Origin of the sequence: Spirillospora sp. NPDC047418 (assembly GCF_040643275.1) — a bacterium.
Lineage (GTDB): Bacteria > Actinomycetota > Actinomycetes > Streptosporangiales > Streptosporangiaceae > Spirillospora.
Genome location: NZ_JBEYTW010000059.1, coordinates 1 through 52,366, shown reverse-complemented (window position 1 = coordinate 52,366; position 52,366 = coordinate 1). Strand labels below are relative to the sequence as shown.

Below are 52,366 nucleotides of genomic sequence, written 5' to 3'. Positions count from 1 at the left end.
CCTGCGGCGTGTTGTTGTTATGAGCGCCTTGAAAACAACAACACGCCGCAGATCAACGAGGCGGCGGGCGTCCACCACAGCAGGTCCGCTCGAATCGGGCGGTGCCGATGCGGGCACCGCACCAGCGCCGTACCTCAGCACGAGGTACGGCGCGTGTTACCGGTGTGGATCAGAGGTCGTAGGCACCTAGCTTGATCTGCGACACCATCGCCGCCCACACATCCCGTTCAAGGGACAGGACGTCCCCCTCTGGGTTCTTTGAGTCCCGCACGGCCTTCACCGATCCGACCTGTGCGACTTCGACGCAATCCGACTGGGTGGGCTGGCTGTAGGAGCTTTTGCGCCACGTGGCGCGTCGCATACCTGCGCTCTTCACTTGAGCCCTCTCTTAGCGGTCACAATCGTGATGCGACGGCGTCGATCATGGGGACGACCTCCTCTGGATCGGTCGCCTTGGCCCGGAGGTAGTCAAAAACCAGCCCATAGCGGGACAGGTCCGCCGCCTCGTCAAGATACAACTCGCCCGTCAGGTGTTCCAGGTAGATCGCGCTGACCGGATTCGGGCCGTCGAAGTCCAGGATCACGAAGGGAACGCCCATCGCCGAGTGCGACCCGGCGCTGAACGGCAGCACCTGGAGCGTGACGTTGGGAAGGCGTGCCGTCTCCCGGAGCCGATCGAGCTGGCCGGCCATGACGTCAGGGCCGCCGACAAGCCGGTGGAACACCGCCTCATCCAGGATCGCCCACAAGTGGGGGGCATCCTGCTCACCGAGTCTCTCCTGCCTGGCCGCACGGGCCTCGACACGTCGGTCAATCTCGTTCCGGGGGAGGGCTGGACGCACCGAGGACAAGAGCGCCCGAACGTAGCCCTCAGTCTGGAGCAGGCCGGGCACCAACTGGCTCTGGTAACTCCTCACTCCCGAGGCTTCGGCCTCGAAGCTCACATAGGGGCTCGCAATGATGTCCGAGTAGTTGTGCCACCAGCCTTGCTTCCGCGCCTTCCGAGCCAGGTCCATCAGACCTTGGCGCTCCTGCTCGTCCGTCACGCCGTACTCCTCGACCAAGAGGCGCACGTCGCTCGGCGTGACACGAGTTCGCCCCGTCTCGATGCGGGAGATCTTGGCCTTGGACCAGTCGAGTCGCTGCGCGACATCCTCCATCGATAGGCCGACCGCCTCTCGCAAGCGAAGCAGCTCCCTGCGCAGCTGCCTGCCGCGGAATGTCTCCATTCTCACCGTCATGGGTGAAGTCTCCCGTAGTCGCTTGGGGTCAACCCGAAAGAATCTTGAAACGTCTCGATATGAAACGTTGCACATCGTCGCGTTACCAGCAACACTATCAGCGACCTAACGCACACTGAGCGCGATCAGGCGCAAGAGGTCTACGTCTGCCCTGAATCGCTATGGCTGTGCGCGAACCGGACTGACGGGAGGCATGGCTCGATGGAAGTCAAGGGGGCGTGGGGGCTGGTCACCGGGGGGCTGTGCGCGTGGCGGCTGCCCGGGGACGAGAGCGGGCCCGCGATGGCACGTCGGCTCGTCCGGCAGACGATGTCCGAGCTGCGGCTCGACCGGGACGTGATCGAGGACGGCGAACTCGCCGTGTCCGAGACCGCGACCAACGCGCTCCGGCACGCCAGGTGCGCGCGAGGCGACCGGCCGCCCACCCCACCGGAGCTGTGGATCTGGGCGCGGACCGTCCCGTCCCCGCAGCTCATCGTCTCGCTCTTCGACGGCGCGCGAACGACCACACCGCACACCTCCCGGGCCGGCCTGCTGGACGAGCACGGCAAGGGCCTCGAACTCGTCCGCCGAGTCACCGCCGCCTGGGGCAGCAACCCCACCCTCTCCCGCGTCGACACCACGTCCGTCCCCGGCAAGGCGGTCTGGTTCGCTCTACCGCTCCCCCGCGACTGGCCCGGACTGCACTACCGCGTCCACCCCGGAACCGCCGCACACCACCTGCTCCTCAACCTCACCCGACGCGGCTTCCAGGGAACACGCAGCACCACCGACGACGGCCTCTCCGTCCTCGTCCTCCCCACCCTCAACGTCTGGGTCCACCGCCGCACCTTCTGCTGGTGGTCCACCCCCCACCGCTACCTCCGCCGCCCCCTCATCGACCTCCAAGAAACCACCGAACTCCTCGTCCACCATCTCGACACCGCCCTCACCCCCGCCCCGCGATGAGCCTGGGTGCCGCCTCAGAGCGAACCACCCTCGCCCTTCATAGGGCCGACATGAAGTCGATCATGCTTGCCGAGCAGCTCCGCGCCCTTCGCGCCTACGGACGGCAGCGCACCGCCGAACTCGGGATCAAACCCGCCGACGTACCCGACCGCATCCGGGAGTTCCTCAAGGGCAAGAACGGCGCCTGACCATGCCGGTCCCGCCGACCTCCGGCAACGCGGTCTCGGAGCACCCGTCATCGGTCAAGCCGGACACCGAGCGGAAGGCATCGTGCCGAGTGTCCAAACGCCGCATTCACCCGAGCGGCGGAGCGTGCGTTGATCTGCGGCGTGTTGTTGTTATGAGCGCGTTGAAAACAACAACACGCCGCAGATCAACAACGTGGCGACCCGGCCGACGTTCGTGGACACCGCACTGCCGACCACTTACCTCGATGGTCGCCGCCGCCTGGGAGAGGCTGGATCGCGACCGTCCTCGGCAGCTCTCGCAATGCCGTGCGGGTCCGTCTGCACCGGGCGTGACCACCCCGGCCCCGGCGGCAACGGCCGGGGCCGCACCGTCCCCTGAACCTGCGATAGTCGCCGGGTGATGAGCAGGGCACGGCATCGGACGATTGTGGACGTGCACGCGCTGCTGCTCGACGAAGGGGGCCGGGTGCTGCTGATGGAGCGGGCCAACACCGGCTACGCCGACGGCCAGGCCGGTGTGCCGTCCGGCCATCTCGAAACGGGCGAGTCCGTGCTGGAGGCCGTTCTGCGGGAGACCCACGAAGAGGTCGGCGTGCGGTTGGCCGGGGACGATGCGCATTTCGTCCACGTGAGCCACCGCTGCAAGCCCGGCGAGGACGACCGGGTCGGCTTCTTCTTCGCCGCGACCAACTGGACCGGCGAACCCGTCAACGCCGAGCCGCACAAGTGCGCGCGCATCTGGTGGCACGACCCGGGCGACCTGCCGTCCAACACGGTCGACTACATCGCGGACGTGATCGCCCGGCTACGCGGCGGCGGCGCGTTCTCGACGTACGGGTGGCGGTGACGGCTCAGGAGTCCTGGCGGAGGGCGAGGGCGTCGAGGGCCGCGTACGTACCGGTGATCGTCGCCAGCGCGGCCATCGACTTGCGGGGGACGTCGCCGCGGGCCAGGTGGACGAGGCCGGCCGCGGTGTCGCAGGCGTCCACCAGCAGGCAGAGCCTCCGCCAGCGGCGCCGGGCGGCCGGGTCGCTCATCAAGTAGCCGAGGCCGAGCGCGACGGCTCGGCTGCCGAAGATGCGGATCAGGTATCTGAGCTCGGGGGCGTCCCGGTCGTCCATGCCCGCGAGCTTCACGTTGAGGCCGGGCGCGGCCAGTGCCAGCGTCCCCCAGGCGACGCGGCCGGCCGCCAGCGTTTCCAGTGCGCGTTCCATACCGCCGACCCTGCCAAAGGCGGCGGCGCGAGGGCGATTACCTGAGGGGTAATCAGCGGAGGGATGCACGGGCGGTCATCAGGGCGAAGCCGAGGAGGTTTTGGCCGCGCCAGGAGGAGACCTGTTCGGCTCGGGGGTCGTCGGCGGTCAGGCCGATGCCCCAGATGCGGTCCAGGGGGCTTGCCTCGACGAGGATGCGGTCGCCGGTGTCCAGGAGGTAGTCGCGGAGGTCTTTGTTTTGGCCGAACTTCGCTTCGCTCGCCCTTGTGACTATCGCCACACGGTTGTCGCGCCACGTTCGCTCGTCGAAGTTCCGGACGCGGCGGCCGAGGTCTTTCGCGCGGCGGGGATGGGGGGCGGCGATGATGGCGGCCGCCGTTTCCTCGTCGCCGAAGAGGCGGGCTTTCCCGGCCATCATGTAGTGCTCGGCGGTCGCGTACGTGGTGCCGTCGACGGCGAAGGGGGACGGCCACCACTGGCTGAGGTAGCCACGACCAGGGGTCTGGTGGCCCCAGAAGAACAGGAACTTCAGGCGGGCGCCCTCGTTCTGGAGGCGGGTCAGTTCGGCTGCGTCCATGGGAGAGAAGGGTGCCGGACGGGCGGGGGCGGTGCCACCGGGTTTCCCGGACGGGAATAGATGATCCATTAGATGTGTTACCAGTGGCGTCGCGTCCCACGGGGGAGGGGCGCGGTCTAGACCATTTTGCGAAAGCGGGCCGGTGGCCGCGAACATCGTGCGATGACCCCGGCTCGAACTGGGAGGACAGCAGTACAAATGGACAACGCCCTGGCGAACCCCCGTCGCACCAAGATCGACTCCTGGCCGGAGCGGCCCGCGGACGCGGAATCCGAGCGTCCCGCGGAGGCGGAGGCCGAAGTCGATCTCGCCGCAGGCTGACGGCGCATAGATCGAGACCCGTCCGGATGATCCGGGCGGGTTCTTCGCGTTCGGGGGGCGGCGCGCCCGGCGGCGTCCCGGACGGTGGGACGGCGGGCGCGCCGCAGGTCGGCGGGGCCCCGGTCAGCGGGGCGGGGCCGTGCTCGCGCGCACGACGATCTCGCCCGCGACGCGCTCGATGCGGCTGCGGCGGGCGGCGGGCTCGCGCATGGCGAGGCCCATGACGCGCTCCCCCATCGCGTCCAGCGGCAGCGCGACGGTGGTGAGCGGCGGGGTCAGGTCGCGGACGATCGGGATGTCGTCGAAGCCCGCGAGCGAGATCTCGTCCGGCACGGCGACGCCCTGGTCGCGGAACGCGGCGAGGGCGCCGATCGCCATGACGTCGGTGACCGCGAACACGCAGGTGGGCCGGTTCCCCCGGGCCAGCAGTTCGGTCGCCGCCGCGTAGCCGCCGTCGCGGGTGAAGGCCGCCTCCACGATGTGCTCGGACGGGACGCGCACGCCCGCGTCGGCGAGCGCGTCGGTGAAGCCGCCGAGCCGGTCGGACACGGTGGTCAGCGCGTGCGGGCCGGTCAGCACGGCGAAGTCGCGGTGGCCGAGGTCGAGCAGCGCGCGGGCGAGCGCGGCGGCGCCCTCCCGGTTCTGCGGCAGGACCGCGTCCACCTTGAGGCTGCGGTGCCGGCTGAGGACGGCGACGCGGCCGCCGGTGCGCTGGTAGGGGTCGAGTTCGGCGGCCATCGCGCGCTCCCAGTCGCGGTCCTCGAAACCGGATCCGATCAGCAGGATCGCGCGGGCCCGCTGGGCGCGCAGCATCGCCACGTACTCGATCTCGCGGGCCGGGTCGCGGAACGTGCTGGCGAGCATGACGAGCATCCCGTGCTCGGCGGCGGTGCGCATGACGCCGCGGGCGACGGCGGCGAAGTAGGGGTCGCTGACGTCGTGGCAGACCACGCCGACCGACTTGCTGGACGAGCTGGCGAGCGCCTGCGCGTGCGCGTTCGGCGTGTAGCTGAGCCGTCCCGCCGACGCGAGCACGCGTTCCCGCAGGTCGGCGCGGACTTGCGAGGTCCCGTTCAGGACGCGGGACGCGGTGGCGAGCGAGACGCCGGCGTCGCGGGCGACGTCCTGCAGCGTCACGTACGCCCGGTCCGCGCGCTGCTCCTCGGCCGCTTCGGTCATCGCGCTCCCTCGGTGGACGCGGGCCAGCGCGGCGGGTTCCCGGCGAACTCCCTCTTGACCGCGGTGCGCGTCCCTTCCTACGGTACATCAGAAAGCGCTTTCTGAACGCGCTTTCACTGGCACCCGTCCCGGAGGACCCCATGGTGAGTCAGGGCACGACGACCGCGCCGTCCCCAGCGGACGCGCCCGGCGTCGTCGAACGCGACCGGCCCGGCGCGGGCGAGCGGATACGCGACGGCCTGGAGCGGTCGTGGCGGCCGGTCGCGCTGCTGCTGGCCTGCTTCGCCGCCTGGTGGGCGGTAAGCGCTTTCAAGCTGGTCGAGGAGTACCTCGTCCCCTCGCCCGGCGCGACGCTCCGGCTGCTGGTCGACAAATGGGGCTACATCTGGCACCACACCTGGGTCACCACGTACGAGACGCTGATCGGCTTCGCGCTCGCGGTGCTCATCGGCGTCCTCGCCGCGGTGCTCATGGTCTACTCGGCGACGGCCGAGCGCACCCTCTACCCGGTCCTGCTGTTCGCGCAGGTCATCCCGAAGATCGCGATCGCCCCGCTGTTCGTGGTGTGGCTCGGCTTCGGCATCGGCCCCAAGATCGTCGTCGCGGTCCTGATCGCGTTCTTCCCGGTGGTGATCTCGATGGTCGCCGGGCTGAAGGCGGTGGACCCGGAGATGCTGGAGCTGTCGGCCACGATGGGCGCGAGCCCGCTGGCCGCGTTCGCCAAGATCCGGCTGCCCGCCTCGCTCCCGCACCTGTTCTCCGGCCTGAAGGTCGCGGTCACCCTCGCCGTCACCGGCGCCGTCGTCGGCGAGTTCGTCGGCGCGAACGAGGGCCTCGGCTACGTGATCCTGCAGGCCAACGGCAACCTCGACACCCCGATGCTGTTCGCCGGCCTGCTGGTCATGTCGGCCATCGGCGTCGTGCTGTTCGTCGTCGTCGAGGTCGCGGAGAAGCTCCTGCTGCCGTGGCACGCCAGCCGCCGCGGCGAAGCCGTCACCACCACCTACTGACTCCCCCCGCCGCCACCCATCCCTACGGAGGGCCGTCCGACATGAAACTCCGCACCCTCGCCATCGCCGTCCTCGCACCGGTCGTGGCGTTCGCCGGCGCCGCCTGCGGCGGGGACTCCGACGAGACCACGAGCGCCTCGGGCAAGAAGCTGACCAAGGTCACGCTGACCCTGAACTGGTACCCCTACGGCGAGCACGCGCCGTTCTACTACGGCAAGAAGAAGGGCATCTACGAGAAGCACGGCATCGACCTGGAGATCAAGGCCGGGCAGGGGTCGCAGAAGACCGTGCAGGCCACCGCCGCCGGGCAGACCGACTTCGGCTGGGCCGACACGCCCGCGCTGCTCGCCGCGGTCGACAAGGGGATGCCGGTCAAGAGCGTCGGCGTGTTCCTGCAGACCACGCCCGCGTCGGTGCAGTCGTTCACCTCGTCCGGGATCACCAAGCCCGCCGATCTGAAGGGCAAGAAGATCGCCGGGACGGCTGGGGACGCGCTCGCCCGCACCTTCCCGGTGTTCCTGCAGAAGAACGGGATCGACCCGAGCGAGGTGCCCGTCCAGAACACCGACCCGGCCGGGAAGATGGCCGCGGTGCTGTCCGGCAAGACGGCCGGCCTGATGGGCTTCGCCAACGACCAGGGCCCGACGATGGCCGACAAGTCCGGCAAGGGCGTGTCGTACCTGCGGTACGCCGAGTTCGGGCTGAACTTCTACTCCAACGGCCTCATCGTCGGCGAGCGGAAGCTGAAGAGCGACGCCGACCTCGTCAAGAAGATGGTCGCCGCCACCAGCGAGTCGTGGACGGCGGCGGAGGGCGACCAGGCGGGCGCCGTCGCGAGCATGGCCGGCGCGTCCGAGCAGCTCCCGCCGGAGAAGGTCGTCACCGAGCAGTTCAAGACGACGCTGACGCTGCTGCACACGCCCGCGACGCAGGGCAAGGCCCCCGGCGTGAACGCCGAGGCGGACTGGAAGACGACCATCTCGACCTTCCAGCAGGCCGGGGTCATCGAGAAGGCGCAGCCGCCGTCGGCCTACTGGCAGGCGTCGGCCGCTCCGCAGGCATGACGGGACGAGCGATGAAGACCATGAGCGAATCAGCCGCCGAAACGAAGACCAGCCGGGAGACCGCCGTCAGCCTCGACGGGGTCGCGGTCAGGTTCCGCACCCGCAAGCGCGACGTCACGGCGCTGCGCGAGGTGTCGCTGGACGTCGCGATGGGCGAGTTCGTCGCGATCGTCGGCCCGTCCGGTTGCGGCAAGTCCACGCTGCTGAAGCTGGTCGCGGGGCTGTTGAAGCCGTCGTCCGGGAACGTGCTGCTGCGCGGCGACAGGGTCGCCGGGCCGCGCCACGACATCGGCTACGTGTTCCAGCGCGCCGCGCTGCTGGAGTGGCGCAGCGCCCGCAGGAACATCCTGCTCCAGGCGGAGATGCGCAAGATGCCGGCCGGCCAGGCCCGCAAGCGGACCGCGGAGCTGATCGAGATGACCGGCCTGACCGGGTTCGAGGACGCGCTGCCGCACGAGTTGTCCGGCGGCATGCAGCAGCGGGTCGCGCTGTGCCGGGCGCTGCTGCACGAGCCGCCCGTCCTGCTGATGGACGAGCCGTTCGGCGCCCTCGACGCGCTCACCCGCGAGCAGCTCAACGTCGAGATGAACCGGATCTGGCGGGAGACGGGCACGACGATCCTGCTCGTCACGCACTCGATCGCCGAGGCCGCCTACCTGGCCGACCGGGTCGTGGTGATGACCGAGCGGCCCGGCACGATCGACGAGGTCATCGACGTCGGCCTGCCGGCCGAGCGGGACTACTCCGCGACCATGGCCCGCCCCGAGTTCGCCCGCGTCACGAGCCGCGTCCGAGGTCTGCTCGGCGCGGGTGCCGCGGCCGATTGACACACATACACCACAGGTTTGGGAAGGAACGGGATGGAACGCAGGTCCATCGGGATCGTCATGAACGGCGTCACCGGCCGGATGGGGTACCGCCAGCACCTCCTCCGCTCGATCCTCGCGATCCGCGAGCAGGGCGGGGTGCGCGCGGGCGACGGCACCGTGCTGTGGCCGGAGCCGGTGCTCGTCGGGCGCAGCGAGGCCAAGCTGCGCGACCTCGCGGAACGGCACGGGCTGACCGCGTGGACGACGGACCTGGCCGAGGCGCTGGCGCGTCCCGGCATCGAGGTCTACTTCGACGCGCAGGTCACCGGCGCGCGGGTCGACGCGATCCGGGCGGCCGTCGCGGCGGGCAAGCACGTCTACACCGAGAAGCCGCTCGCCGAGGACCTGGCGGGCGCGCTCGCGCTGGCCCGGCTCGCCGACGAGGCGGGCGTGAAGCACGGCGTCGTCCAGGACAAGCTGTTCCTGCCGGGCCTGCTCAAGCTGAAGCGCCTGGTGGACGGCGGTTTCTTCGGCCGGATCCTGTCGGTGCGCGGCGAGTTCGGCTACTGGGTGTTCGAGGGCGACTGGCAGGAGGCGCAGCGGCCGAGCTGGAACTACCGGGCGCAGGACGGCGGCGGGATCATCCTCGACATGTTCTGCCACTGGCGGTACGTGCTGGACGGGGTGATCGCGCCGGTCCGGTCCGTGCAGGCGCTCGGGGCGACGCACATCCCCGAGCGGGTGGACGAGGACGGCAAGCCCTACGAGGCCACCGCCGACGACGCCGCCTACGGCATCTTCGAGCTCGACGGCGGGATCATCGCGCAGGTCAACTCGTCCTGGACGACCCGGGTGTTCCGCGACGAGCTGGTGGAGTTCCAGGTGGACGGGACGGAGGGCTCGGCGGTCGCCGGGCTGCGGCGCTGCCGCGTCCAGCACCGGTCGATGACGCCGAAGCCGGTGTGGAACCCCGACCTGCCCGCCACCGAGGACTTCCGCTCGCAATGGCAAGAGATCCCGGACAACACCGAGTTCGACAACGGCTTCAAGGCGCAGTGGGAGATGTTCCTGCGCCACGTCGCCGACGACGGCCCGTTCGCATGGGACTTCTACGCCGGCGCGCGGGGCGTGCAACTCGCCGAGCTGGGCCTGCGCTCTTGGCGGGAAGGCCGCCGGCTGGAGGTCCCGGAGCTGTGAAGATCGATCTGCCGGGGTCGCTCACGCCCTACACGATGGGCGAGCCCCGCACCTACGAGCCGCCTCCCGGGCCGAGCACGGCGCGGATCGCGTACGCGGCCGCGCACGTGGTGCCCGACTTGTCGGGCGACTCGCTCGACTGGGACACGACGCTCGCGTTCCGGCGGCACCTGTGGTCGTACGGGCTCGGCGTCGCAGAGGCCATGGACACCGCGCAGCGCGGCATGGGCCTGGACTGGACGGCGACCCGCGAGCTCATCGTGCGGAGCGGTCGGGAAGCGCTTTCAGTCGGCGGCCGCATCGTCTGCGGCGCGAGCACCGACCAGCTCCCGCCCGGCCCCGCGACGCTGGACGAGATCGTCGCGGCCTACACCGAGCAGCTCGCGGTCATCGAGTCGGTCGAGGCGGTGCCGGTCCTGATGGCGAGCCGCCACCTGGCCTCCGCCGCGCGCGGGCCGGAGGACTACGCCGACGTCTACGGGCGGCTGCTGGCGCAGGTCGGGCGGCCGGTCGTCCTGCACTGGCTGGGGCCGATGTTCGATCCGGCGCTGGACGGCTACTGGGGCTCCCCCGACCTCGACGTGGCGGCCGGTGCGCTGCTGGCCCTGATCGACGACCACGCGTCCCGGATCGACGGAGTGAAGATCTCGCTGCTGGACGCCGACCGGGAGATCGCGTTCAGGCGGCGGCTGCCGTCCGGCGTGCGCCTCTATACCGGGGACGATTTCAACTATCCGGAGCTGATCAGGGGCGACGCCGAGGGGCACAGCGACGCGCTGCTCGGCATCTTCGACCCGATCGCGCCCGCCGCCGCGGCGGCCCTGCAAGCGCTCGACGGCGGCGACCTCGCGTCCTACGAGGAGATATTCGCCCCGACTGTGCCGCTGTCGCGCCATCTGTTCGAGGCCCCCACCTACTACTACAAGACGGGTGTGGTGTTCCTGGCCTGGCTGGCCGATCACCAGCGGCACTTCCGCATGGTCGGCGGGCTGGAGTCCGCCCGTTCGGTGCCGCACATGGTGCGCCTCTTCCAGCTCGCCGACGCGGCCGGGCTCTTCCCCGACCCCGGTCTCGCGGCGCACCGGATGCGCGCCTGGCTGACCGTCCAAGGAGCCGCGTCATGAGGTTCAGCCTCAACCAGTGGACGACCCGGCACTGGCCGCTGCCCGACCTGGCGGAGGGCTGCGCCGCGGCCGGCGTCACGGGTGTCGGCCTGTGGCGGGAGCCCGTCGCCGAGTACGGCCTGGCCCGCACCGGCAAGCTCATGCGCGACCACGGGCTGGCGGTCACCTCCCTGTGCCGGGGCGGCTTCTTCCAGGAGCCGGACGCGCTGGAGACCAACCGGCGCGCCATCGAGGAGGCCGCCGAGCTGGGCACGAGCGTCCTGTGCCTGGTCAGCGGCGGGCTGCCGGACGGCTCCCGCGACCTGGACGGCGCACGCGCACGCGTCGCCGACGTCCTCGCCGAACTCGCGCCCTACGCGGGCGAGCACGGCGTCCAGCTCGCGATCGAGCCGCTGCACCCGATGTACTGCTCCGACCGGTGCGTGGTCTCCACCCTCGCGCAGGCGCTCGACCTGGCCGCGCCGTTCCCGTCCGCCCAGGTCGGCGTCATGATCGACACCTACCACCTGTGGTGGGACCCGGACGCGTGGGACGGCATCGCCCGCGCGGGCGCGCTGGGCCGGCTCGCGCTGTTCCAGGTCGCCGACTGGGTGACTCCGCTGCCCGAGGGCGTCCTCACCGGGCGCGGCATGCTCGGCGACGGGTGCGTCGAGCTGCGCCGCTTCCGCGAGGCCGTCGACGCGACCGGCTACACCGGGCCGATCGAGGTGGAGATCTTCAACGACGCGCTGTGGGCCATGCCGGGCCCGGAGGCCCTCGCGCTGACCCTGTCCCGCTACAACGAACACGTCGTATGACGCACTCGCCGAGGCCCGGCGCGCCGCCCTCATGAAACCCACGATGAGAGCGGCGCGCCGCGGCTCGACGCGCCCGCCCCCGGCGTCCGGCCGGAGCTGGCGCTCGGCGTCGGGGGCATGGCTCGGGATCGGCACGGCGCCGGGCGCGCTCGTCCTCGGGGCGCAGGTCGGCGGGCGGCACGGCGGCGCGCTGCCCGTCCTGGTCCTGGTGGTCGGCGGCACCGTCATGGCGGCCCTGCTGGTCGCGCAGGGACGCCTCGGCCTGCGCGCACCGGCCGGCGAGAACGCGGGCATGGCCGAGCTGGCGCCGCGCTACCTGCCGCCGGTCGCCGAGCGCGCCTTCACCGCGCTGCTCGCGATCGCGATGGTGGGCTGGTTCGGCTTCAACCTCGGCCTGGGCGGCGCGGCCGCCGCGGCCCTCGGCGGCGTCCCGGACGCGGTCGGGGTCGCGGCGCTGACCGTCCCGCTGGTCGCGGTCCTGATCGGCGGCGGCGGGCGGTGGAACGCGGTCGCGGTCGTGACCACGCTCACCGCGATCGCGCTGATCGGCATCGTCGCGGTGAAGCTCGCGCCGCCCGCATCTCCGGTGGCGCTCGCGCAAGACGGGCCGCCGGGCCTCCTCGCCGCCGACCTCGCCGGATACATCGGGTACGTGTCGGTGTTCGCCGTGCGGGCGCCCGACTTCACGGTCGGGCTGCGCGGGCGCGGCGACCTCGCCGCGTGCGTCGCGCTCCTCGCCGTCCCGGCGCTCGCGGCCTCGGTCGTGGGCGCCGGGGTTGCGGCGGCGAGCGGCTCCACCGACGTGGTCGCGGTCCTCGCCGGGCCGGACGGACTCCCGGCCGCGAACCTGTTCGTCGCCGCCTCGGTCATCGCCCCGACCTTCGCCGCCGTGCATTCCGGCGCCTTGGCCGTCCGCCGCTTCCTCCCCGCCCGCGTCCGGAACGGCAGCTCCCCTGGCGCGCCCCGCACGGAGCCCGCGGTGGACTCGGTGAGTGCGCCGGCGGGCTCGGCCGGGCTGCTCGGTGCCGTGGCGGCGCGGGTGGACGGGCGGCAGGTGGTGGGGGTGCTGGCGATCGCCGTGCCGGGGGCGGTGCTCGCCGCGCTGCGCGTCGACCGGATGCTGCTCGACTGGCTGACGGTGCTGGCTGCGGCGCTGCCTGCGCTCGTGCCGCCGATGGCGGCGGAGGCGGCACGGCGGCGGCGCGGACGGGCCGCGCGTCCCGTGGCGACTTGGATCTGGGCGCCCGGGGCCGCGGTGGCGGTGGCGCTGACCGTGGCCGGGTACGCGGCGGCGGCCCCGGCCGGCCTGCTCGTCTCGGCGGCCGGGACGCTCGCGCACGCGTGGCGGCGCCGGGAGCGGGCGTGACCCGATGTGGACATGTGCCAAGACCGAAATTCGTCCTTGACGCCGGGCGGGACCGGCCGTACGTTCAAGAAAGCGCTTCCAGAAAGCGCTTTCCAGCCACCCCCACCACACACCCTGGACGGCCGGAATGCGACGAAAGCTCCACTGGTGTCTCCTCGCGCTCGCGGCGCTGCTGCTGCCGCTGCTCGCCGTACCGCCGGCGGCGCAGGCGCGGGACGACGCGCCGATCCTCGACCCGATCCCCGACGACCCCGCCCCGTCCGGCCTCGGCCTCGTCCTGCAGGAGGTCGCGCAGCTCCCGCAGTCGAAGCCGACCGGAACCCCCACCGACCCCCGGCTGCTGCGGTGGAACCGCATCAACTACGTCGGCGAGGTCCCCGACCACTCGGGCCGCCTGTACGTGCCGGACCTGAACGGCAAGCTCTACCTGCTCGACAAGAAGACCCGCACCCCGCACGTCTACCTGGACGTCGCCGAGACGTTCGCGCCCGACTTCTTCTCCCAGGCCGGGCTCGGCCAGGGCTTCGGGTTCGTGGCGTTCCACCCCGACTTCCGCAAGAACGGCAAGTTCTACACCGCGCACGTCGAGGCCGGCGACGCGCTGAAGACCAAGACGCCCGACCTCACGCCGCAGCCGAAGACCGGCTACCACGGCGTCATCGACGAGTGGACGGCGTCCGACCCGAAGGCCGGCACCTTCTCCGGGACGCACCGCGAGATCCTGCGCATCGGATTCTCCGGGCGCATCCACAACCTCCAGCAGATCGACTTCAACCCCAACGCCCGTCCGGGCGACGCCGACTACGGCATGCTCTACCTGACGGTCGGCGACGGCGGCAACGGCAACGTCGGCGACAACGGCGGCGACCCGCAGAACCTCGCCGTCCCGCAGGGCAAGATCCTGCGGATCGACCCGTCCGGGAACGACAGCGCGAACGGCAAGTACGGCGTCCCGGCCGACAACCCGTTCGCCGGGCAGGCCGGCAAGCTCGGCGAGATCTACGCCTACGGCATGCGCGACCCGCACCGGTTCAGCTGGGACACCGGCGGCACGCACCGGATGTTCCTCGCGCACATCGGCGAGCACGAGATCGAGTCGATCCACGAGCTGTACCCGGGCGCCAACATCGGGTGGAGCGAGCGGGAGGGCGCGTTCACCTTCCGCAAGGACGACCGCTGCCACCTGTACCCGCTGCCGGCGGACGACGACAAATACGACTACGAGTACCCGCTCGCGGCCTACGACCACGACCCGCCGCCGGACTGGGACTGCCGCAGCGACGTCGGCCACGCCATCTCCGGCGGCTACGTCTACCGGGGCGCGAAGCTGCCCGCGCTGCGCGGCAAGTACCTGTTCACCGACATCGTGGACGGCCGGCTCATGTACACCGAAGAGTCGGAGATGAAGCACGACGCGTCCGGCACGAACCGCGCGCAGATCTACGAGCTGGCGGCGTACGACACGTCCGGCAAGCCCGTCACGATGCGGGAGCTGGCCGGTGACGAGCGCGTCGACCTGCGCTACGGCATGGACGCCAAGGGCGAGCCGTACCTGCTCGCCAAGGCCAACGGGAAAATCTGGAAGGTCGTCGGGACGAAGCGCGTCGCGTCCTGCAAGGCGGGACCGGTCCAGGTCAAGCACGCGGCGGACGCCGGGAGCTGGGCGCCCGTCACGCCGTCGAAGTGGACGTTCACCGGTGGCGAGGTCGTCCTCGCCGAGGCCGGCGAGCAGCGGCCGGGCCCGCGCCGCCCGTTCGAGTACGCGGTGCTCACCAGGGGTCCGGTGCTCGGCTCGACCCGGATCGAGGCGCAGGTGCGGCTCGACACGCCGGTGTCGGTCAGCAACCGGGACGTCATCGTCGTCTTCGGCTACCAGGACGACACGCACTTCTACTACGCGCACCTGTCCAGCGACAACACCATCTACCCGCACAACGGGATCTTCCTGGTGAACGGCGCCGACCGGCAGCGCATCGACCAGCAGTGGAACGCCAACCGGTCGCACGGCGCGCCGCCGTCCATCACGGACGAGGCGTGGCACGGCGTCCGGGTGGACCGCTGCGCGGAGACCGGCGAGACCGCCGTCTACGTGGACGGCTCGTCCCGCCCCGTGTTCACGGCGCTCGACACGACGCTCGGCTCCGGCCGGGTGGGCTTCGGCTCGTTCGACAACACCGGCCGGCTCCGCGGCCTGACCGTCCGCGGAACCCCTGCGAAGTAACGGCCTCCTCCGGGCGGGCGACGGGCCCCGGCGCCCGCCCGGAGGGCTCCAAGGAGTCCACAATGCTGATTCGCCGCGGCCCCGCAGCCCTCGTCACCGTGCTGCTCGGCGCCTCCCTCACCGTCGCCGCCGCTCCCGCCCAGGCATCGACCGGCGGCGTCTTTCCGCCGCTGAAGAAGAACCTCATCTCCTACTACGACTTCGAGCATCCCGTGCCGGGCGACCCGTCCCGCGAGGCCGACCGCGGCCGGTCCGGGACGACGATCGACCTGGTCAACGGCGGCGCCGCCATGCGGGTCAGGGACGGCGCGCGGCGGCACGCCATCCAGCTCAAGCAGGTGGACCCGTCCGCGAACGGGAACGACGATTGGAAGGCGGGGATCTACTCGGCGACCGGCGTCCCGTCCCTGCGCGCGTTCAACGCCGCCAAGGGCGCGACGCTCATGGGCTGGTTCAAGATGACCGGCACGAACCCGAGCCCCAACACCGTCACCGCGAACCCGGATGACACCTACAACGCGATCGGGCTGTCCGGCCTGCTCACCGGCGACTCCGACGGGCACGGCGTGCGCGCCCTGCTGGAGATCATCGACGTCTCCGGCACCCTGCGCGTCGTCGCGCTCGGCCGCCGCGTGGACGGGTCGAAGTCGCAGACGTTCGCGGCGAGCGAGGACTGGCAGAGCGTCCTCCCCCAGAACACCTGGGTGCACCTCGCCGCGACCTTCGACTACGACACCGGCCGGATGGCCCTCTACAAGGACGGCGCGCCGATGCCCGGCTTCTACACCGTCGCCGGCGACCCGTGGGGCGTCGAGGGCGACCCCGAGCCCGACGTCACGTCCGCCACCGACCCCCGCGGCATCAAGATCGGCGGCAGCTTCCCGCAGGACAACCTGGAACGGAACCCCTGCAACTGCCGCATGGACGGCCTGATGTTCCTCGACCGCGCCCTCACCCCCAAGGAGGCCGCCATCCAGTACAAATTCGCCGCAAGGCACTGACCCTGCCACCGCCGCTGGCGCCCGCCCCCGCGTGCGCCGGTGGCGGTGTCAGACCGGTGGCGGTGTCAGACCCACCTGCCAGGCTCCGACCCCATGGACCAGGACGCATTCTGGGAGCTGATCGACCGCTCCCGCGAGCACTCCCCCTCCCCCGAGGCCCGCGTCGCCTGGCTGCAGGACGCCCTCGCACGCCGCCCCCTCGCGGACGTCGCCGGCTTTCAGATCTGCCAGGACCGGACCCGCCTCCGCTCCGACACCTACGCTCTCTGGGGCGCCGCCTACCAGATCATGGACGGCCTCTGCTCGATGGACGGCTTCTGGTATTTCCAGCCCTGGCTCATCGGCTTGGGCCGCGACGTGTTCGAACGCGTCACCGAGAATCCGGACGTTCTGGCGGACGTCCCCGAAGTGCGTCGCCTGGCCGGGCACCCCATGTCCGACTGGCCCGACGACCACTTCCCGGAATGGGAGTCGTTCAACTACATCGCGCCCCAGGTCTACGAGCAGCTGACCGGCACCGAGGACGGTCTGGACGACGCCCTGCGCGCCCAAGGCCACAAGACCCCCTACGACACCGCCCCGGTCGACTCGGGCTGGGACTTCGAGAACCCGGCCGAACTCGCACGCCGCCTCCCCCGCCTCTCCGCCCTCTTCCCCCTGACCGAACGCGCATGACGCGACGTCAGCGCACGACCTCCGCCTCATCGCCGGTTCGCTCGGCGTCTTGGGTGGCGGCCCATGTGCCGAGCAAACGGATCGCCTCCTCGGACGGTGATCCGGGCTCCGGCGCGTAGGCGTAGATCCAGCGTTCGCCGTCGTGCAGCTGGAGCGCCTCGACCTGCATGGTCAGTTCGCCGACGACGGGATGGTGGAACCGCTTGGGCCCCCGGCACGGCACCTCCACGTCGTGCTCGGCCCACCAGGTCCGGAACTCGGGGCTGGCGACGGACAACTCGCCGATCAGCGCATGCAGCCGCTTGTCGTTCGGGTAGCGGCCCGCGGCCTCCCGCAGGACTCCGACACTCACGCGCGCGTTCATCTCCCAGTCGAGGTGCAGTTCGCGCGTCGACGGCTCCAGGAACAGCCAGCGCGGATGGCTAGCCGCCCCGGACGGCATCGGTTCGAGCCCCACCAGGAGTGCCCGGCCCATGCGGTTCATCGCGTGGACGTCGCCGCGCGAGTCGATGACGATCGCGGGGATCGTGAAGCTGTCGAGCATCATCCGCATGCCCGCGTCGAGGGGCGCGAGCCGCAGTTCGCCGGGTTCGGCCGGCGCGGCGGCCGACCGGACGAGGTTGCGCAGGTACAGCCGCTCGACCTCGGCCAGCCGCAGCGCGCGGGCGATCGCGTCGAGCACCTGGTCGGACGGCTGCAGGGGCCGGCCCTGCTCCATGCGGGCGTAGTAGTCGAGGCTCACGGCGGCCAGCATCGCGACCTCTTCGCGCCGCAGGCCCGGGACGCGGCGCCGGCCGCCGGCCGGGATGCCGACGTCCTCGGGCCGGACGCGCGCCCGCCGGGTGCGCAGGAACTCTCGCAGCTCAGCGTTCTTGGCCATGCCTCCACGGTAGGCGCCGGTCACCCGGCTTGGGTGGGTCTGTGCGTCCGAGGTCGCCGCCGCCACTGGTGGGGCCGCGACGCCCGCCGCAGGGTGAACGCATGACCACCATCACTCAGACCTCACCGCTCGGCGACCGGACCGTCCGGCGCATCGGCTTCGGCGCGATGCAGCTCGCCGGCCCCGGGGTGTTCGGCCCGCCCGCGGACCGGGACGCGGCCCGTGCCGTGCTGCGCCGCGCCGTCGACCTCGGCGTCGACCACATCGACACCGCCCAGGTCTACGGCCCCGACGTCGTCAACGAGCTGATCGCCGAGGCGCTGCACCCGTACCCGGACGGCCTCGTCCTCGCCACGAAGGTCGGCGGTGCCCGCGACGAGCGGGGCGGATGGGTCCGGGCGTCCCGTCCGGAACAGCTGCGGGCGACCGTCGAGCAGGACCTGCGCACCCTGCGGCGCGAGCGGATCGACCTCGTGAACATGCGGTTCGAGGTCGGCGGCCCCGCCCCGGACGCCGTCCCGCTCGCCGACCAGCTCGGTGCCCTGACCGAGCTGCGCGACGAGGGCAAGCTCGACCTCATCGGCCTCTCGACCGTCCCGGCCGAGGCCGTCGGGGCCGCGCTCGCGATCACCCCGATCGCCGAGGTGCAGAACGCCTACAGCATCGCGAACCGCGCGGACGACCCGGTCGTCGACCTCTGCCGCGCGAACGGCACCGCCTACGTCCCCTACTACCCGCTCGGCTCCGCGTTCACCGGCGGCCCGCAGGCACTCGCCGCCGACCCGGCGATCGCATCGGTGGCCGCCAAGCACGAGGCCTCGCCGTCGCAGATAGCCCTGGCCTGGCTGCTCGCCCACTACGACCGCATGCTCCTGATCCCCGGCACGAGCTCGATCGTCCACCTGGAAGAGAACCTGGCCGTAGACACCATCGAACTGGACGAAGAAGACCTGGCACACCTGGACCGCGTAACCCACGTGCCCGCCCCGAGCTTCTGACCCGCACCGCCGCCGGCGCCCGCCTCCCGCGTGCGCCGGCGGTCGCCTTTGCGGCAGCTCAGCGCATGACCTCCGCGCCATTCCACAATGGTCCCGCCGCCCGCCGGACGGCTTCCCGGATCGTTTCCACATCCTTCTCGTACGGGCTCAGGTCGCACACCTTCACAGCGGCGAGATCGGCCTTCCACTCGGGATGGTGCATGCGCTTGCGGAGTTGCATGGGGGCCTGCTTGGGCCAGGCCATCAGCCACATGTCCTTGGAGACGTCCAGCGGGCGGGCGATCCGCACCTCGTCCAACTGGTCCCAGCGGATCCTCGTCGTGTTGCCGCGCGCCCGCACCTCCACACCGCCATCGTCCACCCGGAGTTCCATCGGATTGAGCACGGACTGGAGAGTGCCGAGGCCGCCGACGAGGAGGACGGCGAAGACGCCGATCACGACGATGCCGAGTCCTTTGCCGTCCACACCGAACAACGGCACCACGATCATCACGGCCACCATCAGGACGGCCACGCCGAGCGCCCCGAACGCCGCCTGCCGGAAAGGCTTCTTGTCCGCGTGAAAAACGACAGGCTCCATAAGACTCCCCCGCCTCCATGATGCGGACAGCAGAACAACACCAGACTTTACCGACAAAGCCCCCACTCGCCGGGCGCGCCGAGAATGGAGTGCGCATCCCGGACCTGACCAGTCCGGCTAGCGGCGCCGCTCCAGGCGCGCGGCCCACCGGCGGAGGGTATCGACGTGGCCGGCGGTCAGGCCGCGCGCCGGGTGTGCGCGGATGAGGCGCACATAACGGCGGTGCGCGAGGGCCTGGCGCCTGATCGTCAGGGGGATCACGTCGTCCACCCAGGCGAAGGGGCGGCCGTCCGCGTGCCGCAGGATCGGCGCCCACTTGCGCATGTACGGGAGTTGCAGCAGCGGGACGCGCGGGTCGCCCGGCTGCGGGGCGTAGTCGAAGAACGCGACATGAGGCAGCGGCGGAAGGCCGAGGAGCGGGCCGATGTGCTCGTTGGCGTGCTCCTCCCAGGTCGTGGCCCAGACCAGGTCGTAGCGGGTCGCGAGATCCCGCAGCCAGGTGCCGTGCTCGGGGTTGATCCGGACGGTGAGCCGGCCGATGGCGTGTTCGGTGAAGCTCTCGTCCGGCGCCTCCGGGTTGAGAACGCCGTCTACGTCGAGGTAGAGAAGGGGCCTCCCCCTGCGGGTGCCTGGGCGGGGGGTGTCGCCTAGGTGCATAGGCGGGTGGTTTGGAGGGCGGTGTCGGTGGCGGCGACGAGGGTGCCGTCTGGGCATAGGGCCAGGTCGTTGACCGGGGCCGGGAACTCGATGCGGTGGGACGGGGTCAGGGTCGCGGTTGTCCAGGCCAGGACGGTGTCTGGGGCGTCGCGGAGGGTGGCGGCGACCAGGAGGGTGTCGTCCACCAAGGCCGCGGCCACCTGGTCGCAGGGGGACGGCGTTTCCAGCGTCGCCGCCCGCTCGCCGTCGAGGCCGCAGATGTGCAGGGCGGACGGGCCCGGCTGGACGAGGACGAGGCCGTCCGGGGACGGGGTCAGCACCGGGGGCACCACGGCGGGCAGGGTGGAGATCTCCTCGCCCCGTTCGACGTCCACGAGGCTGACGGCGGAGTCGCCGGGGAGGCCGATGAGGGGGCCGGTGGCCGGGGTGGCGTGCAGGATCCAGCGGTCGATGGCCGTCCGGTGGCCGAGCCAGAGGGCGAACTCGGTGAGGCGGTCGCCGGTGACGGCGTCCCACACGACGACCTCGGCGTCGCTGGCGGGGCCGAAGACGGCGACGACCGCGGCCCGGCCGTGGTGGACGGCGAGGCCGAGGAGGTCGGGACGCCCGTCGAACACCCGCTCGCCGCCCGTGGCGAGGTCGTGGACGTGGACGCGGTCACGGTGCGTCCAGGCGATGGCCGGCGAGCCGCCGGGGACGCCGAACGCCCAGTCGGCGCGGTCGGTGGGGAAGTCGGGGATCGGCGCGCCGAGTGCCGCGCCGGCGGTCAGGTCCCAGAGCTGACCGGTGTTCGCGCCGCGCGCCGCCTGGGAGGTGAACGCCAGCGGCGCGCCCTCGGCGGTGACGGCGACGCCGTCGAACGATCCCTGCGCCAGCGGTTCCGCCGGCACCCTTTGCGGCATGCGCAGGACAGTAGGCCACCCGGCATCGATCGTTCCACGGACTCGGGAAAACTCGGTGCCGGTGTGACGTTTCCGCTAGCGGCGGCGCTGTCATGGAGGGGCGGCGCGCAGGCGGGCGGCGATGTCCTCCGGGGACACGTCGTTGATCCAGGCGGCCATGCCCGACTCCGAACCGGCCAGGTACTTGAGCTTGTCGGCGGCGCGGCGGATGGAGAACAGCTCCAGGTGGAGGCGGAGCCCGTCGTTCCCCGTGGGGGCCTGGTGCCAGCCCGCCACATACGGGAGCGGGGTGCCGTAGAGGGCGTCGCAGCGGCGCAGGAGGTCGCGGTAGAGGACGGCGAGCTCGTCGCGTTCGGCGGCGTCCAGCGCGGTGAAGTCGGGGACGTGCCGGTGCGGCATCAGGTGCACCTCGACCGGCCAGCGGGCGGCGGCGGGGACGTAGGCCGTCCAGTGCTCGCCGGCGAGGACGACCCGGCTCCCCGCCCGTTCGGCCTTCAGGACGTCGTCGAACAGGCCCGGGTGCGCGGCGGCCATCGTGAGCATGCGGTCGGTGCGCGGCGTGATGAACGGGTACCCGTAGATCTGGCCGTGCGGGTGGTGAAGCGTGACGCCGATCTCCACGCCGCGGTTCTCGAACACGTAGACCTGGCGCACGGTGGGGATCGCGGCCAGTTCGGCGGTGCGGTCGGCCCACGCGTCGATGATCGTCCGGACGCGGGAGACGGGCAGCCGCGCCATCGACGCGGAGTGGTCGTCGGTGAAGCACACGACCTCGCAGCGTCCGGCGCCGCGGGCGCGGGCGACCCCGTCGATCTCCGGCGGGACGGGCGGCGTCCGGACGTCGAACGACGGGAACCGGTTCTCGAACGCGACGACGTCGTAGGACGGGTCCGGGATCTCCGAGGCGGGGCCGCCGGGGCACAGCGGGCACTGGTCGGCGGGCGGCAGGAACGTGCGGGTGTTGCGGTGCGCGGTGATCGTGACGTGCTCGCCGGTGAGCGGGTCGCGGCGCGTCTCGCAGAGCGGCTCGACCGGCGGCAGCGCGCGCGGGTCGGGCACGGGCACCCGGCCCGGCGCCTCGTCGTAGTAGACGATCTCGCGGCCGTCCGACAGGCGTGCGCGTGTCCGGTTCATCGGATACCTACAGCGTGGAAAGCCCGTCCTTCAAGGCGGGGAGGAAGCGTGGCACAGTACGGCACGGTGACCCTTCGGGTTTTGTCGGTGGCGGTCGGTACGTTGCGGGGCGTGTCCCGGTACCGGCTGTGCCCTACCCCTGCCCAAGAGGCGGGGCTGTTGGAACACTGCTCGCATGCCCGGTACGTGTGGAACCTGGCCGTTGAACAACATGCCTGGTGGACACTGCGGCGCGGTCCCGCGCCGCGGTATGCCGCGCAGGCCCGCCAGCTCACTGAGGCCCGCGCGGAGTTCGCTTGGCTGGCGGCCGGTTCGCAGACGGTGCAGCAGCAGGCGCTCAGGGATTTCGCGCAGGCATTGGCGAACTTCTTCGCCGGTACGCATCGGCGCCCCACCTGGCGCAAGGCCGGGGTGCATGAGGGGTTCCGGGTCGTCGGGGTCTGTGGCCGGGCCTGGGAGGTGCGGCGGTTGTCGCGCCGCACCGGTGAGGTGCGGGTGCCCAAGGTGGGGTGGGTGCGGTTCCGCTGGTCCCGCCCGGTCCCGTCCGGGGTGGACCGGGGTGTTGCGGTGTCCGCGGCGCTGTCCACCGGCCACACCTCCACTGTGCCGGGCCTGACGCCGGGTGAGGCCGAGCGCCTGAAGCGGTTGCGGCGAAGTCTGGCCCGCGCGCGCCGGGGGTCGAACCGCCGCGCCCGCGTCAAGGCCGCCATCGCCCGGCTCAAAGCGCGCCAGGCCGACCGCCGCAAGGACTGGGTGGAGAAGACCTCGACGGACCTGGCGGCACTGTCGCCGCCCCCGGCGTCAACGTCCGGCAGAAGGCCGGGCTCAACCGGGGCATCCTGGCCAACGGGTGGGGACAACTCGTGACCCGACTGGAGCACAAGGCACCCGGACGGGTCGTCAAGGTCGACCCGGCGTACACCTCCCAGACCTGCAACGCCTGCGGGCACCGCGCACCCGGCAACCGCGAGAGCCAAGCGGTGTTCCGATGCGTCGCCTGCGGGCACCGGGCCAACGCCGACGTCAACGCCGCACGCAACATCAAAGACACCGCCGTGGGAGGCACGGTGGCCGCACGGGGAGGCACGCCGCTGGGCGGGCCGGAGAACCGCGAACCCCAACCTGCTCCCCTCCCTGCGTAGGGGACGGTTGGAATCCCTCGCCTTCAGACGGGGGAGGACGTCAAGTCGCCGGAAGCCTACCGCGCGGCAAGATCAGCCCGTGGGGGCGCCAGCCGGGTGCTGCGCCTGATGGACCGCGAGGAGGTGCCGCACCAGCGTCGTCAGCACCTCCTTGCCGGAGTCCCGTTCGCGGACGTCGCAGAGCACGACCGGGATGCCGGCGCGGAGGTCGAGCGCCTCCTGGATCTCCTCCGGCGTGTAGTCGTAGCCGTCGTCGAAGCGGTTCACGCCGACGACGAACGGCAGCCCGCGGTTCTCGAAGTAGTCGACGGCGGGGAAGCAGTCGGCGAGCCTGCGGGTGTCGGCGAGGACGACGGCGCCGAGCGCGCCGTAGGACAGCTCGTCCCACATGAACCAGAAGCGGTCCTGGCCGGGCGTGCCGAACAGGTACAGGACGAGGCCGTCCCGGATCGTGATGCGGCCGAAGTCCATCGCGACCGTGGTGGTGCTCTTCTGCTCGACGCCCTCGGTGTCGTCGACGCCGAGGCTCCGGTCGGTGAGCAGCTCCTCGGTCTGCAGGGGGCGGATCTCGCTGACCGCGCCGACCAGCGTGGTCTTGCCGACCCCGAACCCGCCGGCGACGAGGATCTTCACCGCGACCGGGACCGCCGGGGCGGCGCCCTCGCCGGGGCCCGCGTTCTCAGAGGGCTTGGAGGCCATGGAGCACTTCTCTCAGCAGACGTTCCTTGGAGAGCGGGCTCTCCTGTTGGGGGCGGGTGGCGGTGATGAGCCGGTGGTGCAGCAGGTCGCCGAGCAGAACGCGCACGACGACCAGCGGCAGCCGCAGCCGCGCCGCGATCTCGGCCACCGGCTGCGGCTGCACGCACATCTCCAGGATGTCGAGGTGCTCGGGGCCGATGCCGGGCGAGCCGGACCGGGGCCGGGCCGCGGTCGACACTATCGTGATCATGTCGAAGCCCTCGCCGGCCGCGGGCCGCGCGCGGCCCCGGGTGAGCGCGTACGACCGGACGATCGGGCCGGCCTCGTCATCGAGCCATTCGCTGCCAGGACCGGTCATGGCCCGTCACGATTCCTCGTTGTCGAGGGCCTCGGCGCGGCCGCGCCGGGTGCCCTGCTGGATGGACGACATCATCGACCGCAGCTCCTCGGGCGACCGTCCCGGGCGTGGCGCGGCGGGCGGCGGCGCGGTGACGGTGGGGTCCTCGCGCAGCTGGGCGGCCATGTTCTCCTGCCGGACGCGCTTCGGCAGCGCCGGCCGCCCGCCCGTCCCGGACCCGCTCGCGGGACGGCGCCGGACCTCGCGCGGCGACCGCGGCACGCCCGGCGTCGCGGGTGCGGCGGGCGTCGCGGGTGCAGCGGGCGTCGCGGGTGCGGCGGGCGGGTCGCCCCAGGGCGACGGCGCGGGCTCGGACGCGGCGGGCGTCGGGTCCCCCCACGGCGACGGCGCCGCGGCGGAGGCGGCGTGCCGGCCCGGCGGGAGCCGCAGCACCGACCCGCCCCGGTCCGGGGGGCCGCCGGCGACGACCGAGCCGACGGGGACGAGCGCGTCCTCCGCGCGGCGGGTGGTGAGGGCGGGCGTGCCCGGCGCGGTGTCGCCCTCGTCCGGCACGACGAGGCCCTCCGGCAGCAGCACGATCGCGGTCATGCCGCCGTACGGGGACGTCCGCAGCGTGACCTTGACGCCGTGCCGGCGGGCGAGCCGCCCGACGACGAACAGGCCGAGCTGGGCGCTGTCGGACAGGTCGAACTCGGCGGCGGTGGCGAGCCGCTCGTTGGCGGCGGCGAGGCTCGGCTCGTCCATGGACAGGCCGCGGTCCTCGACCTCCAGCGTGAAGCCGTGCGCGACGGCCTGCCCCTGCACCTGGACGGTGGTGTGCGGCGGCGAGAACGCGGTGGCGTTCTCGATCAGCTCGGCGAGCAGGTGGATGACGTCGGCGACGGCGGGCCCGACGATCGCGGCGCGCGACATCGGCGCGACGTTGACCCGGGTGTAGTCCTCGACCTCGGACGCGGCGGCGCGGGCGACGTCGACGATCGCGACGGGGCTGCGCCAGCCGCGGCCGGGCGCCTGCCCGGACAGGATGATCAGGCCCTCGGCGTGCCGGCGCATGCGGGTGGCGAGGTGGTCGACCCGGAACAGGTCCTCCAGGTCGTCGGGGGTCTCGATGCGCCGCTCCATCGCGTCCAGCAGCTTGAGCTGGCGGTGCAGCAGCGTCTGGCTGCGGCGCGCGAGGTTGACGAACACGTCGCTGACGTTGCGGCGCAGCGTCGCCTCCTCGACCGCGCCCTGGATCGCGGTGCGCCGGGCGGCGTTGAAGGCGTCCCCGACCTGGTCGATCTCGCGGGTGCCGAACGCCAGCGGCGGCGCCTCGGCGGCCACGTCGACCTCCTCGCCGCGGCGCAGCCGGCGGATCACCCCGGGCAGCCGGACGTCGGCCAGGTCGAGCGCCTCGCGGCGCAGCCGGGCCAGCTCCCGGACGACGGACCGGGCCACCCAGACCGCGAGGACGAGCGAGGCGATGACGGCGACGAGCCCGAGCGCGCCCGCGAGGACGACGCGGGTGATGATGCCGTCCGCGATCGGCTCGGCGCGCTTCTCCGCGCCCTCGGACACGGCGAGTTCGAGGCCGCGCAGCCGGGTCAGATTGGAGTCGGCGGTCGTCTTCCACAGCACCCCGCCGTTCCCGGCGCCCTGCTTGACGTACCGGGTGGACCCGACGAACCGGTCCTCCAGCGTGCGGAGCCGGCCGTACTCGGGCATCGCGACGACGCGCCGGTAGTACGCCTGGTCGGCGGAGCGCAGCTCGGCCGCCGCGTACCCGTAGAGGGCGCGCTGCGTCCCGACGAGCTTGACGAACCGGGCGTGCTCGCCGCCGGTCATCCGCCCGGCGGCGAGCGCGCCGGCGAGCAGCGCGTCCTCCTGGGCGAGGACTTCGCGGGCGCGGGTCAGCGACGCCTCGTTGCGGGCGTCCTTGGCGACCTCGGAGTTGTCGAGCGTGGCGAGGGAGCCCTGCAGCGCGCCGACGTCGTCGAGCAGCGCGGTGTAGTCGGCGAACGCGCGGTCCCGGTCGACGGCGCCGGTGTCGATGGCGCGGCGGCGGCCGGCCAGCCCGTCCAGCTCGGTGATGATCTTGGCGGCGATCCCGCGGGTGTTCGCGGGCGCGGCGCCGCGGGCGGCCGCGTCCCCGGCGAGCCGGCGGAACAGGTCGGCCTGCCGGTCGGTGACCAGCCGCCCCGACTCCATCGCCGCCCGGTCGCCCTCGGCGCGGCCGCCGAGGTAGACCATCGACAGCCGCCGCTCCGCCTGCAGCGCGCTGCCGAGCGCGCCGGACGGGTACCCGTAGTGGTCCTGGACGGTCTTGACGTGCCGGAGGTTGAGCCCCTCACCGAGCGCGATGCTCGCGGCGAACGCCCACAGCACGCCGAGCGAGACCACCGAGACGGTGACCATGAGGACGACCTTGAAGCGGATGGAGCGGAATCGCGCCGCCTTGGGAGCCCGCCGGTGGCCGGCGGCTGAGTCCGTGGTGGTGCGGCCTCGAATTGGCACTGCGGCTAGAACTTTCACTCGTGCGGACGGCTGGCGGGACGGAGGTGACCGCCGTGGAGGACAGGTCGCCGGGAACGGTAGGAGAGCCTAAGACCGTCCGCCGCCGTGTGTCGACAGTTTCCGGATCATCACGTTTTGTATGCACGGACGGACGAAAATACCCCTACGATGCCTCAGCGTGATGGCTCGTTCTCCCCAAGCGACGAAAGACGCCAGGTCGACCGTCCGCATGCGCAGGTCCAGGGTGGTGCTCGCGGCGGGCGCGCTGTCCACGGCCGCGGCGCTGACCGCCGGATGCAGCGGCGACTCCGCCTCCGCCGCCGCACCGCCCGACATCCCCGCCATGCAGGAGCTCGGCACCCCGGAGGGGCGGCTCGACCTCGTCGCCTGGACGGGCTACGCCGAGGACGGCTCCAGCGACCGGAAGGTCGACTGGGTCACCCCGTTCACGAAGGCGACCGGCTGCAAGGTGCACACCAAGGTCGCCGACACGTCCGACTCGATGGTCGCGCTGATGGAGACCGGCCGGTACGACGGCGTGTCGGCGTCCGGCGACGCGAGCCTGCGGCTCATCTACGGCGGGTTGGTCGCGCCGGTCAACACGGGCCTGCTCGGCAACTACGGCGACATCGCCAAGTACCTGAAGAACCAGCCGTACAACTCCGTCGACGGCCGGATGTACGGCGTCCCGCACGGCTACGGCGCCAACATGCTCATGTACCGTACGGACAAGATCCCGCAACGTCCGACCTCGTGGAGCGTCGTGTGGGACAAGGACACCCCGGCCGCCGGGCACGTCGTCGCCTACGACTCCCCCATCTACATCGCGGACGCGGCCCTCTACCTCAAGGCCCACCGTCCCGACCTGGGCATCACCGACGTGTACGAACTGGACGAGGAGCAGTTCCAGGCGGCGGTCGGCCTGCTCAAGCAGCAGCGCCCGAACGTCAACCAGTACTGGGCGAACTACCTGGACGAACTCCAGTCGTTCAAGAGCGGCTACAACTACGCGGGCACCGCGTGGCAGGTGACCGCGAACCTGGCCCTGGCCGACAAGGCGCCCGTCGCGACCACCATCCCGTCCGAGGGCGCCACCGGCTGGTCCGACACCTGGATGATCTCCTCGAAGGCCCAGCACCCGACCTGCATGTACAAGTGGATGAACTGGATCACGGAACCCAAGGTGCAGGCCGAGGTCGCGCAGTGGTTCGGCGAGGCCCCCGCCAACCCCAAGGCGTGCGCCTACACCGCGAAGGGCTTCTGCTCGACGTACCACGTGGGCGACCCCGAGTTCTACAAGCGCCTGGCCTTCTGGAAGACCCCCGTGAAGGACTGCGGCGACGACCGGGGCAGCACGTGCATCGACTACACCCGCTGGGCCCAGGCCTGGACCCAGATCAAGGGCTAGGCATGGACGGCGGGAGCGGTCACGGGAGCGGTCAGGACGCGGGCTTCATCGTGTAGCAGTAGACCGTCGACCCCTTGAAGTAGTGGCGTGCGCGGCGGTCGTCGTACCGCCACTGGCATCCGGCGTCGAGCTGGGCCGGCGACAGCTTCATCGCCTCGGTCTTCCGCCTGACGCAGTACCCTCCGGGGCTCGGCGTCGTCCGGTACTCCTCCCACTCCCAGCCGAGCTTCTTGCAGTAATCGCTGAGGTGCGCCTGCCCGAGTTCGACGCGGACGAGTTTCGCGGGGGCCGCCGGGGCGGAAGGGGTTCGCTGCGGGCCCGGCGACTGTGCGGACGGCCGCGCTCCGGCGGACCGCGACGGGGACGGTGTGGGGCTCGTGCTCGGGCTCGCCGACCGAGTGCCCGCGTCGGGCCCCGCCGCGGCCGCCGGGCCGGACGGCGAGACCGCCGGACCGGTCGAGCCCTGCGTCACCACGCGGTCATCGCGTTCGGCGGGCTCGTCGCCGGACAACCAGGCGACGCCGAAGACGACCGCGACGACGGCCGCCACCGCAGCGCCCGCACCGGCCAGCACCACCTTCGTCCGGCCGCCGCCCGACCCGTGCGGCGCGGTCGCCCCGTCCGCCGTCCCGAAGCCGGACGGAGCCTGGAACGCGGGATGGGCCGGGGCGACCGGGGGCGGGCGTGTCGATACCGGTGCGGGGGGCGGGGTGCGGGCGGTGTTCTCGGCGGCCGGTGGGGTGGCGGGCGCGTCCGGCGGGGCCGGGGGCAGCAGGGCGGACGCGGGGAGGGGCGGGAGCATGGCGCCGGGCGGCGGAGGCGGCGCGGGCATCGCGGGTGCGGGTGCGGTGTGGGCGGGGCGGACCAGGCGGTTCAGGATGTCCTGGGCGGACGGGCGGCGGGCCGGGTCCTTCGCGAAGCACTCGGTGAGGAGGGCGCGCAGCGGCTCCTCCACCCCGGCGAGGTCCGGTTCGTGGTTCGCGATCCGGTTGAAGACGACGGGGACGGTCTCGTTGCCGAACGGCGCGCGGCCGGTCGCGGCGAACACCATCGTGGACGCCCACGCGAAGACGTCGGCGGCGGGGGTGAGCTCCCCCGGTTCGAGCTGCTCGGGCGCCATGTAGGCGGGCGTGCCGATGGCGCGGCTGACCATCGTCTGCGCGCCGGACAGCGCGCGGGAGATACCGAAGTCGATGACGCGCGGCCCGTCCGTGCCGATCAGCACGTTGTGCGGTTTGAAGTCGCGGTGCACGATGCCTGCGTCGTGCAGGGCGACCAGGGCCGTGGCGGTCGCGATCGCGAGCCGGTCGAGGGCGCTGCCCGAGCGGGGGCCCTGCTCGGTGACGACCTGGCTGAGCGGCGGTCCGTCGATGAACTCGCTGACGATGTAGCGGCGGGTCCCGGCCGTGCCCGAGTCGAGCACCTGCGCGGTGCAGAACCGCGCGACCCGCTGGGCCGCCCCGAGTTCGCGGACGAACATGTCGTCGCTGCTGAGCGCGCCGAGGTCGCCGCTCAGCTGCGCGTGGAACAGCTTCACCGCGACTCGGGCGCCGTCGCCGCCGGTCCCGAGGTACACGGTGCCCTGGCCGCCCTCGCCGATCCGCGCGGTGATCCGGTAGGCACCGAGCTGCCGTGGGTCGGACGGTTCAAGGGACTGCACGCGAGCAGTCTAGGGCTGTCAATGATCGCGTTGGGTGGATAGCCGGACGAGCGTGAGGAGTTCCGCGGCCGGGGCGGCGGCCGCGCCGGCGAGGTGCGCGCGGGCCTCGGCGAGCAGCCGGCCGGCGTGACCGGTGGCCCAGTCCCGGGCGCCGGTGCTCTCGATGAGAGCGGCGGCGCGCGCGGTCTCGGCGGCGGTCAGCGGCGCGTCCCGGAAGTAGAGGCCGGCCAGTTCGGCGGCGGCGGGCGCGCCGGAGGTCAGCGCGGCGACGACCGGCAGGGACTTCTTGCGGTTGTGCAGGTCGGAGTGGACGGGTTTGCCGGTGACGGCGGGGTCGCCCCAGATGCCGAGCAGGTCGTCGGCGAGCTGGAAGGCGAGGCCGAAGCACTGCCCGAAGGCCCGCATGCTCTCGACCTCGGCGGTGGCGGCGCCGCCGTAGAGGGCGCCGAGGGCGCAGGACGCGCCCATCAGCGCGCCGGTCTTGCGGCCCGCCATGGCGAGGCACTCGTCGAGCGCCACGTCGTCGCGGTCCTCGAAGGCGAGGTCGGCGCACTGCCCTTCGACCAAGTCGAGGACGGCGCGGGCGAGGACGCGGACGCCGTGCGCGACGGCCGGGGAGCCGTCCTCGGCGAGCGCCTCGTAGGCGGCGGCGAGGAGGGCGTCCCCGGTGAGGATCGCGGCGTTCGTCCCGAAGACCGTCCAGGCGGTCGGGCGGTGCCGGCGGGTGGGGTCGCCGTCCATGACGTCGTCGTGCAGCAGGGAGAAGTTGTGCGTCAGTTCGACCGCGACGGCGGCCGGCAGGGCGGCGGTGGCCGTCCCGCCGGCCGCCTCCGCGGCCAGCAGCGCGAGTGCGGGGCGGATCGCCTTGCCCGCCGGGCCGTCGGCCGGGCGGCCCCGCTCGTCCCGCCACCCGAAGTGGTAGGCGGCGATGCGGGCGGCCTCGCCGGGCATGGCCTCGACCGCGTCCCGCAGGGCGGGGTCGAGCAGCCGCCGGCTCCAGCCGAGGATGCCGTCCGCCGACCGGGCGCGCTGGTCCGGCCGGTGGTCGCAGGCCACGACGGCGGGGTCGTCCTTCCAGGCGGGCATGGCCCTCCCCTTCCTCAGCTGGCTCGGCGGCTCAGCGGGCGATCTCGACGTTCTCCAGGACGCCGAGCGCGTCCGGGACCAGCACGGCGGCCGAGTAGTACGCGCTGACCTGGTAGGTCAGCAGCGCCTGCTCGTCGATGCCGGTGAACCGGACCGACAGGCCCGGCCGCACCTCGTCGGGCAGCCCGGTCCGGTGCAGGCCGATGACGCCCTGGTCGTCCTCGCCGGTGCGCAGCGCGAGGATCGAACTGGTCCCGGACGGGGTGACCGGGATCTTGTCGCACGGGTACATGGGGACGCCGCGCCACGCCTGGACGCGGCGTCCCTCGACCTCCACGCCGTCCGGGTACACCCCGCGCCGGGTGCATTCGCGGCCGAACGCGGCGATCGTCTTCGGGTGCGCGAGGAGGAACCGGGTCTTGCGCCGCCGCGACAGCAGCTCGTCCAGGTCGGCGGGGGTCGGCGGGCCGCCGCTCGTCTGGATCCGCTGCCGCAGGTCGGCGTTGTGCAGCAGGCCGAAGTCGCGGTTGTTGACCAGCTCGCGCTCCTGGCGCTCGCGCAGCGCCTCGATCGTCAGCCGCAACTGCTGCTCGACCTGGTCCATCGGCTCGCTGTAGAGGTCGGCGACCCGCGTGTGGACGCGCAGGAGCGTCTGGGCGACGCTCAGCCCGTACTCGCGCGGCGCGGCCTCGTAGTCGGCGAACGTGGCGGGCAGGACGGGTTCGCCGTCGTGCCCGGACGCCACCTCGATCGGCGCCTCGCCGTGCCTCGTCCGCGGCGGCGGCGGGGCGTCCCGGTACTCCTCCAGGTGGGTGCGGAGCGTCTCGGACCGGTCGGTCAGCTCCTCGACCGCCTCCCGGGGCAGCGTCAGGACGATCGTCGGGGTCAGCGCGCGGAACGTGTGCGGCCAGACCTCGGCCGTGCCGAGGAGGGCGCGGTCGCCGAAGAACCGGCCGTCGGCGAGGATGCCGACCCGGGCCTCGGCGCCGTACTCCCCCGGCGCGGTCTCGGCGACCTTGCCGTGCGCGACCAGGTGGACGCCGTCGAGGGGGCGGCCGGCCTCCGCGATCGTCTCCCCCGGCGCGTACTCGCGCTGGGCGAACCGGGCGGCGAGGGCGTCCAGGAGCGCCGGATCGTCCAGGCCGTCCAGCGGGGGCAGCTCGGCCAGCTCGGGCGGGACCACCCGGATGTCGGCGCCGTCGTTGACGAACGTCACGAGGCCGTCGCCGAGCCGGTAGGTGAGCCGCCGGTTCACCCGGTAGGTGCCCGCGTCCGCCCGCACCCACGGCAGCAGCCGCAGCAGCCACCGCGGGGTGATGCCGCGCATCTGCGGGACGGACTTGGTCGTCGTCGCGAGATTGCGCGCGGCGGCGGTGGCGAGGGCCGACCGCCCCCGCTCTTCGGTGGGCGAGGTCACGCGCCGGCACCGCCGTGCGCGATCTCGACCGACTCCAGCATGCCGAGCGCGTCCGGGACGAGGACGGCGGCCGAGTAGTAGGCGCTGACCAGGTAGTTGATGAGCGCCTTCTCGTCGATCCCCATGTACCGGACCGACAGCCCCGGCTGGTACTCGTCCGGCAGCCCGACCTGGTGCAGGCCGACGACGCCCTGCGTCTCCTCGCCGGTCCGCATCAGCAGGATCGAGCTGGTCTTGGTCTTGCTCACCGGGATCTTGTTGCAGGGGAAGATCGGCACGCCGCGCCAGGCGGGGACCTTGTGGCCGCCGACGTCGGCGCTGCCCGGGTAGACGCCGCGCGCGCTGCACTCGCGGCCGAACGCGGCGATCGCCTTCGGGTGCGCGAGGAAGAACGCGGGCTCCTTCCACACGAGGGTGAGCAGGTCGTCCATGTCGTCGGGGGTGGGCGGGCCGGAGCGGGTGTGGATGCGCTGCGACAGGTCGGCGTTGTGCAGCAGGCCGAAGTCGCGGTTGTTGATCAGCTCGTTCTCCTGGCGCTCGCGCAGCGCCTCGATGGTCAGCCGCAACTGCTGCTCGACCTGGTCCATCGGCTCGTTGTAGAGGTCGGCGACGCGGGTGTGGACGCGCAGGACGGTCTGCGCGACGCTCAGCTCGTACTCGCGCGGTGAGCCCTCGTAGTCGACGAACGTCCCCGGCAGGACCGGTTCGCCGTCGTGGCCGGACGCCACCTCGATGGCCGCCTCACCATGCGCGTTGTGCGCCTTCGCCGGGCTCGCCCTGTACTCGTCCAGGTGGGTCTGGAGGGAGGCGGACTGGCCGAGCGTCTCCTGGAAGTCGGCCTGGCTCATGCTGAGGACCGTGCAGGCGGTGACGGCCTTGACCGTGCTCTCCCACTGCTGCGGCTCCTCGCCCTCCTCCGTCCCGAGGAGGGAGTCCTCGCCGAAGAAGTCGCCGTCGGCGAGCGTCCCGAGGACGGCGTCGGTGCCGTACTCGCCGGCGCCGATCCGGTTGAGCTTGCCGTGCGCGACGAGGATGACCCGGTCGACGGGGTGCCCCCGCTCGACGACGACCTGACCGGGCTCGAACTCCTGCTGGGTGAACCGCCCGGCGATGGCGTCGAGCGTGAGGTCGTCGTCGTAGCCGCGCAGCGGCGGCAGCTCGCCCAGCTCGCGCGGGATGACCCGGATGTCGGCGCCGGTCTGGACGAACGTCACCCGCCCGTCGCCGAGCGTGTAGGTGAGCCGCCGGTTGACCCGGTAGGCGCCGCCGGCCGCCTGGACCCAGGGCAGCAGCTTGAGCAGCCACCGGGAGGTGATCCCCTGCATCTGCGGGACGGACTTGGTCGTGGTCGCCAGGTTCCGTGCCGCCGCGGTACCGAGGCTCAACTGCTGCTGCTGTTCCGTCACGTCCACACCACCGATTCGTCGAAGGTCCGCCATGAGCAAGCCGTCTCCGGCCAACGGAGACGCTACAGACCGTAATCGCTCGATCACAATGGGGCATTGCCTCCACCTGTGCTTGGCCGCGGCGCCACACAAGTCGCACCCCCGCGCCACTGCCCCGCTATGCGCCGTCATGCCCCGCCATGCGCGGTGCTCGACGTCGCGCTGGCGGGCGGCGGCGAGGTTTCTCCGCAGGTCAGCGAGGGGCTGGCGTGAGGCAGATCACTGCCGTGGACGGTCAAGGCAAGGAAAGACCTACCTCACTCTGGTGTTGCACTTAGAGACGCTCGGGCCGGGTGAAGGCAGGCCCGACCAGACCGGAGGGGAGGCTCCCAGTGACCGCAGTTTGGACCGCACTGGCCATCGAGACCGGCGCCGCACTGGTGATCGCGGGTTCGCTGGCGGGCTGGGCCCGCCGGCGGTTCGGCCGCTCCAGCTGAGGCATGCGCGCCGCCGCCGCTCGCGGCGGCCTGGCGCGGCGGCCGGTCATCTCGCCCCGGAACCCGCCGGTTCCGGGGCGAGTTTGGTTCCGGCCTCCTCGATCGGGACCCCCGCCGTCTCCGGGATCTTGATGATCGGGTACAGCGCCACCAGCGCGGCGAGCATCAGGTAGTACGCCGGGATGTAGTTGGACCCCGTCACGTCGATCAGCGACCCGACCAGCACGGCCGCCGTCCCGCCGAACAGCGACGTCGAGATGTTGTAGCCGATCGCGAACGCCCCGTACCGCACCTGCGTCGGGAACATCGCCGGGAACGTGGCCGCGATCACCGCGAGGATCAGCACCAGCAGCCCGCCGACGATCCCGTAGCCGAGCCCGACACCGACGATGTTGTTGGTCTGGATGAGCGCGAACGCCGGCCAGGACAGGAAGATGTAGCCGATCGCGGCGGTGAGCAGCAGCGGCTTCCGGCCGATCCGGTCCGACAGGGACCCGATCGGCACGATCACCAGGATCATCAGCGCCTCGATGACGATGGTGATGAGCTGCGCCGTCTCGTCGTCCTTGTGCAGGAAGTCGACGAGGTAGGACGGCATGAACGTCAGCAGCGTGTAGTCCGCGACGTTCAGCAGGAACACGATGCCGATCAGCATCAGGATGACGCGCCAGTAGTGCCGCAGCGTCTCCTTCAGCGGCGACGCCGCCTTCTTGCCCGCCCGCTCCAGCTCCCGGAACGCCGGGGTGTCCTCGATGCGCGTCCGGACGTACAGGCCGACGAACCCGAGCGGCAGCGCGAGCAGGAAGGGGATGCGCCAGCCCCAGCTGTTCATCGCGCTGTCGCTGAGCGCCAGGTCCATGACCAGGACGAGGCCCGCGCCGAGGATGTAGCCGGACAGCGTGCCGAGCTCCAGGAAGCTGCCGAAGAACCCGCGCCGGTGCGTCGGCGCGTACTCGGCGATCACCGTGGCGGCGCCGCCGTACTCGCCGCCCGTCGAGAAGCCCTGCACCAGCCGGACGGCGAGCAGCAGCAGCGGCGCGGCGATCCCGATCGTGCCGTAGGTGGGCAGGACCCCGATCAGGAACGTCGAGCCCGACATCATGATGATCGTGACCGCCAGCACCCGCTTGCGGCCCAGCCTGTCGCCGAGCGGGCCGAAGAACAGCCCGCCGAACGGGCGGGCGAGGAACGCCGCCGCGATCAGCGCGAACGAGCGCAGCGACGCGCTGCCGCCGGCGCCCTCCGGGAAGAACACCGTGCCGATGATCGCGGTCATGATCCCCGCGCTGAACACGCCGAAGTCGAACCACTCGACGCAGTTCCCGATGGCGGACGCGATCACGGCCTTGTGGACGCCGGCGGCACCGCCCCGGTCGGCCGGCAGGCTTGCACCGTCGTCGGTGCGCTCCGGGTCGTCTTTCACGCGCTACATCTGCCCGATGATCGGCAAAGCTAACGCCGCGACCAGCGCCATGATCGCGCCACCGGGGCGGGCGCGGGTCAGTTCTTGCGGGTCTTCTTCTTCGCGGTGTTCTTCGGCTTCGCGGGGCGGTGGGTCCGGGCGGTGTCCTCGTCGTCCGCGCCGTCGTCGCCGGCGGGTTCGTCCGGCGGCGGGGTGAGGACGGCGGTCCGCTGCGGGTCGTCGCCGGGGAGCTCGGGCAGGCCGGACGTCGGCCCCTCGCCGGACAGGCCGCCGGACGCCTCGCCGGGCAGCTCGTCGGTCCTCGTGGGGTCTCCTTCGAGGAGTTCGTCGAGGGTGACGGTGCCCTGCGGGTCGGCGCGCAGGTCGTCCAGCAGGAGGTCGTCCTCGGGGATGGACACGAGCGCCTGCGTCTCCTGCGACTCGCGCGTGATGACGCCGCTGGCGAGGACGGTGTTGCGGTGCCGCAGCGCGCCGTTCTCCCGGAGCAGGTTGTCGACGTCCGAGCGGGCCCGCGCGATGCGCCGGCTCAGCCGCATGTGCACCAGGAACCCGCCCGCCGCCGTGCCGAGGACGAAACCGGCGACCGGGAAGCCGACCGCCGCCGGCGCCAGCAGGGCCACCAGCGCGACCACGAGCAGCGCGAAGACTGCGGCCAGCGCGACAAAGTGCTGTTCCACCCAGTCCAGAACGGCGTTGACGCGCTTCGGGATCCTCACTCCGTGACTCCTCCATCGGTTCGGGTGGGCAACGACCGGCGCACGGCGCGATGTTCCATCGCCGCGACACCGCTGCTAGGGGGCACACCGCCGGGCTCCACGGCCGGGACGGTCGGGGCCCGCGCCGCACGGCGCGCCGCCCTGGTCCTCTCGACGTGCCTCCCGCGGATGTTCACCGCCGCGAAGGCCGCCAAACGCTAACTGTACGTGACTTCCGTCCCGTCGACGGCGGCGCCGTCCCGACCGGGATGCGAACACCTGGTCACGCCGAATATCGTCCATTGACATGAGCGAACACTTTGACGTCGTGGTCCTCGGCGCGGGCCCGGGTGGATATGTCGCCGCGATCCGGTCGGCACAGCTCGGCCTGAAGACCGCCATCATCGAGGAGAGGTACTGGGGCGGGGTGTGCCTCAACGTCGGCTGCATCCCCTCGAAGGCGCTGCTGCGCAACGCGGAGCTGGCGCACATCTTCACCAAGGAGCGGCAGACCTTCGGGATCAACGTCGAGGGCAGCGTGTCCTTCGACTACGGCGTGGCGTACCAGCGCAGCCGGCAGGTGTCGGACAAGCTCGTCAAGGGCGTCCAGTTCCTGATGAAGAAGAACAAGATCACGTCCTATGACGGGCGCGGCACGTTCACCGACCCGAACACCCTGCAGGTCTCCCGGCAGGACGGCTCGTCCGAGACGGTGACGTTCGACAACTGCATCGTCGCGGCGGGCGCGCACACCAAGCTGCTGCCCGGTACGTCCCTGTCCGAGCGGGTCGTCACCTACGAGGAGCAGATCCTCAGCTCGGAGCTGCCGGAGAGCATCGTCATCGCCGGCGCGGGCGCGATCGGCGTCGAGTTCGCCTACGTCCTGCACAACTACGGGGTGAAGGTCACGATCGTCGAGTTCCTCGACCGGATGGTCCCGAACGAGGACGCCGACGTCTCCAAGGAGCTCGCCAAGCGGTACCGCAAGCTCGGCGTGGACGTCCTCACCTCCACCCGCGTGGACGCGATCGACGACTCCGGCGAGAAGGTCAAGGTCACCGTCACCGGCAAGGACGGCGCCCAGCAGGTCATCGAGACCGACAAGGTGCTCCAGGCGATCGGCTTCCAGCCCAACGTGGACGGCTACGGCCTGGAGAAGGCCGGCGTGGCGCTGACCGAGCGCGGCGCCATCGACGTGGACGGCCGCTGCCGGACGTCCGTCCCGCACATCTACGCCATCGGCGACGTGACCGCGAAGCTGATGCTGGCGCACGCCGCCGAGGCCATGGGCATCGTCGCGGCCGAGACCATCGCGGACGCCGAGACGATGGAACTCGACTACATCATGATCCCCCGCGCGACCTACTGCCAGCCGCAGGTCGCCTCGTTCGGCTACACCGAGGCGCAGGCCAAGGAGCAGGGCTTCGACGTCAAGACCGCCAAGTTCCCCTACAGCGCCAACGGCAAGGCGCTCGGCATGGGCGAGGGCGACGGCTTCGTCAAGGTCATCAGCGACGCCAAGTACGGCGAGATCCTCGGCGCCCACATGATCGGCCCGGAGGTCACCGAACTCCTCCCCGAACTGACCCTGGCCCAGCAGTGGGACCTCACGGTCAACGAGGTGGCCCGCAACGTCCACGCCCACCCCACCCTGGGCGAGGCGATGAAGGAGGCCGTCCACGGCCTCGCCGGCCACATGATCAACCTCTGACGCCGCCCCGGCGTGTTCGCCTCCCCCACGAGGCGAACACGCCCGGTCAGAAGCCGCGGAAGACGCCGTCCGGGTCGACGGCGTCGGCGAATTCGTGGAAGTCCATGTTGGCGAGCGAGAGGTTGTTCTCGATCCCCCAGAACTCGGTGGCTATGACCCTTATCTCACCGCGCTCCCCACGGAGGTCGATCACGAGAATCGGCATCTCGGGTGATTCGATGGTCGCCCTGTCCACGATCGCGAGGAACGGGTTCCGGGAGTCCGGCGGGACCAGCCCGAGAACCTCCTCCGTTGTGAGGTCTCGGTAGGCGAGGTCGTCGATGACCCCCGCATACGCCCTGAAGCCGTCTTCGTTGGGCGTCTCGATGGTCGCGCGCACGGCAGCCCACGCCCGGTCATCCGAGAAGTCGGTGCGAACCAGCTGCGCGGCTAGAGACTGAGGGAGCGTCTTCATCGTGGGGTTCCTTGAGTCGCGTGGCCGCTCTGTCGGCGCCTGACGCGGTGCGGCCCAGAGGAACGTCCCGCCGATCACCTCGGGGCCCGCGTGGGCGCCGCCGGTGATCCGGTCGGCCAGGTCCAGTGCTTTCAGCGCGTGGTCGCGGGGCCAGTCGTCGGGGTCGTCGACGGGCAGGAGCCCGGTGTCGGTCATCTGCGGCACGAGTAGGTGCGGCTGGGAGCCCTGGCGGTCGTTGGGGAACATGGGGTCGAATTCGGTGAGGAGTTCACCGCCGCGCCAGTACAGGAAGCGCACTCTGCCGATGGCCGCGATCTGCCAGTAAGCCACCGCCTGGTGGTCGTCGCCGGAGAGCCGCTCGGCCACCGACGCGGCGGCGGAGCCGCCGTAGTTCGGCATGTAGAGCAACGTCCACTCGCCGATTTCCACTGCTCCCGTGATGTCGCCGGACGGGGGTTCGGCCCGCGACATGACGTCACCGAGTGGCGCGGGGCCACCGGGGACGGGGTGCAGCCAGGTCAGCTTTCGCAGGCATTCCGACGTGTCGATCCCGTGGACCCAGACGAGGGAGAACGAGGCCGCTCCTAAGAAATGCTGCCACTCCGGACCCGTGAGGTAGTCGTAGGCGGTGGGTGTGCGCGGCGGCCGGAGCCTTCCGATCTCGGCGAGAATATCGGTGATGTCGTCATCCGTCGCCTGCAGGTACTTCTCGTGGAAGGCGGTGGGGATGCGGCCTCTGGAGTTCAGCGGCAGACCATTCTGTTCCGCCCAGGCGCGGATCCTGCCGTGGTAGTCGCGTATCGCGGCCCTGCGCAGCTCCCGCCACTCCTTCTCGCTCACGTTCATGTCCCGCGACGGTAGTGGCGGGGTGGGACATTCCGTCGGCTGCGCCCCGACCGGCATGACGCGGGCGGCGGTTTTGGGTAGGTATTCCAGTTTCCGACTGAGTGCGTCGTGCATGACTTATATGGTGGTCCAGTCATACTTCACCGTGCTTTTCCCTTTTCATTCACCGCATTGACGGTTTTCGAGCGAAAAGGGTGACGGGACGCGGCCGCATGCGCAATGCTGGGGATCTGGCGGTGCAGGTCGGGTGGTAGATCGCGAAAGCGTGCTGGCCTGCGCCGCCGCCCCTTTCCCTCAGGACGTGGGGGCGGGGCTGGACAGGCGGCTCAGCAGGCGTTGCCCCTGGCGGGAGCTGATGTTCAGGCGGCGGCCCAGTTCGGCGCCCGTGATACCCGGTTCGGCGTCGATGATGGTGAGGGCTCGGGCCTCGTTGTCGGTGGCCACGCTGCGAGGGGCGGGCGGCTTCGTCCGCTTCGGCGAGGCCTTGGGTTCGGGAGCCGGCGGCTCCGGTTCGGGCTGCGGCGGGGTCGTCAGGGTGGTGACGCGGGTCAGGGCCTCGTCCAGCATGACGCCGTCCTTGAGCATCCAGACCACGTCGGCGGGGGCTTTCGTCTTCCACTTCCGGCCGTAATGGTCGTCCAGGAGGGCCAGGGCGTGGCGGCGGCGCTGCTCCGCCTGGAGGGCGTGGGGGTAGGACGTGATCTGCCACAGGACCATGCGGCGCCACAGCCGGAAGGTGGAGAAGGGCGCCAGGAGCCAGCGGGCTATCGGGACGCCTTCGCGGACGGTCCCGGCGGCGATCCCGGCGCGGCGGCGGATGGCGTGCCGGACGGCCTCGATGAACGTGATGAACAGCACGGGCATGGCGGCGTGCATGACCATGCCCGTGACGTCGCCGTGGGCGGCGGAGATGTTGAGCCAGACGGTGGCGGCGGTGAACGCGAACGCCATCCAGCGCAGGGCCGGCATGGGCATGGCCAGCCATTCGAGGAGCAGCGCCACCGAGACCAGGGCGAGGATGCCGAGGTCGACCCCGGCCGGGACGATCCACGCCTCGCCGCCGAACCAGGGCTCGGCCACGTCCCGGACGGACGCGAACGAGCCGTAGCCGCCCAGCGCCGCGAGACCCGCGAAGAACAGGCCGCCGACCCCGGCCAGGACGCGCTGGGCCCGGGTCAGCGGCATGATCGTGCGCGCCCCGCCGGTCGAATCGTCCATCGGCGTCCCTCCCGTCTCGGGGTCCTAGATCACCCCGAGACGGTAGCGCGCCGGTGCCGGCCGTCCGGACGAAAGTGCCATAACCGCCCAGAAGCCGCAGGTCGTCAGCGCAGCGGGTCGAACGGGTCGAGTTCGCTCGGGCGGCGGCCCGTGGCGATCTGCTCGGCGAGCAGGCGTCCGGTGGCGGGGCCGAGGGTGATGCCCCACATGCCGTGGCCGCCGGCGGCGAAGACGCGCGGCGAGCGGGTCGCGCCGATCAGCGGGAGGCCGTCGCGGGTGCAGGGGCGGGAGCCGACCCACTCGTCCTGCCGGGAGTCGAGGTCGGCGCCGCGCAGCAGCGGGCGGGCGGCCTCGACGATCGCCTTGATCCGCCGCTGGTCGAGCGGCGCCTCCGGGCTGCGGAACTCCATCATCCCGGCGACGCGGAGCCGGTCGCCGAGCGGGGTGCAGGCGACCCGCTGGGCGGGGAAGTACACCGGCGCGTCCGGGACGCGGTCCATCGGCACGCTGAAGCTGTAGCCGCGGCCCGCCTGGACGAGGGACCGGACGCCGAACTGCCGGGCGAGGTCGCCGAGCCACACCCCGCTCGCGAGGACGACCGTGTCGAACTTCTCGAAGTCGCTCCCGGTGGTGCGGACGGAGACGCTGCCGCGCTGGTGGCCGATCTCGGTGACGGCGGCGCCCGTGCGGATCTTGCCGCCCCGGTCGCGGACGGAGTCGGCGAGCGCGTGCACGAACGCGCCCGGGTTGATGAACCGCTGGCCGCGCAGCACGATCGCCGCGCCGACCTCGTCGGAGAGGGCGGGCTCCAGGGCGCGGGCGTCGGCCCCGCCGAGAGCCTCGTACTCCAGTTCCTGGCCGGCGGCGCGGATGTGCTCGATCTCCTCCAGCAGGACGCGCCGCTCCGCGGCCGTCCGGTACGCGGCGAGGAAGGAGCCGGCCTCGTTCGTCTCCGCCTTGACGCCGCCGTCCAGCAGCGCGTCGAAGCTCGGCAGCGCGCGGCCGTTGATCGGCACGAGCGCCTCCATGGCGCGGCGCCAGCGCGCGGCGGTGCTGTTGCGGGCGAACCCGGTGAGGAAGCGCAGCAGGCGCGGGTTCGCGCTCGGCGGCACGTAGACCGGCGAGGACGGGCTGAGCACCGCCTTCACGCCGTAGGAGAGGACGGCCGGCTCGGGCAGCGGGGTCGCCAGGCCGGGCGTCAGCCAGCCGGCGTTGCCCCAGGACGCGCCGGCGGCGACGTCCCGGCGGTCGAACACGGTGACGTCGGCACCGTGTTCCTGCAGGAACCAGGCGGTGGACAGTCCGACCATGCCGGCGCCGACGACGGCGACTCGGCGCGGCGGTGCGTCGAGAGCCATGGCGACTCCTCTCCTCGCTGAAGCGTGTCACTTCGATGGTCGGTCGCGTTCGGGCGATCGTCTCTGTCGTGTTCGGCCAATCCGGCGGACCCTCATCGTGCGGACGGCACAATGGACGGATGGTGAAGCTCGATGTCGCCGACCTCGTCGACTCGCTGGGGCTGCTCCGGCTGGTGACGCCGGGCCGCGGCGGGCAGGTGCACGACGTGGTGCTGGCGGAGCCGGGCGAGCCGGCGGGGCAGCCCGGCGAGATCGTCCTCGGCGTCGGCGTGACCGGCCCGGCGGACGCCGTCGCGCTGCTGGAGCGGGCCGACACCGCCGGGGCCGACGGCGTCGTCCTCAAGGCGCCGATCCCCCCGGAGGTCGCCGCCGCCGCGCAGCCCCTGAAGCCCGCCCTCATCGAACTCCAGCCGGACACGTCCTGGACGCACGTCATCTGGCTGGTGCGCGGCGCCATCGACCGCGCCTACGCGCCGCAGGGCGTGCACGACGACCTGTTCGCCCTCGCCGACACCGCCGCCGAGATCGCCGACGCGCCCGTCACCCTGGAGGACGCCCGCTCCCGCGTCCTCGCCTACTCCGGACGCCAGGACACCACCGACCCCGCCCGCGTCTCCACGATCGTCGGCCGCCGCGTCCCGCCGCAGGTCATCGCCCATCTGCGGGCCTGCGGGGTGTTCCGGAAGCTGACGCGCTCGTCCGAGCCCATCCTCGTCCCGGCCGGGCCGGACGAGATGCTGCCGCGCCTCGTGATCCCGGTGCGCGCGGGCGGCGAGTGGCTCGGCTCGATCTGGGTGGTGGCGCGGAGGCCGATCCCGCAGGACCGCGTCCGGCGGCTCACCGACCTCGCGTCCGTCATCGCCCTGCACCTGCTGCGGCTGCGCGCCGAGGCGGGCGTCGCGCGGCGGGTCTCGGCCGACCAGCTCCGCGCGGCCCTCCGGGACGGCGTGCGCCCCGGCGCGGCCGAGCCGCCGTGGCGCGTCGCGATCCTCGGCGGCGGCGAGGACCTCCCCCGGCGGCTCGACCTGTGGGAGGCGATCACGCACCGCTTCGGCTGGCACCGCCCCCTGCTCGCCGACCTCGACGGCGCCCTGTTCGCCCTGCTGGCGGACCGTCCGGGCGGCGAGGCCGGGTCGCTGCCGTGGCTGCGGACCGTCCTCACCGAGGTCCGCGCGCACGACCGCACCCTGTACGCGGCGGCGGGCGGGGCGGCCCTCTCCCCCACCGACCTGCCCCGCTCCCGCGTGGAGGCCGCCGAGCTGGACGCCCTCATCACGTCCGGCCGCCTGTCCCCCGGCCTGATCCTTTTGGAGGACGCCTGGGACGCGGTCGTCGTTGAGCGCGCCCGCAAGTCCACCCGGCTCGAAGCCGGTTTCCTGGGCGGCCCGCTCCCGGTGCTCAAGGCGTACGACGAAGCCCACGGAACGGCGTTCCTGTCGACCCTCGCCGCCTGGCTGGACCATTACGGCGACCCGAAGGGCACGGCGGAGGCCCTGTCCGTCCACCCGAACACCCTCCGCTACCGCCTACGCCGCATGACCGAGGTGACCCCGGTAGACCTCACGTCCCCCCAGCGCCGCCTGGCCCTCCGCCTCCAACTCACCGCCCTGAACGACCACCCATAGCCCATAGCCCGCGGGCCTCACCGGGGTTGGAGGTGGACGAGCGCGGCACGGCCCCGATCGTCCACTCGGATCACGGCGGTCAGGCGCCCGGCGGCGACGTCCTGTTCGAGAGCGCGGGCGCGGTCTTCGGAGACGAAGAAGCTGCCGAGCCCACAGTCGAGGCCGCCGCCGGGCGATTCGCAGGCCAGATAGGGCTGCCTGGCAGGACGCTCCTTGACCGCCTCGGCCCCCTTCCACAGGGCGCCGTCCCGGACGAGAGGGACGTAGTACCGCCCCGGGCCCGGGACCCCGGTGGGCAGGCCGGGGTAGCTCAGCTCCACGTAGGCGCCCCGGAACGGGTCGATCGGGTCGACCGGCGCGACCGCCAGCCGGTACTCGCGGCCGGTCAGGCGGGGCGACAGCTGCGGCAGGACGGCCCAGGCGAGCAGCGCGGCCTGGACGAGCACGGCGGCCGCCACCGCGACCGGACGCTTGCGGAGCCTCATGCGGTGACCTTCGTGATCAGGCGGCGGCTCCGGTAGACGAGTACCCCGGTGCCGAGGAAGACGACGCCGAGCACCAGGAAGAGCGCCGCGCCGGAGAACAGCGGGGCGAAGAGGGCGAAGCTCTGCGTGGTCACGAAGACGACGAGCGCCCCGGCGGCCATCGGCACCAGTCCCGGCAGCTCCCGGGACGTCCCGAGGACCGCGAACCAGGCGGCCGCCAGCACGTAGCAGACGATTCCCGCGACGGCGCGGACGAGTGCCTCGCCGCTGGGTTCCGTCGCCGAACCGGTCGGTTGCCAGAGCGCCAGCAGCACTCCCGCGGCGAGGATCCCCAGCATCGCGGCGACCTGCCCGCTTTGGGAACCGAGCCGGACGGCGACAGCGGCGGCGACGACGGTGACCGCGACCCCCGCCCACAGCGCGTTCGTCATCCGGAAGTCACGGTCGGGGAAGGCCGCGATGTAGAGCCCCAGCAGTGCCAGCAGCACGCCGACGGGCCGCCAGACCTCCGCGAAGGCCGGCGTCCACCGCTCGTGCAGCAGCGCCAAGGCCGTCGTGAAGCCGGCGGCCACGAGCATCGCGCACGCCACCACGCCGTGGCTCGCCGCGTTCTCGGCGGCCCACCAGGCGTACCAGCCGACTCCGAGCCCCGCCGCGACGAGCAGCGGGGCCCTCCCTCGCGTCGCATAGGCGTAGGCGAGCGCCCCGCCCGCCCACACGCCCAGGAGGGTGGAGTCGCCCGCCGGAACCTGGAGGCTCTGCGCCGCCTGGAAGACCACCCCGCCGCCCGCGGCCACCGCGATCACCCGGACGGCGGCCGGCAGTGCACCGGAGACCCGGGAGGCGAGCAGTTCCGCGCCGACGACAGCGGCCAGCCAGATCACAACAATCCCGGCGAACCTCGCCAGCGGCGAGAGCTGCTCGTAGTTAGCCCCAACAGTCCAGATCAGCCCGACTCCGACGAACGCCGACCCGAGGAACAGAACCAGCCTCTCCAGGGCGAGCCGGCGGCTATAGGCGTACCGACCCGCGATCCGCGCCGCCGTCTCGCCGTCGATCAGCCCGTCCGCCTGCCAGGCCGCCATCTCGCCCCGCAACCAGTCCAGCCTTCTGGGCGGAATCTGCGCTGTCTCCATAACCGCCGAGCCTGAACGACCCCGGCGCCTTTGCCCTGAGCACTCCTACTCAACCGGGCTGAGTAGTCCCGTCATGGTCGCCGGTGCCGCTCTGGACGTACTGCCCGGCGTACTCCCCGGTCGCCGGAACGACGGTGATGACGTCGATCATGACGCCGTCCGGCGCCGCGACGATGAAGTGGCGCTGCCCGAACTCCTCCGTGCGCAGGGCGAGGAGTTCGGGCAGGCCGGCCCGTCCGACCAGCCTGCGGTGCTCGGCGTCGGCGTCGTCGACCTCGAAGTTGAGCAGGAGGCCGCCCTGGAGGGGTGTGCGGCGCCCCTCGGGGAGGGTCGGGTGGGTGTGGTCGAGCAGGGCGAGTTCGTACTGCGGGGCGTCCGGGCGGTGCAGGCTCACGTACCAGTCGGCCTCGAAGGTCGTCTCGAACCCGAAGTGCCGGGCGTAGAAGCGGCGCGACGCGGCGACGTCGCGGGTGGCGATCACAGGGTAGAAGCTCGCGAGCCCGGCCTTCATCGGCATGTCTCCATCTGTTCGTACGTCCGTTTCACGTACCTCGGGTATGTCAAAATGGACGGTAACATACCGGGGGTATGCGAAAGGGAGGTGGGCGAGAGTGGGTGGCACGAGGGCCGAGCAGCGGGCGGCGACACGGCGGGCGCTGCTGGCCGAGGGGCGCCGGAGGTTCGCCGCCGACGGCTACCACGACGTGGTCCTCGCCGAGGTGGCGCAGGCGGCCGGGGTCACCAAAGGGGCGGCCTATCACCATTTCGCGAGCAAGGCGGGGCTCTTCCGGGCCGTGGTCTCCGAGGTCCAGCACGAACTCGGTGAGCGGGTCGCGGACGCCGCCCGCCGGTACGACGATCCGTGGGAGCAACTGCGGGCCGGCTGCCGGGCCTTCCTCGCCGCCGGGCGCGATCCGGTGGTGCGCCGGATCGTGCTGTTGGACGCGCCGGCCGTCCTCGGGTGGGACGAATGGCGCGCCATGGATGAGGACTCTTCCGCCCGGCACCTGGCCGAGGCGCTCGAGGTCCTCGTGAAGGCAGGGGTCATCGCCGACCAGCCGGTGGAGCCGCTGACCCGCTTGCTGTCGGGAGCGATGAACGAGGCCGCCCTCTGGCTGGCCCGTTCAACGACCCCGCAGGCGCCGGCGCAAACGGAGCGGGCGTTGGACCGCCTCCTGAACGGGCTGCGCTCCCAGAACGACTGACGGCGCCGACCACGTCCCAGCTCAGGCTGCCGGCACTCTGCGACCCGAGTCCGCGCTCCTGCAGAAGGCGCTCAGTGGCGGTCGCGGGGGTGTTGGGTGCGTCTGCGGCGTATTCGCCAGATGATGACGGCGAGGACGGCCACGCAGGCGATCACGATCGCGGCGGCGCGGCCGGCGTCGTGTTCGATGCGGGAGTAGGCGTTGCCCGCGAAGTAGCCGAGCAGGGCGAAGCCGACGCCCCAGAGCAGGCCGCCGGCGGCGTTGAACAGCAGGAACACGTGGCGGGGCATGCGAGACATCCCGGCCAGCGCGGGCATGATCGCGCGGAAGAACGCGATGAACCGGCCGAGGAACACGGCGACGCCGCCGCGGCGCCGGATCAGGTCGCGGGCCTTGTCCACGCGGTCGCGGTGCGGACGCAGCGGACGGGAGTCGAGGATCGCCGGGCCGGCCCGGCGTCCGATCAGGTACCCCACGAAGTCCCCGACGATCGCCGCGAGGACTACCACCGCGCACAGCCAGGCGATCGAGACCCGGTCCTGGCCCGCGAGGACGCCGCCGAGGACGACGGCGGCCTCACCGGGCAGGACGAAGCCGAAGAACAGGGCGTCCTCGCAGAACACCAGTCCGCCGACGACCCCGTACACGACCGGCCCGGACAGACCGCTCAACCACGACGTGACCGAGTCGAACACCTCTCCGCGCCCCCAACCCAACCCGGAGCCCCACGGCGCCGCGAACGCCCGCGGCCCACCGAACCCGCCCGCTGGTGTCCCTACCCCGCGCAGGCACGCCAATCCGGCGCTATGCCCTGTTCAGGTAGGCGAGGACGGCGCGGACGCGCCGGTTCGTGTCGTCGTCGTCGACGATGCCGAGCTTGCCGAACATGGAGGTGGTGTATTTGCTGATGGCGCTCTCGCTGAGGAAGAGGCGGCGGCCGATGGCCTGGTTGGAGAGCCCCTCGGCCATGAGGGCCAGCACCGCGTGCTCGCGTTCGGTGAGCCGTCCGAGACCCCGGGCCGGGGACGTGCCCGACAGCAGCCGGGCGATGACGGCCGGGTCCATCGCGGTCCCGCCGCCCGCGACGCGTTCGAGGGCGTCGATGAACTGGTCGCCGTCGAACACGCTCTCCTTCAGCAGGTAGCCGACGCCGCCGGAGCCGTCGGCGAGCAGTTCCCTGGCGTACAACTGCTCCACGTGCTGCGACAGGATCAGCACCGGCAGCCCCGGCGCCTCGGCCCGCGCGGCGAGGGCCGCGCGCAGGCCCTCGTCCGACTGCTCCGGCGGCATGCGGACGTCGATCACCGACACGTCCGGACGCCACGCGAGCAGCGCCTCCAGCGTCTCGGGCCCGGTGGTCGCCGTCGCCACCACCTCGTGCCCGTACGCCTCGATCAGCCGGATCATCCCGTCGCGCAGCAGGTAGAGGTCTTCGGCTACGAGGATTCGCACGGCACCTCCATCCGCACACGGGTCGGGCCGCCGGACGGGCTGGCGATCTCCAGGGTGCCGTCGAAGACGGCCATGCGGCGGCGCAGGCCGTCCAGCCCGCCGCCGGACACGGCCTCGGCCCCGCCCGTGCCGTCGTCCTCGACCTGGACGGCGATTCCCGCGTCGTCCCGCGTGAGGGAGATCCGGACGGCGGTGGCGTGGGCGTGCTTGACCGCGTTGGTCAGCAGCTCGGCGACGCCGAAGTAGACGGCGGACTCGATCGGCGGCTCCAGGCGCGGCTCGGCGCCTTCACCGGCGCTGACGGTCACGTCCAGCGGGGTGTCCAGGGCCAGGGCGCGGACGGCGTCGACGAGGCCCCGCTCGTTCAGCACCGGCGGGTTGATCCCCCTGACCAGCTCGCGGAGTTCGGCCAGCGACGCCGCGGCGCCGCCGCGCGCCTCCCGCATCAGCGCCTTGGCCCGCGCCGGGTCGGTCTCCATCAGCTTCTCGGCGGTCGCCAGCGACAGCCCGAGCGCGACCAGCCGGGCCTGGGCGCCGTCGTGCAGGCCCCGTTCGATGCGGCGGAGCTCGGCGGCCTGGGAGACCGTGACGTCCGCGCGCTGGCCCGCCAGTTCCTCGACGCGGTCGGCCAGCGCCATCGCCCGCGACGGGCCCAGGCACCGGACGGCCGCCGGCACGAGCGGCCGCCAGGCGTAGGGCGCCGCGGCGACGGCGACGACCAGACCGGCGGCCCCGGCGATGTGCGCGGACCCGAGCCCGGCGACCGCCGCCCCCACCCCGGCCGACGGGACGCACGCCGCGAGACCTGCCGTTATGGGAGCGATGGCCGTGAACCGCAGGTCGCGCACGTTGGCGGGGTCGAGCCACCGGACGCGCCACTTCTGGTCCATGAGGGCGTCGCGGCGGGTGCGCTCGTAGGAGAAGCCGTTCCACCAGTACCCGGTGGACATCCGCACCACCGGCCCGGCCTCGCGGTAGCCGACCGGGATCACGGTGCCCGTCCACCGCGCCACGAGGAAGCGGACCATCCGGCAGACCGGCCGGGACAACCCGAGCGTGCCGACGCACACCAGCAGGAGCGGCCCCACCCACGACCACGGATTCCCCGGCCCCCACCAGAGCGCCCACGCCACCGCCAAACCCCACACGGCGGGGACGAGCATCGTGACGACGGCCACGAGGCATGCCCGCACGAACCCCACTCCCGTGCGCGCCGCCCAGGCACCCAGTTGCCGCATGAACCCACCCTCTCGTCGGACACCTCCAGCGTGCACCCAGAAGAGCGCTCCGCCACGTCCGATCCCCAAGGAGTGGGTCTAGCCCCACCCACCCGTGCGCCTAGCCAGATACCGCCCGCACCAGGCGCTTCGTAGCGTCACCGAACATGGAAACGAACATACGCATCCCGTCCTTCGCCACGGTGAAGAGGGCTATCAAGGTCTACGCCGCACTCAGCGCCGCCGCTCTCGTCGTGGTCATCGTGGCGTCGAGCACCGGCCACACGGTGAACACGTTCATGTGGGTGCGGGCGGTTGTGCTGCCCGTGGTCGCCGTACCCATCTATTGGACGGCCGTCCTCGCGTCCCGGGGTTCCCAGCGTGCCTTCGAGCGCCTCAGGGCAGTCGCCATCGTCCTGCCGGTAGCGATCATCGGCGTCGACCTGATCCCCGGCATCTGCCCACCCTGGTACACCGCGATGCAGGTCGTTTGCGTACTCCCCGTCCTCCGCACAGCCCTCACCCTCCGCCGCCGCACATCCCCCGACAACCGCTGACCCCGTCCCCTCAAACGTGTCCCCACTGCCACCTTGCCCGCACCGTAACCACTCGGCTTCGATAAGTAGTGATGACGAGGCGGACGGCCGAAGGAGACGTTCCAGTGGGCAAACACGATGAGAAGAAGGATGGGGACGGCAAGTGGGACAAGCCGGTCCCGCCGCCCGACCCCAAGAACCCGCCCGGCGGCGGGAAGCACGAGAAAGGGAAGTAGGTGGCCGATCCCGCGGAGTTGTCGGCGCGGCTCGTCTCGGAGCTCACCGGGACGGGCGATCTGGTGCCGGAGTGGCGCGGGCCGTTCGGGAAGGTCGCGCGGCACAGGTTCATCCCGGACACGGTGTGGGTCCAGGACGGCGGTCTGCTGCTGCCGGTGGACCGGTCCGCCAATGAGGCCGCGTGGCTGGAGTTGTGCTATCGCAACGAGTTCGTGGTCACACAGGTGGACGACGGTGTCCCGTCCACGCCCGGCCGGATCGGCCACGAGATCACCAGTTCGGCCAGCCGCCCGGACGTGGTGGCGCAGATGCTGGCGGCACTGGAGGTCGAGCCGGGCATGTCGGTGCTGGAGATCGGCACCGGAACGGGGTGGAACGCCGCGCTGCTGTCCGAACGACTCGGAGCCGGCCGCGTGACCTCGGTCGAAGTGGACCCGGCGGTCGCCGGCCATGCCCGGCGGACGCTGGGGGAAGCCGGTTACGAGGTCACCGTGGTGACCGGAGACGGCGCGCGCGGGCACCCTTCGGGCGCGCCGTTCGACCGGGTCATCGCGACGGTCGCCGCCGAGCGGGTGCCGTATGCGTGGGCGGAGCAGACACGGCCGGGAGGACGGGTACTGGTGCCGTGGACCACCGACTTCCACAACGGCGCTCTGGTGTCGTTCGAGGTGTCGCCGGAGGGCGGCATGCGCGGACGGATCGTGGGGAACGCGGCGTTCATGCGGCTGCGGGCCCAGCGCGGCCAGCGCGCCCTACTGGAACGCGACGTGCACGACAGCACAGCAGCACGCCGGTCGTTCACGCACCTGCACCCCTACGAATTGCTCGGCGCATACGACGCCTCACTTGCGATCGGCCTCATGGTGCCGCACTGCAAACCGATCGTCACCCATCACGACGACGGGTCATACACCGTGTGGCTGGTCGATCCGTGGTCAAGCTCATGGGCGCGCCTGGACTACGAGTCCGGCGCGGAGAGGTTCCCGGTCCGCCAGTCAGGTATCCGCGATTTGTGGCGCGAGGTGGAGGCCGCCTTCCAGTGGTGGGACGCCCTAGACCGTCCCACCGCTGACCGCTGGGGCCTAACCGTCACTCCGCTCGGCCAGCACGTCTGGCTCGACGCGGAAGAACACCGGATCGAGCCGCCATGACGTCCTCTACTCCAGACCCCTCGCTACTGCGAGCGGAGCTTGCCGGACGGCTCGCGATCGGCGACCGGGCTTGGCGCGAGGCCGTGGAGGCCGTCCCTCGGCACCGGTTCGTGCCGGGTTTCTACGCCGACTCCGGCGAGCCTGGAGCCGTCCGGCCACGAGGGTCGGCGGGGCGCCGTCCTCGTCCTCCACGCTGCCCTCCCTGGTCGTGCGCATGTGGGCGGACGCAGAGCTTCAGGACGGCCAGAATGTCTTGGAAGTCGGCACTGGCACCGGTTACTCGACCGCGCTCGCGTGCGAGAGGCTCGGCGAAAGCGGGAACGTCACATCTGTCGAGGTCGACGGCCGCCGCCTGAGCCACGCCGCGACCGCGCTCTACGCGTCCGGATACACACCAGACCTCGCGGTGGCCGACGGGTTGTACGGGTACTGGCCAAGTGCCCCCTACGACCGGATCGTCGCCGCTTGCTCAGTGCGCACCATCCCGCGCGCGTGGCTCGCGCAGACGCGGCCCGGCGGGAAGATCCTCACCACTCTGTCCGGCTGGTTGTACGGGTATGCGCGGGTGCTGCTGACCGTCCGGGACGACGGGACCGCCGAGGGGCCACTGCTGCCCGGCACCATCTCCTTCATGGCCGCACGGGTGCAGGCACGTCCACAGCCGGGCAACCCGGCACATTGGGCGTCGCTGACGCGCGATGCCGAGACGCGTCCCGTCCGCTACAGCCCGGAGCGGCTCGACGAATCAACGGAGGACGGCTTTGCGGGACGATTCCTCGCCCAACTCGCCGCACCCAACGCCCAACTCGCGACGCTGAACGGCACCACCCAACTCATCGACGTCACCACCGGCTCCACCGCCGCCTTCACCCCGGACGGCGTCCGGCAGGCAGGCCCGCTGCGCCTATGGGACGCGGTCGAGGCAGCCTGGTCCGCCTGGGACCAGGCCGACCGCCCCGCCCTGGACACCTTCCGCCTGAGCATCAACAACGGAACCCACCGGATCCACCACCCAACGGCTACCGGCCTGTCATTCCTCCTGCCGACTTGACCGCCCCGGGCCCGCGCCGGTAAGCGATCGCGCCCGCCAGCCAGCCACACAGCGTCCTGTTGCCCCAGGACGTCCAGTACCACGCCGCCGACGACCACACCAGCCGGCGCACAAGCTCAGGCGGACGCGATAGCCCGCAACACGCGCACCATCGGCAGTACTCGCGCCTCGTCCGAGAACGCGCGCCGGCCACCAAGGCTCCCCGGACGCGTTGATCTGCGGCGTGTTGTTGTTATGAGCACGCTTGGCGTCAAGTGGTTGTTGCAACGAGGTGGCGGTTGAGGGCTTGGGCTGGGTTTTCCCAGTCCAGGGTCTGGCGGGGTCGTCCGTTGAGTTCA

Annotated in this window: 52 protein-coding genes; 24 read left to right on the top strand and 28 right to left on the bottom strand. The window is 72.0% G+C overall.

All coding sequences use genetic code 11. The features are described from left to right. Nucleotides 1–169: 169 nt before the first annotated feature. Together ABZ806_RS29865 and ABZ806_RS29860 are read right to left on the bottom strand one after the other, a co-directional pair. Entirely contained in the window at nt 170–361 is a 192-nt protein-coding gene (locus ABZ806_RS29865; RefSeq protein ID WP_500220753.1) for a DUF397 domain-containing protein, read from the bottom strand. Nucleotides 362–395: 34 nt separating this feature from the next. After that, complete coding sequence (locus tag ABZ806_RS29860; RefSeq protein ID WP_500220752.1) at nt 396–1,241, bottom strand: helix-turn-helix domain-containing protein; 846 nt, start codon at nt 1,239–1,241, stop codon at nt 396–398. Nucleotides 1,242–1,442: 201 nt separating this feature from the next. Here ABZ806_RS29860 and ABZ806_RS29855 point away from each other — a divergent pair, with 201 nt between their 5' ends. The 3 genes from ABZ806_RS29855 to ABZ806_RS29845 all read left to right on the top strand — a co-directional run bounded on the left by ABZ806_RS29855 (nt 1,443) and on the right by ABZ806_RS29845 (nt 3,224). Then, nucleotides 1,443–2,189, top strand: coding sequence for an ATP-binding protein (locus ABZ806_RS29855; RefSeq protein WP_500220751.1), 747 nt, complete (start codon nt 1,443–1,445; stop codon nt 2,187–2,189). A 50-nt stretch (nt 2,190–2,239) separates the two neighbouring features. Continuing rightward, complete coding sequence (locus ABZ806_RS29850; protein WP_500220750.1) at nt 2,240–2,377, top strand: hypothetical protein; 138 nt, start codon at nt 2,240–2,242, stop codon at nt 2,375–2,377. 400 nt (nt 2,378–2,777) lie between these two features. Further along, nucleotides 2,778–3,224, top strand: a complete 447-nt coding sequence (locus tag ABZ806_RS29845) for an NUDIX hydrolase (protein WP_500220749.1) — start codon at nt 2,778–2,780, stop codon at nt 3,222–3,224. A gap of 4 nt (nt 3,225–3,228) precedes the next feature. Here ABZ806_RS29845 and ABZ806_RS29840 read toward each other — a convergent pair whose 3' ends face one another. Next, on the bottom strand, nt 3,229–3,591 hold the full coding sequence (locus tag ABZ806_RS29840; protein ID WP_500220748.1) for a hypothetical protein: 363 nt from the start codon (nt 3,589–3,591) through the stop codon (nt 3,229–3,231). Between the two features lie 52 nt (nt 3,592–3,643). Then, nucleotides 3,644–4,168, bottom strand: a complete 525-nt coding sequence (gene ybiA, locus ABZ806_RS29835) for a riboflavin biosynthesis intermediates N-glycosidase (RefSeq protein WP_500220747.1) — start codon at nt 4,166–4,168, stop codon at nt 3,644–3,646. A 198-nt stretch (nt 4,169–4,366) separates the two neighbouring features. Between ybiA and ABZ806_RS29830 the strand changes: the two genes are divergently transcribed. Further along, nucleotides 4,367–4,489, top strand: a complete 123-nt coding sequence (locus ABZ806_RS29830) for a hypothetical protein (protein WP_500220746.1) — start codon at nt 4,367–4,369, stop codon at nt 4,487–4,489. A 123-nt stretch (nt 4,490–4,612) separates the two neighbouring features. On the opposite strand, the gene ABZ806_RS29825 is transcribed toward ABZ806_RS29830, so the two are convergent. After that, nucleotides 4,613–5,668 (bottom strand): LacI family DNA-binding transcriptional regulator, encoded by a 1,056-nt coding sequence (locus tag ABZ806_RS29825; protein WP_500220745.1) that lies wholly within the window; start codon nt 5,666–5,668, stop codon nt 4,613–4,615. Between the two features lie 140 nt (nt 5,669–5,808). Between ABZ806_RS29825 and ABZ806_RS29820 the strand changes: the two genes are divergently transcribed. The 10 genes from ABZ806_RS29820 (at nt 5,809) to ABZ806_RS29775 (ending at nt 16,932) form a co-directional block, all read left to right on the top strand. Further along, the gene (locus tag ABZ806_RS29820; protein ID WP_500220744.1) at nt 5,809–6,678 is read left to right on the top strand and encodes an ABC transporter permease; all 870 of its coding nucleotides are present in this window, start codon (nt 5,809–5,811) and stop codon (nt 6,676–6,678) included. Between the two features lie 41 nt (nt 6,679–6,719). Further along, nucleotides 6,720–7,742 (top strand): ABC transporter substrate-binding protein, encoded by a 1,023-nt coding sequence (locus ABZ806_RS29815; protein WP_500220743.1) that lies wholly within the window; start codon nt 6,720–6,722, stop codon nt 7,740–7,742. Nucleotides 7,743–7,762: 20 nt separating this feature from the next. Then, nucleotides 7,763–8,569, top strand: a complete 807-nt coding sequence (locus tag ABZ806_RS29810; RefSeq protein ID WP_500220742.1) for an ABC transporter ATP-binding protein — start codon at nt 7,763–7,765, stop codon at nt 8,567–8,569. Nucleotides 8,570–8,602: 33 nt separating this feature from the next. Then, nucleotides 8,603–9,748 carry a Gfo/Idh/MocA family protein gene (locus tag ABZ806_RS29805; RefSeq protein ID WP_500220741.1) on the top strand — a complete coding sequence of 382 codons (1,146 nt, stop codon included), beginning with the start codon at nt 8,603–8,605 and terminating at the stop codon, nt 9,746–9,748. Next, the gene (locus ABZ806_RS29800; RefSeq protein WP_500220740.1) at nt 9,745–10,872 is read left to right on the top strand and encodes a dihydrodipicolinate synthase family protein; all 1,128 of its coding nucleotides are present in this window, start codon (nt 9,745–9,747) and stop codon (nt 10,870–10,872) included. Before ABZ806_RS29805 ends, ABZ806_RS29800 begins: the two co-directional genes overlap by 4 nt. Further along, a complete protein-coding gene (locus ABZ806_RS29795) occupies nt 10,869–11,669 on the top strand; it encodes a sugar phosphate isomerase/epimerase family protein (RefSeq protein WP_500220739.1) in 801 nt (266 codons plus the stop codon). Before ABZ806_RS29800 ends, ABZ806_RS29795 begins: the two co-directional genes overlap by 4 nt. Nucleotides 11,670–11,712: 43 nt before the next feature. Further along, nucleotides 11,713–13,035, top strand: a complete 1,323-nt coding sequence (locus ABZ806_RS29790) for a hypothetical protein (RefSeq protein WP_500220738.1) — start codon at nt 11,713–11,715, stop codon at nt 13,033–13,035. 127 nt (nt 13,036–13,162) lie between these two features. Then, nucleotides 13,163–15,256: a PQQ-dependent sugar dehydrogenase gene (locus tag ABZ806_RS29785; RefSeq protein ID WP_500220737.1), complete on the top strand. Its 2,094-nt coding sequence runs from the start codon at nt 13,163–13,165 to the stop codon at nt 15,254–15,256. A gap of 62 nt (nt 15,257–15,318) precedes the next feature. Continuing rightward, a complete protein-coding gene (locus tag ABZ806_RS29780) occupies nt 15,319–16,257 on the top strand; it encodes a LamG-like jellyroll fold domain-containing protein (RefSeq protein WP_500220736.1) in 939 nt (312 codons plus the stop codon). Nucleotides 16,258–16,350: 93 nt separating this feature from the next. Beyond that, nucleotides 16,351–16,932, top strand: coding sequence for a DUF4240 domain-containing protein (locus ABZ806_RS29775; RefSeq protein ID WP_500220735.1), 582 nt, complete (start codon nt 16,351–16,353; stop codon nt 16,930–16,932). Nucleotides 16,933–16,939: 7 nt separating this feature from the next. Here the strand turns inward: ABZ806_RS29775 and ABZ806_RS29770 are convergent, their stop codons facing one another. After that, entirely contained in the window at nt 16,940–17,812 is an 873-nt protein-coding gene (locus ABZ806_RS29770; protein WP_500220734.1) for a helix-turn-helix transcriptional regulator, read from the bottom strand. Between the two features lie 101 nt (nt 17,813–17,913). Here ABZ806_RS29770 and ABZ806_RS29765 point away from each other — a divergent pair, with 101 nt between their 5' ends. Further along, a complete protein-coding gene (locus ABZ806_RS29765; RefSeq protein ID WP_500220733.1) occupies nt 17,914–18,810 on the top strand; it encodes an aldo/keto reductase in 897 nt (298 codons plus the stop codon). Between the two features lie 58 nt (nt 18,811–18,868). On the opposite strand, the gene ABZ806_RS29760 is transcribed toward ABZ806_RS29765, so the two are convergent. From ABZ806_RS29760 to galT, 4 genes are all read right to left on the bottom strand, one after another. Continuing rightward, a complete protein-coding gene (locus tag ABZ806_RS29760) occupies nt 18,869–19,390 on the bottom strand; it encodes a hypothetical protein (RefSeq protein WP_500220732.1) in 522 nt (173 codons plus the stop codon). Nucleotides 19,391–19,507: 117 nt separating this feature from the next. Beyond that, nucleotides 19,508–20,047, bottom strand: coding sequence for an HAD domain-containing protein (locus ABZ806_RS29755; protein WP_500220731.1), 540 nt, complete (start codon nt 20,045–20,047; stop codon nt 19,508–19,510). Next, on the bottom strand, nt 20,038–20,949 hold the full coding sequence (locus tag ABZ806_RS29750; RefSeq protein WP_500220730.1) for a WD40 repeat domain-containing protein: 912 nt from the start codon (nt 20,947–20,949) through the stop codon (nt 20,038–20,040). The genes ABZ806_RS29755 and ABZ806_RS29750 overlap by 10 nt, the downstream gene beginning before the upstream one ends. 90 nt (nt 20,950–21,039) lie before the next feature. Then, on the bottom strand, nt 21,040–22,083 hold the full coding sequence (gene galT / locus ABZ806_RS29745; protein WP_500220729.1) for a galactose-1-phosphate uridylyltransferase: 1,044 nt from the start codon (nt 22,081–22,083) through the stop codon (nt 21,040–21,042). Nucleotides 22,084–22,131: 48 nt separating this feature from the next. On the opposite strand from galT, the gene ABZ806_RS29740 reads away from it, so the two are divergent. Together ABZ806_RS29740 and ABZ806_RS29735 are read left to right on the top strand one after the other, a co-directional pair. Further along, a complete protein-coding gene (locus ABZ806_RS29740) occupies nt 22,132–22,950 on the top strand; it encodes an RNA-guided endonuclease InsQ/TnpB family protein (RefSeq protein ID WP_500220728.1) in 819 nt (272 codons plus the stop codon). After that, the gene (locus tag ABZ806_RS29735; protein ID WP_500220727.1) at nt 22,947–23,225 is read left to right on the top strand and encodes a zinc ribbon domain-containing protein; all 279 of its coding nucleotides are present in this window, start codon (nt 22,947–22,949) and stop codon (nt 23,223–23,225) included. Before ABZ806_RS29740 ends, ABZ806_RS29735 begins: the two co-directional genes overlap by 4 nt. Nucleotides 23,226–23,297: 72 nt before the next feature. Here ABZ806_RS29735 and ABZ806_RS29730 read toward each other — a convergent pair whose 3' ends face one another. From ABZ806_RS29730 to ABZ806_RS29720, 3 genes are read right to left on the bottom strand one after another with little or no spacing between them, the layout of a single operon-like run. Then, the gene (locus tag ABZ806_RS29730) at nt 23,298–23,924 is read right to left on the bottom strand and encodes a GTP-binding protein (protein ID WP_500220726.1); all 627 of its coding nucleotides are present in this window, start codon (nt 23,922–23,924) and stop codon (nt 23,298–23,300) included. Next, nucleotides 23,905–24,282 carry a DUF742 domain-containing protein gene (locus ABZ806_RS29725; RefSeq protein WP_500220725.1) on the bottom strand — a complete coding sequence of 126 codons (378 nt, stop codon included), beginning with the start codon at nt 24,280–24,282 and terminating at the stop codon, nt 23,905–23,907. Before ABZ806_RS29725 ends, ABZ806_RS29730 begins: the two co-directional genes overlap by 20 nt. Before the next feature lie 6 nt (nt 24,283–24,288). Then, entirely contained in the window at nt 24,289–26,676 is a 2,388-nt protein-coding gene (locus ABZ806_RS29720) for a sensor histidine kinase (RefSeq protein ID WP_500220724.1), read from the bottom strand. 328 nt (nt 26,677–27,004) lie between these two features. Between ABZ806_RS29720 and ABZ806_RS29715 the strand changes: the two genes are divergently transcribed. Further along, nucleotides 27,005–28,183, top strand: coding sequence for an ABC transporter substrate-binding protein (locus ABZ806_RS29715; protein ID WP_500220723.1), 1,179 nt, complete (start codon nt 27,005–27,007; stop codon nt 28,181–28,183). 31 nt (nt 28,184–28,214) lie between these two features. Here ABZ806_RS29715 and ABZ806_RS29710 read toward each other — a convergent pair whose 3' ends face one another. The 6 genes from ABZ806_RS29710 to ABZ806_RS29685 form a co-directional block, all read right to left on the bottom strand. After that, on the bottom strand, nt 28,215–29,843 hold the full coding sequence (locus ABZ806_RS29710) for a serine/threonine-protein kinase (RefSeq protein ID WP_500220722.1): 1,629 nt from the start codon (nt 29,841–29,843) through the stop codon (nt 28,215–28,217). A gap of 18 nt (nt 29,844–29,861) precedes the next feature. Further along, nucleotides 29,862–30,929, bottom strand: coding sequence for a family 2 encapsulin nanocompartment cargo protein polyprenyl transferase (locus ABZ806_RS29705; RefSeq protein WP_500220721.1), 1,068 nt, complete (start codon nt 30,927–30,929; stop codon nt 29,862–29,864). A 31-nt stretch (nt 30,930–30,960) separates the two neighbouring features. Beyond that, entirely contained in the window at nt 30,961–32,346 is a 1,386-nt protein-coding gene (locus ABZ806_RS29700; protein ID WP_500220720.1) for a family 2B encapsulin nanocompartment shell protein, read from the bottom strand. Continuing rightward, nucleotides 32,343–33,785 (bottom strand): family 2B encapsulin nanocompartment shell protein, encoded by a 1,443-nt coding sequence (locus tag ABZ806_RS29695; protein ID WP_500220719.1) that lies wholly within the window; start codon nt 33,783–33,785, stop codon nt 32,343–32,345. Before ABZ806_RS29695 ends, ABZ806_RS29700 begins: the two co-directional genes overlap by 4 nt. A gap of 489 nt (nt 33,786–34,274) precedes the next feature. Next, nucleotides 34,275–35,651 (bottom strand): MFS transporter, encoded by a 1,377-nt coding sequence (locus tag ABZ806_RS29690; protein ID WP_500220718.1) that lies wholly within the window; start codon nt 35,649–35,651, stop codon nt 34,275–34,277. 77 nt (nt 35,652–35,728) lie between these two features. Next, nucleotides 35,729–36,367, bottom strand: a complete 639-nt coding sequence (locus ABZ806_RS29685) for a hypothetical protein (protein WP_500220717.1) — start codon at nt 36,365–36,367, stop codon at nt 35,729–35,731. Nucleotides 36,368–36,653: 286 nt separating this feature from the next. Here ABZ806_RS29685 and lpdA point away from each other — a divergent pair, with 286 nt between their 5' ends. Beyond that, nucleotides 36,654–38,057, top strand: a complete 1,404-nt coding sequence (gene lpdA / locus ABZ806_RS29680; RefSeq protein ID WP_500220716.1) for a dihydrolipoyl dehydrogenase — start codon at nt 36,654–36,656, stop codon at nt 38,055–38,057. A gap of 46 nt (nt 38,058–38,103) precedes the next feature. Here lpdA and ABZ806_RS29675 read toward each other — a convergent pair whose 3' ends face one another. From ABZ806_RS29675 to ABZ806_RS29665, 3 genes are all read right to left on the bottom strand, one after another. Next, a complete protein-coding gene (locus tag ABZ806_RS29675) occupies nt 38,104–39,357 on the bottom strand; it encodes a DUF6924 domain-containing protein (RefSeq protein WP_500220715.1) in 1,254 nt (417 codons plus the stop codon). 294 nt (nt 39,358–39,651) lie between these two features. Then, on the bottom strand, nt 39,652–40,575 hold the full coding sequence (locus ABZ806_RS29670; RefSeq protein WP_500220714.1) for a DUF2637 domain-containing protein: 924 nt from the start codon (nt 40,573–40,575) through the stop codon (nt 39,652–39,654). A gap of 104 nt (nt 40,576–40,679) precedes the next feature. Continuing rightward, entirely contained in the window at nt 40,680–41,933 is a 1,254-nt protein-coding gene (locus ABZ806_RS29665; RefSeq protein WP_500220713.1) for an NAD(P)/FAD-dependent oxidoreductase, read from the bottom strand. Between the two features lie 119 nt (nt 41,934–42,052). Here ABZ806_RS29665 and ABZ806_RS29660 point away from each other — a divergent pair, with 119 nt between their 5' ends. Then, nucleotides 42,053–43,558: a helix-turn-helix domain-containing protein gene (locus ABZ806_RS29660; RefSeq protein ID WP_500220712.1), complete on the top strand. Its 1,506-nt coding sequence runs from the start codon at nt 42,053–42,055 to the stop codon at nt 43,556–43,558. 17 nt (nt 43,559–43,575) lie between these two features. Here the strand turns inward: ABZ806_RS29660 and ABZ806_RS29655 are convergent, their stop codons facing one another. Genes ABZ806_RS29655 through ABZ806_RS29645 form a run of 3 tightly spaced genes read right to left on the bottom strand, consistent with a single transcriptional unit; the run spans nt 43,576 to nt 45,690 of the window. Next, a complete protein-coding gene (locus ABZ806_RS29655; RefSeq protein ID WP_500220711.1) occupies nt 43,576–44,043 on the bottom strand; it encodes a GDYXXLXY domain-containing protein in 468 nt (155 codons plus the stop codon). Beyond that, nucleotides 44,040–45,179 (bottom strand): DUF2157 domain-containing protein, encoded by a 1,140-nt coding sequence (locus ABZ806_RS29650; RefSeq protein WP_500220710.1) that lies wholly within the window; start codon nt 45,177–45,179, stop codon nt 44,040–44,042. The genes ABZ806_RS29655 and ABZ806_RS29650 overlap by 4 nt, the downstream gene beginning before the upstream one ends. 49 nt (nt 45,180–45,228) lie before the next feature. Further along, nucleotides 45,229–45,690, bottom strand: coding sequence for a VOC family protein (locus ABZ806_RS29645; protein ID WP_500220754.1), 462 nt, complete (start codon nt 45,688–45,690; stop codon nt 45,229–45,231). Between the two features lie 100 nt (nt 45,691–45,790). On the opposite strand from ABZ806_RS29645, the gene ABZ806_RS29640 reads away from it, so the two are divergent. Further along, on the top strand, nt 45,791–46,384 hold the full coding sequence (locus ABZ806_RS29640) for a TetR/AcrR family transcriptional regulator (RefSeq protein ID WP_500220709.1): 594 nt from the start codon (nt 45,791–45,793) through the stop codon (nt 46,382–46,384). Nucleotides 46,385–46,455: 71 nt separating this feature from the next. Here ABZ806_RS29640 and ABZ806_RS29635 read toward each other — a convergent pair whose 3' ends face one another. The 3 genes from ABZ806_RS29635 to ABZ806_RS29625 form a co-directional block, all read right to left on the bottom strand. Then, nucleotides 46,456–47,079 carry a DedA family protein gene (locus tag ABZ806_RS29635; protein ID WP_500220708.1) on the bottom strand — a complete coding sequence of 208 codons (624 nt, stop codon included), beginning with the start codon at nt 47,077–47,079 and terminating at the stop codon, nt 46,456–46,458. Between the two features lie 109 nt (nt 47,080–47,188). Continuing rightward, nucleotides 47,189–47,836 carry a response regulator transcription factor gene (locus ABZ806_RS29630; protein WP_500220707.1) on the bottom strand — a complete coding sequence of 216 codons (648 nt, stop codon included), beginning with the start codon at nt 47,834–47,836 and terminating at the stop codon, nt 47,189–47,191. Then, the gene (locus ABZ806_RS29625; protein WP_500220706.1) at nt 47,821–49,074 is read right to left on the bottom strand and encodes a sensor histidine kinase; all 1,254 of its coding nucleotides are present in this window, start codon (nt 49,072–49,074) and stop codon (nt 47,821–47,823) included. The genes ABZ806_RS29630 and ABZ806_RS29625 overlap by 16 nt, the downstream gene beginning before the upstream one ends. Before the next feature lie 146 nt (nt 49,075–49,220). Between ABZ806_RS29625 and ABZ806_RS29620 the strand changes: the two genes are divergently transcribed. The 3 genes from ABZ806_RS29620 (at nt 49,221) to ABZ806_RS29610 (ending at nt 52,028) form a co-directional block, all read left to right on the top strand. Then, on the top strand, nt 49,221–49,610 hold the full coding sequence (locus tag ABZ806_RS29620) for a hypothetical protein (protein ID WP_500220705.1): 390 nt from the start codon (nt 49,221–49,223) through the stop codon (nt 49,608–49,610). Between the two features lie 215 nt (nt 49,611–49,825). After that, a complete protein-coding gene (locus ABZ806_RS29615; protein ID WP_500220704.1) occupies nt 49,826–50,977 on the top strand; it encodes a methyltransferase domain-containing protein in 1,152 nt (383 codons plus the stop codon). A 70-nt stretch (nt 50,978–51,047) separates the two neighbouring features. Further along, the gene (locus ABZ806_RS29610; protein ID WP_500220703.1) at nt 51,048–52,028 is read left to right on the top strand and encodes a methyltransferase domain-containing protein; all 981 of its coding nucleotides are present in this window, start codon (nt 51,048–51,050) and stop codon (nt 52,026–52,028) included. Nucleotides 52,029–52,366: the final 338 nt, after the last annotated feature.

Bases quoted from the DNA above. Each gene is read 5' to 3' on its own strand.
- ABZ806_RS29785 (WP_500220737.1), top strand. From the start codon at position 13,163: ATGCGACGAAAGCTCCACTGGTGTCTCCTCGCGCTCGCGGCGCTGCTG.
- ABZ806_RS29645 (WP_500220754.1), bottom strand. From the start codon at position 45,690: ATGAAGGCCGGGCTCGCGAGCTTCTACCCTGTGATCGCCACCCGCGAC.
- ABZ806_RS29830 (WP_500220746.1), top strand. From the start codon at position 4,367: ATGGACAACGCCCTGGCGAACCCCCGTCGCACCAAGATCGACTCCTGG.
- ABZ806_RS29820 (WP_500220744.1), top strand. From the start codon at position 5,809: ATGGTGAGTCAGGGCACGACGACCGCGCCGTCCCCAGCGGACGCGCCC.
- ABZ806_RS29730 (WP_500220726.1), bottom strand. From the start codon at position 23,924: ATGGCCTCCAAGCCCTCTGAGAACGCGGGCCCCGGCGAGGGCGCCGCC.
- ABZ806_RS29795 (WP_500220739.1), top strand. From the start codon at position 10,869: ATGAGGTTCAGCCTCAACCAGTGGACGACCCGGCACTGGCCGCTGCCC.
- ABZ806_RS29755 (WP_500220731.1), bottom strand. From the start codon at position 20,047: ATGCACCTAGGCGACACCCCCCGCCCAGGCACCCGCAGGGGGAGGCCC.
- ABZ806_RS29865 (WP_500220753.1), bottom strand. From the start codon at position 361: ATGCGACGCGCCACGTGGCGCAAAAGCTCCTACAGCCAGCCCACCCAG.
- ABZ806_RS29675 (WP_500220715.1), bottom strand. From the start codon at position 39,357: ATGAACGTGAGCGAGAAGGAGTGGCGGGAGCTGCGCAGGGCCGCGATA.
- ABZ806_RS29805 (WP_500220741.1), top strand. From the start codon at position 8,603: ATGGAACGCAGGTCCATCGGGATCGTCATGAACGGCGTCACCGGCCGG.
- ABZ806_RS29815 (WP_500220743.1), top strand. From the start codon at position 6,720: ATGAAACTCCGCACCCTCGCCATCGCCGTCCTCGCACCGGTCGTGGCG.
- ABZ806_RS29695 (WP_500220719.1), bottom strand. From the start codon at position 33,785: ATGGCGGACCTTCGACGAATCGGTGGTGTGGACGTGACGGAACAGCAG.
- ABZ806_RS29840 (WP_500220748.1), bottom strand. From the start codon at position 3,591: ATGGAACGCGCACTGGAAACGCTGGCGGCCGGCCGCGTCGCCTGGGGG.
- ABZ806_RS29750 (WP_500220730.1), bottom strand. From the start codon at position 20,949: ATGCCGCAAAGGGTGCCGGCGGAACCGCTGGCGCAGGGATCGTTCGAC.
- ABZ806_RS29670 (WP_500220714.1), bottom strand. From the start codon at position 40,575: ATGGACGATTCGACCGGCGGGGCGCGCACGATCATGCCGCTGACCCGG.
- ABZ806_RS29660 (WP_500220712.1), top strand. From the start codon at position 42,053: ATGGTGAAGCTCGATGTCGCCGACCTCGTCGACTCGCTGGGGCTGCTC.
- lpdA (WP_500220716.1), top strand. From the start codon at position 36,654: ATGAGCGAACACTTTGACGTCGTGGTCCTCGGCGCGGGCCCGGGTGGA.
- ABZ806_RS29760 (WP_500220732.1), bottom strand. From the start codon at position 19,390: ATGGAGCCTGTCGTTTTTCACGCGGACAAGAAGCCTTTCCGGCAGGCG.
- ABZ806_RS29775 (WP_500220735.1), top strand. From the start codon at position 16,351: ATGGACCAGGACGCATTCTGGGAGCTGATCGACCGCTCCCGCGAGCAC.
- ABZ806_RS29715 (WP_500220723.1), top strand. From the start codon at position 27,005: ATGCGCAGGTCCAGGGTGGTGCTCGCGGCGGGCGCGCTGTCCACGGCC.
- ABZ806_RS29850 (WP_500220750.1), top strand. From the start codon at position 2,240: ATGAAGTCGATCATGCTTGCCGAGCAGCTCCGCGCCCTTCGCGCCTAC.
- ABZ806_RS29720 (WP_500220724.1), bottom strand. From the start codon at position 26,676: ATGGTCACCGTCTCGGTGGTCTCGCTCGGCGTGCTGTGGGCGTTCGCC.
- ABZ806_RS29665 (WP_500220713.1), bottom strand. From the start codon at position 41,933: ATGGCTCTCGACGCACCGCCGCGCCGAGTCGCCGTCGTCGGCGCCGGC.
- ABZ806_RS29620 (WP_500220705.1), top strand. From the start codon at position 49,221: ATGGAAACGAACATACGCATCCCGTCCTTCGCCACGGTGAAGAGGGCT.
- ybiA (WP_500220747.1), bottom strand. From the start codon at position 4,168: ATGGACGCAGCCGAACTGACCCGCCTCCAGAACGAGGGCGCCCGCCTG.
- ABZ806_RS29790 (WP_500220738.1), top strand. From the start codon at position 11,713: ATGAGAGCGGCGCGCCGCGGCTCGACGCGCCCGCCCCCGGCGTCCGGC.
- ABZ806_RS29860 (WP_500220752.1), bottom strand. From the start codon at position 1,241: ATGACGGTGAGAATGGAGACATTCCGCGGCAGGCAGCTGCGCAGGGAG.
- galT (WP_500220729.1), bottom strand. From the start codon at position 22,083: ATGAACCGGACACGCGCACGCCTGTCGGACGGCCGCGAGATCGTCTAC.
- ABZ806_RS29825 (WP_500220745.1), bottom strand. From the start codon at position 5,668: ATGACCGAAGCGGCCGAGGAGCAGCGCGCGGACCGGGCGTACGTGACG.
- ABZ806_RS29855 (WP_500220751.1), top strand. From the start codon at position 1,443: ATGGAAGTCAAGGGGGCGTGGGGGCTGGTCACCGGGGGGCTGTGCGCG.
- ABZ806_RS29625 (WP_500220706.1), bottom strand. From the start codon at position 49,074: ATGCGGCAACTGGGTGCCTGGGCGGCGCGCACGGGAGTGGGGTTCGTG.
- ABZ806_RS29705 (WP_500220721.1), bottom strand. From the start codon at position 30,929: ATGCCCGCCTGGAAGGACGACCCCGCCGTCGTGGCCTGCGACCACCGG.
- ABZ806_RS29810 (WP_500220742.1), top strand. From the start codon at position 7,763: ATGAGCGAATCAGCCGCCGAAACGAAGACCAGCCGGGAGACCGCCGTC.
- ABZ806_RS29845 (WP_500220749.1), top strand. From the start codon at position 2,778: ATGAGCAGGGCACGGCATCGGACGATTGTGGACGTGCACGCGCTGCTG.
- ABZ806_RS29765 (WP_500220733.1), top strand. From the start codon at position 17,914: ATGACCACCATCACTCAGACCTCACCGCTCGGCGACCGGACCGTCCGG.
- ABZ806_RS29650 (WP_500220710.1), bottom strand. From the start codon at position 45,179: ATGGAGACAGCGCAGATTCCGCCCAGAAGGCTGGACTGGTTGCGGGGC.
- ABZ806_RS29725 (WP_500220725.1), bottom strand. From the start codon at position 24,282: ATGACCGGTCCTGGCAGCGAATGGCTCGATGACGAGGCCGGCCCGATC.
- ABZ806_RS29655 (WP_500220711.1), bottom strand. From the start codon at position 44,043: ATGAGGCTCCGCAAGCGTCCGGTCGCGGTGGCGGCCGCCGTGCTCGTC.
- ABZ806_RS29780 (WP_500220736.1), top strand. From the start codon at position 15,319: ATGCTGATTCGCCGCGGCCCCGCAGCCCTCGTCACCGTGCTGCTCGGC.
- ABZ806_RS29770 (WP_500220734.1), bottom strand. From the start codon at position 17,812: ATGGCCAAGAACGCTGAGCTGCGAGAGTTCCTGCGCACCCGGCGGGCG.